This is a genomic window from Solimonas flava DSM 18980, assembly GCF_000426685.1.
In the GTDB taxonomy this organism is placed as follows: domain Bacteria; phylum Pseudomonadota; class Gammaproteobacteria; order Nevskiales; family Nevskiaceae; genus Solimonas; species Solimonas flava.
Window position 1 is genome coordinate 167,040 of record NZ_AUFV01000003.1, and the last position, 56,530, is coordinate 223,569.

Annotated in this window: 48 protein-coding genes and 1 riboswitch (2 of these 49 only partly in view); of the genes, 26 read left to right on the plus strand and 22 right to left on the minus strand. The window is 70.0% G+C overall.

Annotated elements, in window-relative coordinates; genetic code table 11:
• From K343_RS0105850 to K343_RS0105865, 4 genes are all read right to left on the minus strand, one after another.
• Window positions 1-285: the 5' portion of a HupE/UreJ family protein gene (locus K343_RS0105850; RefSeq protein WP_028007255.1), read on the minus strand. Its footprint begins 297 nt before the window's first position; only the first 285 of its 582 coding nucleotides appear in the window; it begins with the start codon at window positions 283-285; its stop codon lies off the left edge, out of view.
• 22 nt (window positions 286-307) lie between these two features.
• A complete protein-coding gene (locus tag K343_RS0105855; protein ID WP_028007256.1) occupies window positions 308-2,161 on the minus strand; it encodes a nickel-dependent hydrogenase large subunit in 1,854 nt (617 codons plus the stop codon).
• Window positions 2,162-2,210: 49 nt separating this feature from the next.
• On the minus strand, window positions 2,211-3,293 hold the full coding sequence (locus tag K343_RS0105860) for a hydrogenase small subunit (protein ID WP_028007257.1): 1,083 nt from the start codon (window positions 3,291-3,293) through the stop codon (window positions 2,211-2,213).
• Window positions 3,294-3,593: 300 nt separating this feature from the next.
• A complete protein-coding gene (locus K343_RS0105865) occupies window positions 3,594-3,869 on the minus strand; it encodes a hypothetical protein (RefSeq protein WP_211226174.1) in 276 nt (91 codons plus the stop codon).
• Between the two features lie 344 nt (window positions 3,870-4,213).
• Between K343_RS0105865 and K343_RS0105870 the strand changes: the two genes are divergently transcribed.
• Window positions 4,214-4,696, plus strand: coding sequence for an FKBP-type peptidyl-prolyl cis-trans isomerase (locus tag K343_RS0105870; protein ID WP_028007259.1), 483 nt, complete (start codon window positions 4,214-4,216; stop codon window positions 4,694-4,696).
• Window positions 4,697-4,789: 93 nt separating this feature from the next.
• On the opposite strand, the gene K343_RS0105875 is transcribed toward K343_RS0105870, so the two are convergent.
• Both K343_RS0105875 and metH read right to left on the minus strand, forming a co-directional pair.
• Window positions 4,790-5,542, minus strand: coding sequence for a hypothetical protein (locus K343_RS0105875; RefSeq protein WP_028007260.1), 753 nt, complete (start codon window positions 5,540-5,542; stop codon window positions 4,790-4,792).
• 131 nt (window positions 5,543-5,673) lie between these two features.
• Window positions 5,674-9,474 carry a methionine synthase gene (metH, locus tag K343_RS0105880; protein WP_028007261.1) on the minus strand — a complete coding sequence of 1,267 codons (3,801 nt, stop codon included), beginning with the start codon at window positions 9,472-9,474 and terminating at the stop codon, window positions 5,674-5,676.
• Window positions 9,475-9,761: 287 nt separating this feature from the next.
• Here metH and K343_RS0105885 point away from each other — a divergent pair, with 287 nt between their 5' ends.
• The 7 genes from K343_RS0105885 to K343_RS0105915 all read left to right on the plus strand — a co-directional run bounded on the left by K343_RS0105885 (window position 9,762) and on the right by K343_RS0105915 (window position 15,541).
• On the plus strand, window positions 9,762-10,910 hold the full coding sequence (locus tag K343_RS0105885) for an alkane 1-monooxygenase (RefSeq protein WP_028007262.1): 1,149 nt from the start codon (window positions 9,762-9,764) through the stop codon (window positions 10,908-10,910).
• Window positions 10,911-10,941: 31 nt separating this feature from the next.
• Complete coding sequence (locus K343_RS0105890) at window positions 10,942-11,118, plus strand: rubredoxin (protein ID WP_211226175.1); 177 nt, start codon at window positions 10,942-10,944, stop codon at window positions 11,116-11,118.
• Between the two features lie 328 nt (window positions 11,119-11,446).
• Window positions 11,447-12,613, plus strand: coding sequence for an alkane 1-monooxygenase (locus K343_RS0105895; RefSeq protein WP_028007264.1), 1,167 nt, complete (start codon window positions 11,447-11,449; stop codon window positions 12,611-12,613).
• Window positions 12,614-12,733: 120 nt separating this feature from the next.
• Entirely contained in the window at window positions 12,734-12,907 is a 174-nt protein-coding gene (locus K343_RS0105900) for a rubredoxin (RefSeq protein WP_020647920.1), read from the plus strand.
• Entirely contained in the window at window positions 12,907-13,221 is a 315-nt protein-coding gene (ppnP, locus tag K343_RS0105905) for a pyrimidine/purine nucleoside phosphorylase (protein WP_028007265.1), read from the plus strand. Before K343_RS0105900 ends, ppnP begins: the two co-directional genes overlap by 1 nt.
• Window positions 13,222-13,251: 30 nt before the next feature.
• On the plus strand, window positions 13,252-14,727 hold the full coding sequence (locus K343_RS21155; protein WP_051277993.1) for a chloride channel protein: 1,476 nt from the start codon (window positions 13,252-13,254) through the stop codon (window positions 14,725-14,727).
• A 58-nt stretch (window positions 14,728-14,785) separates the two neighbouring features.
• Window positions 14,786-15,541, plus strand: a complete 756-nt coding sequence (locus K343_RS0105915; RefSeq protein WP_028007266.1) for an SDR family oxidoreductase — start codon at window positions 14,786-14,788, stop codon at window positions 15,539-15,541.
• A gap of 173 nt (window positions 15,542-15,714) precedes the next feature.
• Here K343_RS0105915 and K343_RS0105920 read toward each other — a convergent pair whose 3' ends face one another.
• Window positions 15,715-17,496, minus strand: a complete 1,782-nt coding sequence (locus K343_RS0105920) for a DUF885 domain-containing protein (RefSeq protein ID WP_051277994.1) — start codon at window positions 17,494-17,496, stop codon at window positions 15,715-15,717.
• A 174-nt stretch (window positions 17,497-17,670) separates the two neighbouring features.
• Here K343_RS0105920 and K343_RS23890 point away from each other — a divergent pair, with 174 nt between their 5' ends.
• Entirely contained in the window at window positions 17,671-17,847 is a 177-nt protein-coding gene (locus tag K343_RS23890) for a DUF3606 domain-containing protein (RefSeq protein WP_084615718.1), read from the plus strand.
• 33 nt (window positions 17,848-17,880) lie between these two features.
• Here the strand turns inward: K343_RS23890 and K343_RS25155 are convergent, their stop codons facing one another.
• The 3 genes from K343_RS25155 to K343_RS0105940 all read right to left on the minus strand — a co-directional run bounded on the left by K343_RS25155 (window position 17,881) and on the right by K343_RS0105940 (window position 21,873).
• Window positions 17,881-18,645 (minus strand): CatB-related O-acetyltransferase, encoded by a 765-nt coding sequence (locus K343_RS25155; RefSeq protein ID WP_028007268.1) that lies wholly within the window; start codon window positions 18,643-18,645, stop codon window positions 17,881-17,883.
• A gap of 404 nt (window positions 18,646-19,049) precedes the next feature.
• A complete protein-coding gene (locus tag K343_RS0105935) occupies window positions 19,050-19,796 on the minus strand; it encodes a hypothetical protein (protein ID WP_043112201.1) in 747 nt (248 codons plus the stop codon).
• A gap of 1 nt (window position 19,797) precedes the next feature.
• A complete protein-coding gene (locus K343_RS0105940) occupies window positions 19,798-21,873 on the minus strand; it encodes an adenosylcobalamin-dependent ribonucleoside-diphosphate reductase (protein ID WP_020647912.1) in 2,076 nt (691 codons plus the stop codon).
• 116 nt (window positions 21,874-21,989) lie between these two features.
• On the opposite strand from K343_RS0105940, the gene K343_RS0105945 reads away from it, so the two are divergent.
• From K343_RS0105945 to K343_RS0105960, 4 genes are all read left to right on the plus strand, one after another.
• A complete protein-coding gene (locus K343_RS0105945; RefSeq protein WP_028007270.1) occupies window positions 21,990-22,859 on the plus strand; it encodes a DUF6279 family lipoprotein in 870 nt (289 codons plus the stop codon).
• Between the two features lie 198 nt (window positions 22,860-23,057).
• Complete coding sequence (locus K343_RS0105950) at window positions 23,058-24,185, plus strand: NAD(P) transhydrogenase subunit alpha (protein WP_028007271.1); 1,128 nt, start codon at window positions 23,058-23,060, stop codon at window positions 24,183-24,185.
• Window positions 24,186-24,199: 14 nt separating this feature from the next.
• Window positions 24,200-24,511, plus strand: coding sequence for an NAD(P) transhydrogenase subunit alpha part 2 (locus K343_RS0105955; RefSeq protein WP_020647909.1), 312 nt, complete (start codon window positions 24,200-24,202; stop codon window positions 24,509-24,511).
• A gap of 10 nt (window positions 24,512-24,521) precedes the next feature.
• The gene (locus K343_RS0105960; RefSeq protein ID WP_028007272.1) at window positions 24,522-25,940 is read left to right on the plus strand and encodes an NAD(P)(+) transhydrogenase (Re/Si-specific) subunit beta; all 1,419 of its coding nucleotides are present in this window, start codon (window positions 24,522-24,524) and stop codon (window positions 25,938-25,940) included.
• Window positions 25,941-26,010: 70 nt separating this feature from the next.
• Here the strand turns inward: K343_RS0105960 and K343_RS0105965 are convergent, their stop codons facing one another.
• Window positions 26,011-26,811, minus strand: a complete 801-nt coding sequence (locus K343_RS0105965; RefSeq protein ID WP_084615754.1) for a hypothetical protein — start codon at window positions 26,809-26,811, stop codon at window positions 26,011-26,013.
• 126 nt (window positions 26,812-26,937) lie between these two features.
• Window positions 26,938-28,377: a sucrose phosphorylase gene (gene gtfA, locus K343_RS0105970; protein WP_028007274.1), complete on the minus strand. Its 1,440-nt coding sequence runs from the start codon at window positions 28,375-28,377 to the stop codon at window positions 26,938-26,940.
• A 161-nt stretch (window positions 28,378-28,538) separates the two neighbouring features.
• Between gtfA and K343_RS0105975 the strand changes: the two genes are divergently transcribed.
• The 3 genes from K343_RS0105975 to K343_RS0105985 all read left to right on the plus strand — a co-directional run bounded on the left by K343_RS0105975 (window position 28,539) and on the right by K343_RS0105985 (window position 30,770).
• The gene (locus K343_RS0105975) at window positions 28,539-29,294 is read left to right on the plus strand and encodes a queuosine precursor transporter (protein WP_028007275.1); all 756 of its coding nucleotides are present in this window, start codon (window positions 28,539-28,541) and stop codon (window positions 29,292-29,294) included.
• Window positions 29,291-30,112 (plus strand): helix-turn-helix transcriptional regulator, encoded by an 822-nt coding sequence (locus K343_RS21160; RefSeq protein WP_051277995.1) that lies wholly within the window; start codon window positions 29,291-29,293, stop codon window positions 30,110-30,112. The genes K343_RS0105975 and K343_RS21160 overlap by 4 nt, the downstream gene beginning before the upstream one ends.
• Before the next feature lie 97 nt (window positions 30,113-30,209).
• Window positions 30,210-30,770: a YbhB/YbcL family Raf kinase inhibitor-like protein gene (locus tag K343_RS0105985; protein WP_028007276.1), complete on the plus strand. Its 561-nt coding sequence runs from the start codon at window positions 30,210-30,212 to the stop codon at window positions 30,768-30,770.
• Window positions 30,771-30,783: 13 nt separating this feature from the next.
• Here K343_RS0105985 and K343_RS0105990 read toward each other — a convergent pair whose 3' ends face one another.
• Window positions 30,784-32,013 (minus strand): MFS transporter, encoded by a 1,230-nt coding sequence (locus K343_RS0105990; RefSeq protein WP_084615755.1) that lies wholly within the window; start codon window positions 32,011-32,013, stop codon window positions 30,784-30,786.
• Between the two features lie 455 nt (window positions 32,014-32,468).
• Between K343_RS0105990 and K343_RS0105995 the strand changes: the two genes are divergently transcribed.
• Window positions 32,469-34,640, plus strand: coding sequence for a primosomal protein N' (locus tag K343_RS0105995; protein ID WP_028007278.1), 2,172 nt, complete (start codon window positions 32,469-32,471; stop codon window positions 34,638-34,640).
• Between the two features lie 192 nt (window positions 34,641-34,832).
• Here K343_RS0105995 and K343_RS0106000 read toward each other — a convergent pair whose 3' ends face one another.
• Window positions 34,833-37,052 (minus strand): Ig-like domain-containing protein, encoded by a 2,220-nt coding sequence (locus tag K343_RS0106000; protein WP_028007279.1) that lies wholly within the window; start codon window positions 37,050-37,052, stop codon window positions 34,833-34,835.
• Window positions 37,053-37,272: 220 nt separating this feature from the next.
• Here K343_RS0106000 and K343_RS23285 point away from each other — a divergent pair, with 220 nt between their 5' ends.
• Window positions 37,273-39,102, plus strand: a complete 1,830-nt coding sequence (locus tag K343_RS23285) for a bifunctional helix-turn-helix transcriptional regulator/alpha/beta hydrolase (protein WP_051277996.1) — start codon at window positions 37,273-37,275, stop codon at window positions 39,100-39,102.
• A 74-nt stretch (window positions 39,103-39,176) separates the two neighbouring features.
• Here the strand turns inward: K343_RS23285 and K343_RS0106010 are convergent, their stop codons facing one another.
• Window positions 39,177-39,752 (minus strand): TMEM165/GDT1 family protein, encoded by a 576-nt coding sequence (locus K343_RS0106010; protein WP_028007280.1) that lies wholly within the window; start codon window positions 39,750-39,752, stop codon window positions 39,177-39,179.
• 94 nt (window positions 39,753-39,846) lie between these two features.
• Window positions 39,847-39,966: riboswitch (yybP-ykoY riboswitch) on the minus strand.
• Window positions 39,967-40,060: 94 nt separating this feature from the next.
• Between K343_RS0106010 and argS the strand changes: the two genes are divergently transcribed.
• Together argS and K343_RS23290 are read left to right on the plus strand one after the other, a co-directional pair.
• Window positions 40,061-41,836 (plus strand): arginine--tRNA ligase, encoded by a 1,776-nt coding sequence (gene argS / locus K343_RS0106015; RefSeq protein WP_028007281.1) that lies wholly within the window; start codon window positions 40,061-40,063, stop codon window positions 41,834-41,836.
• Window positions 41,837-41,899: 63 nt separating this feature from the next.
• Window positions 41,900-42,577, plus strand: a complete 678-nt coding sequence (locus tag K343_RS23290; RefSeq protein ID WP_051277997.1) for an SPOR domain-containing protein — start codon at window positions 41,900-41,902, stop codon at window positions 42,575-42,577.
• A gap of 73 nt (window positions 42,578-42,650) precedes the next feature.
• On the opposite strand, the gene K343_RS0106025 is transcribed toward K343_RS23290, so the two are convergent.
• The 4 genes from K343_RS0106025 to K343_RS0106040 form a co-directional block, all read right to left on the minus strand.
• Window positions 42,651-42,872 carry a hypothetical protein gene (locus K343_RS0106025; protein ID WP_028007282.1) on the minus strand — a complete coding sequence of 74 codons (222 nt, stop codon included), beginning with the start codon at window positions 42,870-42,872 and terminating at the stop codon, window positions 42,651-42,653.
• An 85-nt stretch (window positions 42,873-42,957) separates the two neighbouring features.
• Complete coding sequence (locus K343_RS0106030) at window positions 42,958-43,764, minus strand: M90 family metallopeptidase (protein ID WP_028007283.1); 807 nt, start codon at window positions 43,762-43,764, stop codon at window positions 42,958-42,960.
• A 60-nt stretch (window positions 43,765-43,824) separates the two neighbouring features.
• Complete coding sequence (locus K343_RS21175; protein ID WP_051277998.1) at window positions 43,825-45,339, minus strand: carboxylesterase/lipase family protein; 1,515 nt, start codon at window positions 45,337-45,339, stop codon at window positions 43,825-43,827.
• Window positions 45,340-45,392: 53 nt separating this feature from the next.
• Complete coding sequence (locus K343_RS0106040; RefSeq protein WP_084615720.1) at window positions 45,393-47,636, minus strand: TonB-dependent receptor; 2,244 nt, start codon at window positions 47,634-47,636, stop codon at window positions 45,393-45,395.
• A gap of 404 nt (window positions 47,637-48,040) precedes the next feature.
• Between K343_RS0106040 and K343_RS23295 the strand changes: the two genes are divergently transcribed.
• The 5 genes from K343_RS23295 to K343_RS0106065 are packed head-to-tail and all read left to right on the plus strand — an operon-like array spanning window position 48,041 to window position 53,097.
• Entirely contained in the window at window positions 48,041-48,760 is a 720-nt protein-coding gene (locus K343_RS23295; protein WP_161628861.1) for a GntR family transcriptional regulator, read from the plus strand.
• A complete protein-coding gene (locus K343_RS0106050) occupies window positions 48,757-48,975 on the plus strand; it encodes an acyl-CoA carboxylase biotin carboxyl carrier protein subunit (protein ID WP_020647890.1) in 219 nt (72 codons plus the stop codon). The genes K343_RS23295 and K343_RS0106050 overlap by 4 nt, the downstream gene beginning before the upstream one ends.
• Before the next feature lie 35 nt (window positions 48,976-49,010).
• Window positions 49,011-50,570, plus strand: a complete 1,560-nt coding sequence (locus K343_RS21185) for an acyl-CoA carboxylase subunit beta (protein ID WP_043112202.1) — start codon at window positions 49,011-49,013, stop codon at window positions 50,568-50,570.
• A complete protein-coding gene (locus K343_RS0106060) occupies window positions 50,567-51,796 on the plus strand; it encodes a CaiB/BaiF CoA transferase family protein (RefSeq protein ID WP_028007285.1) in 1,230 nt (409 codons plus the stop codon). Before K343_RS21185 ends, K343_RS0106060 begins: the two co-directional genes overlap by 4 nt.
• Window positions 51,793-53,097, plus strand: a complete 1,305-nt coding sequence (locus K343_RS0106065; protein ID WP_028007286.1) for a spinster family MFS transporter — start codon at window positions 51,793-51,795, stop codon at window positions 53,095-53,097. The genes K343_RS0106060 and K343_RS0106065 overlap by 4 nt, the downstream gene beginning before the upstream one ends.
• Before the next feature lie 10 nt (window positions 53,098-53,107).
• Here the strand turns inward: K343_RS0106065 and K343_RS24360 are convergent, their stop codons facing one another.
• From K343_RS24360 to K343_RS0106080, 3 genes are read right to left on the minus strand one after another with little or no spacing between them, the layout of a single operon-like run.
• Window positions 53,108-53,281 carry a hypothetical protein gene (locus K343_RS24360; RefSeq protein WP_154662460.1) on the minus strand — a complete coding sequence of 58 codons (174 nt, stop codon included), beginning with the start codon at window positions 53,279-53,281 and terminating at the stop codon, window positions 53,108-53,110.
• A gap of 3 nt (window positions 53,282-53,284) precedes the next feature.
• The gene (gene uvrD, locus K343_RS0106075) at window positions 53,285-55,603 is read right to left on the minus strand and encodes a DNA helicase II (RefSeq protein ID WP_028007287.1); all 2,319 of its coding nucleotides are present in this window, start codon (window positions 55,601-55,603) and stop codon (window positions 53,285-53,287) included.
• A 52-nt stretch (window positions 55,604-55,655) separates the two neighbouring features.
• A complete protein-coding gene (locus K343_RS0106080; protein ID WP_028007288.1) occupies window positions 55,656-55,871 on the minus strand; it encodes a hypothetical protein in 216 nt (71 codons plus the stop codon).
• 114 nt (window positions 55,872-55,985) lie between these two features.
• Here K343_RS0106080 and gcvA point away from each other — a divergent pair, with 114 nt between their 5' ends.
• A protein-coding gene (gcvA, locus tag K343_RS0106085; RefSeq protein ID WP_028007289.1) for a transcriptional regulator GcvA crosses the window boundary here: on the plus strand, window positions 55,986-56,530 show its 5' portion. 385 nt of this gene lie beyond the right edge of the window; only the first 545 of its 930 coding nucleotides appear in the window; the start codon lies at window positions 55,986-55,988; the stop codon falls past the right edge of the window.

The following is a 56,530-nucleotide window of genomic DNA, read 5'->3' on the forward strand; positions in this document are numbered from 1 at the left end:
GCCCGGCTCGACCATCGGCAGCGCCAGACCCTGCGTCGCGAGCACGGCGCCGGCGAGCAGGCCGCCGATGAAGGCCAGCGGCCCGAACGCGGCGCGCGCAGCCGGCAGCGCCAGCGCCGACCACAGGCCGACAGCCAGCATCGCCAGCAGATGGTCGATGCCGGACAGCGGATGCAGCAGGCCAGCGCCCCAGCCGGAAAGCTCGTGCCCGGGATGGGCGAGCGCGGGCAGCGCGATGAGGCCGAGCGCGGCGGCGGCGAGGTGGGCGATCTTGATCGGTTTCATGGTGTTTTCTCCTCGACGGCGTTCAGCGCACGCGCACCTGCGTCAGCTCCTCACCCTGCGGCCCCATCACGTGCGTCGAGCAGGCGAGGCAGGGATCGAAGGAATGCAGCGTGCGCAGGATCTCGACCGGTTGCTCCGGATCGACCATCGGCGTGTTCATCAGGCTCGCCTCGAAGGCGCCGATCTGGCCTTTGACGTCGCGCGGGCCGCCGTTCCAGGTCGTCGGCACCACGCACTGGTAGTTCTCGATACGGCCGTCCTTGATGCGGATCCAGTGGCCGAGCGCGCCGCGCGGCGCGGCGACGGTGCCGACGCCCTTGGCCTCCTTCGGCCAGGTCGCCGGGTCCCATTTCTCGACGTTGGCGGTGGCGCGATCGCCGGCCTTGATGTTGTCGATCAGCTCGTGCCAGTCGGCGAGCATCATCTCGCCGCAGTACTGGCCTTCGAGCGCGCGCGCCAGCGTGCGGCCGATCGTCGTCGGCAGCAGCTGCTGCAGCGTGTAGTCGGTCTCCGGCAGGCCGAGCGCCTTCGGGATCGCGTGGTTGATCGCCTCAGCCGAGCTCTCGATCTGCTCCTTCGGGCGCTGCGCGTACGTGTTGCCCTGGCTGGCATGCGCGTAGGCGAGGATGTAGCGCGCCAGCGGGCCGACCTCCATCGCGTGACCGCGCCAGCGCGGCGACTTGATCCATGAATACTTCGCCGATTCGTCGATCTGCTCGATCTTCGTCCGCGTACCGGCGGTCTTCGGGCCGAGCTCGTAGTGCGGTTCGGTCACGCCGTCCCAGGGATGCAGGCCGCGCGTCTCGTCGGCGTACTGGTACCAGGAGTGCGCGACGAATTCCTGCACCTGCTCGGGATCGCGCGGATCGACCGGATGGATCTCGTTCCAGTTGCCGTTCAGGATCGCGCCGCCCGGCAGCTGGTCGGTGCTCTTGTCGTAGTTGAGCTTCGGGTACTCGCCGTAGTCGATGACGTTGGTCGCCGACAGGCCGCCGCCGTACAGCCAGCCGGCCTGCTTGTACAGCGTGCCGATCGCCAGCACGTCCGGGATGTAGACGTTCTTGTTGAACTCAATGATCTCGTCGATGCGCGCCTTGACGAAGTTCAGGCGCTCCATGTTGACCGGCGCGCCGGCGGCGAGATCGCCGTCGAGGTTGATCGCGCAGGGCACGCCGCCGACCAGATAGTTCGGATGCGGATTCTTGCCGCCGAAGATGGTGTGGATCTTCACCCACTCCTTCTGCAGGTCGAGCGCCTCGAGGTAATGCGTGACCGCCATCAGATTGGCTTCCGGCGGTAGCACGTAGGCCTTGCTGCCCCAGTAGCCGTTCATGAACGGCCCGAGCTGACCGGATTCGACGAATTTCTTCAGACGGTTCTGGATGTCGCGGAAGTAGCCGGGCGAGGACAGCGGATGGCTCGGCGACACCAGCTGCTGCAGCTCGCTGGTCTTCTTCGGATCGGCCTTCAGCGCCGAGACCACGTCGACCCAGTCGAGCGCGTGCAGGTGGTAGAAGTGCACCGCGTGATCGTGCACCTGCAGGGTCTTGGCCATGATCTCGCGGATCAGGTGCGCGTTCTTCGGAATGCGGATGCCGAGCGCGTCCTCGACGGCGCGCACGCTGGTCAGCGCGTGGCAGCCGGTGCAGACGCCGCAGATGCGCTCGACGAAGGCCCAGGCGTCGCGCGGATCGCGGCCCTTGAGGATGACCTCGAGGCCGCGCCACATCGTGCCGGTGGAAACCGCGTTGCGGATGACGTTGTGCTCGTCGACGTTGACCTCGCAGCGCATGTGGCCTTCGATGCGGGTCACCGGGTCGACGACGATGCGCCGGCCGCTGTTGTCGAGTTTGAAGCCCTGGGTTTCGTAGCTCATGGCGATTCCGTTGTGCGATGGCGACCGCGGTCAGCGCGGCCGCGCGGGCTCAGGTCGATTGGTGCGAACGCTCGTCGCGGCGGTCGGCCGCGCGCTTGAGCGCGGAGGCCGCCGCATGCGCAACGACGGCGGCACCGACGACGCCGGCGGCGGTCGCGCCGACCGTGTCGGCATTGGCCTCGACGCCGAACTGGTGAATGTTGGTCAGGCGGTCGTAGAACGAACCCTTGTCCCAGAAGCCGTCCTCGGAACAGCCGATGCAGCCGTGGCCGGACTGGATCGGGAAGCTGGTGCCCTCGTTCCAGCGCGTCGTCGAGCAGGCGTTGTACGTCGTCGGGCCCTTGCAGCCGACCTTGTAGAGGCAATAGCCGCGGCGCGCGTACTCGTCGTCGAAGTGCTCGACGAACTGGCCGGCGTCGAAGTGCGGCCGGCGATAGCACTTGTCGTGGATGCGCTGGCTGTAGAACATCTTCGGCCGGCCCTGGCGGTCCAGCTCGGGAATGCGGTCGAAGGTCAGCATGTAGGTGATGACGCCGGTCATCACCTCGGCGATCGGCGGACAGCCCGGCACCTTGATGATCGGCTTGTCGTGGATGACCTCATGCACCGGCGTCGCCCGCGTCGGATTCGGACGCGCCGCCTGCACGCAGCCCCAGCTCGCGCAGCTGCCCCAGGAGATGATGGCCTTGGCGTCGGTGGCGACGTGCTTGAGCTGCTCGACGAACGGCCGGCCGCCGATGATGCAGCTCATGCCGTCCTGATTGAGCGGCGGATTGCCCTCGACGGCGAGGATGTAGTTGCCCTTGTACTTGGTCATCACCTCGTCGAGGATCGCCTCGGCCTGATGGCCGGCGGCGGCCATCAGCGTGTCGTCGTAGTCGAGCGAGATCATCGACAGCACCGCATCCTTGGCCAGCGGATGCGCAGAACGGATGAACGACTCCGAGCAGCAGGTGCATTCGAGGCCGTGCAGCCACAGCACCGGCGTGCGCGGCTTGGTCTCCATCGCATGGGCGATCTGCGGCACGAAGGCCGGCCCCAAGCCCAGCGAGGTTGCCGTCAGCGAACAAAACTTGAGGAAGCTGCGCCGCGTGATGCCCTGGCGCCGCATGACTTCGTAGAACGTTTCCACGACCAACCCCTTATCCGTATTTGTGGTGCGGGTGGCAGCCGACTGATCACTGCAGCGGAACGCGCGAGCGCCGGCCATCTCCTGACAGCGCTTGGGGGCAAGATGCGTACCGCTTCCTGACAGGCCTGGAAGCTTTTAATTATTTAAATTTATTTCAACTACTTATAAGTAAATCTCTGGCCCCTTCCGAGAGCCGTGCGCAGCCGCGGCCGACGGCAACTGGAAAGCGTATTTCCAGTTCCGCAGCGCAAGTGAGCGGAAAGTTTCCGGCGGCCGTCGGGCGCGGCCGAGGGCCCGGACTCAGGCCAGCAAGCCGCCGATCAGAGCCCCGAGCAGCAGCGCGCCGACCTGCATGACGACCAGCGTCAGCGCGCCCATGCCGGCGACGATGCCGATCAGCGGCAAGCCGGCCAGCAGCGTGGCGAGGAAGAACAGCAACACGCCGACCAGCAGGCCCGGCAGCAGCGCCGCCAGCAGGGCCGCTCCGACCCCGCTCGTGACCTTGCCGCCGATGACGCCGGCGATCAGCGTTCCGAATCCCGGCAGCCAGCTCAGCAGGATGCTGAGCATCAGCATGACGGACATCCCCGCGGCGATGTCGCCGCGATGCGCATATGTAGCCATCCCAACCCCCCGAGTTCACATTCCATGTGACGGACTCTGCGGTCCTTGGCGCTCCGGGCCTGGCCTGTGTCGGCGTCCGGCTCCGGCGACTGCATCCCCTGCAGCGGCGCACCGCCTCAAGCGGCGCACGATGCGCGTTCCCCAGTTGCCGATCTTCGATCAGAACGCATCGCATCGGCAAGGCCGACGGCGCGCCGACGGGCGCTCCCCGTCCGCGCGGCGGCGCCCGCCGCGGCGGGCGTCCGGACCCTATCTGTTACCATGCCCGTCCGTTCAATCGCAGCCGTGACCGACTCATGGAAATCGCAGACCAGCGCGTCGCCTATATTCACTACACGCTTACCAACGACAAGGGCGAAGTGCTCGACAGCTCGCAGGGCAGCGAACCGCTCGCCTATCTGCACGGTGCCGGCAACATCATTCCGGGTCTCGAGAAGGCGCTCGCCGGCAAGAAGGCCGGCGACAAGCTGAACGTCAAGGTGACGCCGGCCGAAGGCTACGGCGAGCGCAGCGACGCGCTGGTGCAGCAGGTGCCGCGCCGCGCGTTCCAGGGCGTGACCGACATCCAGCCGGGCATGAGCTTCCACGCTCAGGGCGCAAACGGCCCGATGCGCGTGACCGTCACGCGCGTCGCGGGCGACATGGTGACGGTCGACGGCAATCACCCGCTGGCCGGCGAAAACCTCAACTTCGACGTCGAGGTCACGGAAGTCCGCGACGCGACCGCCGAGGAAATGACGCACGGCCACGTGCACGGCGCCGGCGGCCATCACCACTGAGCCGACGCCGTTCGATGGCGCGGCGTTTCTCCGCCGCATCAAGCAAAACGGGCGCCACTGGCGCCCGTTTTCGTTCCCGCCGGCATCCACCGCTCAGGGCACGGCCTGCTTGGCGAACTGGAAATCCCAATCGTCGCGCTGGCGGATCAGCCGCGAATCCTGGAACAGCACGAACGGCCGCGTGCGCAGTGCCTGGCCGACCGAGCTGGTCGACAGATCGAGACTGCTGGCGATGCGCAGCGGGCCGGCGACGTATTCGGAGCGCCCGCCCTTCTCGTGTCCGAGCTGCGGCCACTGCGCACGGAACAGCGGCCGGTAGGCGTCGGCATCCTTGGGCTCGAATTCGGCCTGATACAGACGATCGTTGAAGAACTGCAGTTCCAGCTTGCCGGGCTGGCCGAGATGCTGGTAGTCGTAGACCTCGATGATGTCGAGGTCGCTCGGCGGCAGACCTTCCGGCACCTTGGCGTGACGCGACGTCAGCTGCGGGTGATAGCCGGCGTCCTCGAGCAGGCGATGAACCTCGTCGGTGCCCTGATAGCTGCGGAACGGCGCGAAGAAGCGCACCCGGCGCGCCTCCGGCACGACCGCGGTATAGGCAGCCCGCACGTCGGCGGCGGTGATCGCCTCCTCCTCGACCACCAGATCGTCCGGCGAAAGCGCCGCCGGCACCGGCGATGTGGCCGGCACGGACCCCGGCAGCGGGGGCGGCGCCGGCTGCGGCCACCACCAGCGCAGGCCCAGCACGGCGAAGCCGAGCACGGCGAGCGCGATCAGCCAGCGCAGCGGCCGCCAGCGCGTCCACCACTCCGGCGGTTGGTTCGGTGAGCCCTGCTGTCCCGCCATCTGCGCACCTCCAGCGACTGCGCCTGCTGCCGATCCCGCGCCGCGCCGTGAGGGGCCGCGACGATCCGGCCGCGAGCATAGCGGACGGCCATGACCCGGCCTAGCCGCGGCGCCGGATCAAGGCGCCGGATTCAATCCTCCGGCTCGTAGCCGAGGTTCGGCGCCAGCCACTTCTCGGCCTCGGCGAGCGTCCAGCCCTTGCGGCGTGCGTAGTCGATGACCTGATCCTTGGCGATACGGCCGACGACGAAGTACTGCGCGGACGGGTGCGAGTAGTACCAGCCGGACACCGCGGCGCCCGGCCACATCGCCATGCTCTCGGTCAGGGCGATGCCGGCGTTCTTCTCGACGTCGAGCAGCTGCCACAGCGTCTGCTTTTCGGTGTGCTCCGGGCAGGCCGGATAGCCCGGCGCCGGGCGGATGCCGCCCGAGGTGCCGATGTACTGCTCGGCGATCAGCGCCGCGTTGTCGAGCGCTTCGTCTGCCGCGTAGCCCCAGAACTCCTTGCGCACGCGCTGGTGCAGGCGCTCGGCGAAGGCTTCGGCCAGGCGGTCGGCGAGCGCTTCGAGCAGGATCGCGCTGTAGTCGTCATTGGCCTTGCGGAAGGCGGCGACGCGCTCGGCGCAGCCGAGCCCGGTGGTGACGGCGAAACCGCCGACGTAATCGTGCAGGCCGCTCTCGCGCGGCGCGACATAGTCGGCCAGGCTGCGGTGCGGCACGCCGGGACGGTGCTCGCTCTGCTGGCGCAGGTTGCGCAGGCGCGCGACCTCGTGCACGTAGGTCTCGTCGCTGTAGATGGCGATGTCGTCGTCGTCGACGCGCTGCGCCGGAAACAGACCGATGACACCGTTCGCGCGCAGCCATTTCTCGTCGACGATCTTCTTCAGCATGAGCTGCGCGTCATCCCACAACTTGCGCGCGGCTTCCGAGGTCGCCGGATTGTTCAGCAAGTCCGGGAAACGGCCCTTGAGCTCCCAGGCGATGAAGAACGGCTGCCAGTCGATGTACTCGCACAGCTCGGCGAGCGGATAGTCGTGGAAAGTCTTCACGAATTGCGTCGCCATGTGATGGCGATGCTCGCAGGCCGCGCCCTGGCAGACGTCCATGGCCTGCTGCAGCAGCAGATGCGGGCGCGGCGGGTGGTAGCCGCGCCAGTCGATCGGCGTACGGTTGTCGCGCGCGTCGGCGAGCGGCACGAACTTCTCCCGGCGATCCTTGCTGGCGTGGCGCTCGCGGATCTGTTCGTAGTCGCGCCGCAGTTCCTCGACGAGCCGGGGCTTCTGCTGAGCCGACAGCAGCGCGGCAACGACCGGCACCGAACGCGAGGCGTCCTTCACCCACACGACCGGGCCGTGGTAGGCCGGATCGATCTTCACCGCCGTGTGCGCGCGCGAGGTCGTCGCGCCGCCGATCAGGAGCGGCACGTCGAAGCCCTGGCGCTCCATCTCCCGGGCCAGCGTCACCATTTCGTCGAGCGAGGGCGTGATCAGGCCCGACAGACCGATGATGTCGGCGCGATGCTCGCGCGCGGCGTCGAGGATCTTCTGCGGCGGCACCATGACGCCGAGATCGAAGACTTCGTAGTTGTTGCACTGGAGCACGACGCCGACGATGTTCTTGCCGATGTCGTGGACGTCGCCCTTGACGGTCGCCATGACGATGCGTCCGTTCGACTTCTGCACCTCGCCGGGAGCCTTCTCGGCTTCGATGAACGGAATCAGGTAGGCGACCGCCTTCTTCATCACGCGCGCCGACTTGACGACCTGCGGCAGGAACATCTTGCCGGCGCCGAACAGATCGCCGACCACGTTCATGCCTTCCATCAGCGGGCCTTCGATCACTTCGATCGGCCGCTGGCCGGCGGCGGAGAGCTGCGCGCGCAGCTCCTCGACGTCCGCTTCAACGAAAGCGTCGATGCCCTTGACCAGCGCGTGCGTGATGCGCTCGCGCACCGGCAGGCTGCGCCAGACCTCGCCGTCCGCGCCGTCGCCGGCCTTCTTCTCGGCGCCGTTGGCGCGGAAGCGCTCGGCGATCTCGATCAGGCGCTCGGTCGCGTCGTCGCGGCGATTGAGGATCACATCCTCGATGCGCGTGCGCAGTTCGGCGTCGATGTCCTCGTAGACCGGCAGCACGCCGGCATTGACAATGCCCATGTCCATGCCGGCGCGGATCGCATGGAACAGGAACACCGAGTGGATCGCCTCGCGCACGAAGTTGTTGCCGCGGAACGAGAACGACACGTTCGACACGCCGCCGGAGACTTTCGCGTACGGCAGGTTTTCCTTGATCCAGCGCGTCGCCTCGATGAAGTCGAGGCCGTAGCGGTTGTGCGCTTCGATGCCGGTCGCGACCGCGAAGATGTTCGGGTCGAAGATGATGTCTTCAGCCGGAAAGCCGACCTCGTCGACGAGGATCCTGTAGGCGCGCGCGCAGATCTGCTGGCGGCGTTCGAGCGTGTCGGCCTGGCCCTGCTCGTCGAAGGCCATCACCACCGCGGCGGCGCCGTACTTGCGGCACAGGCGCGCCTGCTCGACGAACTTGGCCTCGCCTTCCTTCATCGAGATCGAGTTGACGATCGGCTTGCCCTGCACGCACTGCAGGCCGGCCTCGATCACCTCCCACTTCGAGGAGTCGATCATGATCGGCACGCGCGAGATGTCGGGCTCGGATGCGATCAGGTTGAGGAAGGTGCGCATCGCGGCGACGCCGTCGAGCATGCCCTCGTCCATGTTGACGTCGATGACCTGCGCGCCGGCCTCGACCTGCTGGCGCGCGATCGCCAGGCCGGCGGCGTAGTCGCCGGCCTTGATGAGATCGCGGAACTTCGCCGAGCCGGTGACATTGGTGCGCTCGCCGACGTTGCAGAAGTTGATGGCGGGCGTGAGGTTCAGCGGCTCCAGCCCGGCGAGGCGCGCGACGCGCGCGACCTGCGCGGGCGCGCGCGGCGTGAGGCCGGCGACGGCCCGGGCGACCGCGGCGATGTGCGGCGGCGTCGTGCCGCAGCAGCCGCCGACGATGTTGACGAGGCCGGCGCGCGCGAACTCGCCGACGATCGCCGCGGTGTCCTCGGGCCGCTCGTCGTACTCGCCGAAGGCGTTCGGCAGACCGGCATTCGGATAGCAGGAGATGAACGTGTCGGCGAGCCCGGACAGCTCGGCGATATACGGACGCATGTCGCGGCCGCCGAGCGCGCAGTTGAGGCCGATCGCCAGCGGCCGGGCGTGGCGCACCGAGTTCCAGAACGCCTCGACGACCTGGCCGGACAGCGTGCGGCCCGAGGCGTCGGTGATGGTGCCGGAGATGATCACCGGCAGGCGCAGGCCGCGCACCTCGAACAGCGTCTCGCAGGCGAAGATCGCGGCCTTGGCGTTGAGCGTGTCGAAGATCGTTTCGATCAGCAGCAGGTCGACGCCGCCGTCGACCAGGCCACGCGCCTGCTCCAGATAGGCGTCGACCAGTTCGGCGTAGGTGACGTTGCGCTTGCCCGGATCGTTGACGTCCGGCGAGATGCTGGCCGTGCGGTTGGTCGGTCCCAGCGCGCCGGCGACGAAGCGCGGCCGCTCGGGCGTCGCGGCCGCGTCGGCGGCCTCGCGTGCGAGCCTGGCCGCGGCCAGGTTCATCTCGTAGGCGAGCGGCTCCATGCCGTAGTCCGCCAGCGAGATCTTCTGCGCGTTGAAGGTGTTGGTCTCGATGATGTCGGCGCCGGCGGCGAGGTACTCGCCGTGGATCGCGCGGATGATGTCCGGCTGCGTCAGCACCAGCAGGTCGTTGTTGCCCTTCAGATCGCGCGGCCAGTCGGCGAAACGCGCGCCGCGGTAGTCCGCCTCGCCGAGCTTGTAAGTCTGAATCATCGTGCCCATCGCGCCGTCGAGGACGAGGATGCGGCGCTGCAGCGCGTCGAGAAGCTTCTGGGCGGAGGGAAGCGAGGCCATGGCAGTCGTGCGGCAAGGTGGAAGCCGCGGAGTATATCTCTACATGCGGATAAGCGGATGGTCCTCACAACCGACCGCCGCCGCCGGTCACGACCGCCCGGACGCGCACCGGTGGCCCCGGCTTGGGCGCATCGCGTCATGAGCGGCGGGCGCGGACGCTGCGCGCCAGCCGCCTGACCAGACCCGCCTGACCAGACCCGCTTGACCTGAATTGAACGATCGGATAATTATAATTGAACGAGCGGTCAATTCAGACCGTTCCTTGCGAGGAATCTGGAGATCGAGTGATGAGCAAGTTACTTCCCGGCGCCTGGCGCGACGGCAAGCGTTACCTCTGGCTGCTGGGCATCGCGGCCATGGCTCTGCCGATGATCGGCGGGCTGCTGGCCGAGCACACCGGCCTGTCGCTGTTCTGGTGGTTCACGCCGCTGTTCATCTACCTTGGCGTGCCCCTGCTCGACGCGCTGGTCGGCGAGGACCGCAACAATCCGCCGGATGCCGTGGTTCCGGCGCTGGAAAAGGATCGCTACTACCGCTGGGCCGTCTACGCGGCGGTGCCGTTCGAGTACGCGAGCCTGATCTGGGGCGCATGGACGGCCGCCACGCAAACGCTGGCGTGGTGGGAGTATCTGGGCTTGGCGATCTCGGTCGGCATGGCGACCGGCATCGCCATCGCGATCGCCCACGAGCTGGGGCACAAGACCGATCCCTTCGAGCAGTGGCTCGCCAAGATCGCCCTGGCGCCGACCGGCTACGGCCATTTCTACTCGGAGCACAACCGCGGCCATCACGTGCGCGTGGCGACGCCCGAGGACCCGGCCTCGTCGCGCTACGGCGAGTCGTTCTATGCCTTCCTGCCGCGCACCATCGCCGGCGGCATCCGCTCGGCCATCGCCATCGAAAAGGCACGCATGGCGCGGCGCGGCCTGCCGTTCTGGAGCTGGCGCAACGACGTGCTCAACGCCTGGGCGATGACGCCGGTGCTGTTCACGGCGCTGATCGTCGCTTTCGGCTGGAAGGCGCTGCCCTTCCTGCTGATCCAGGCGATCTACGGCTTCAGCCTGCTCGAGGTCGTCAATTACCTGGAGCACTACGGACTGTGCCGCCAGAAACTGCCGGGCGGCCGCTACGAGCGCTGCCAGCCGACGCACTCCTGGAACAGCAACCACGTGTTCAGCAATGTGTTCCTGTACGGCCTGGAGCGGCATTCGGACCATCACGCCAATCCGCTGCGCGGCTACGAGGCGCTGCGCCATTTCGACGGTAGCCCGCAGCTGCCGAACGGCTACGCCGGCATGATCCTGCTCGCTTACTGCCCGCCGCTGTGGTTCGCCGTGATGAACCCGAAGGTCCGAGCGCATTACGACGGCAACTTGAGCCTGGCCAACGTCAAGCCGAGCCTGCGCGCGCGACTGCAATTGCAGGGCGCGGCCTGAACCCAACCCCGAACCGGACATGGAGACGAACATGCGCAAATGGCGCTGTGTGATCTGCGATTTCGAATACGACGAAGCCCTGGGCATGCCGGACGAAGGCATCGCCCCCGGCACTCGCTGGGAGGATGTGCCGGAGAGCTGGTCGTGCCCGGACTGCGGCGCACCCAAGGCCGAGTTCCAGATGGTGGAAGTGGCACAGGCGGCCTGAGGGCGCCGCCGGGCCGCCGAGACCGCCCCGCCGCGCGCCGTTCGTCCGGCCGATTGAGCCACGCATCCCGCCCGCGCGCCGGCCGGCCGGCGACGGCCTTAAGGTGGAGTCTCAGCGGTCGCCCCGGCGCCGCTATCCGTTCCCCCAACCCGGATTTCCCCAACCTTTCCGGGTTACTGAGGGCCAGACTGCGGTCTGGCCCTTTCTTTTTCCCGCCTCACCTTCCCGGCCGCGCCGAATCCCGCACCGCCACCGTTTGACGGCAATTGAACGGTCGGATAATTTCCGCCTGAACGAGCGGTCAATTCCGGTACGGAGGAGAGAGACGATGAGCACGGCAACCCTGGCGCCGGTCTGGCGCGACAGCAAGCGTTATCTGTGGCTGTTCGGCGCGGCGATCATGCTGGTGCCGATCCTCGGCGGCCTGCTCTACGAAGCGACCGGCTGGGCCGTCTGGTGGTGGCTGGGCCCGCTGTTCGTCTACGGCGTCATCCCGGTCGCCGACTGGCTGGTCGGCACCGACACCAACAATCCGCCCGACGAGCTCGTGCCGACCCTGGAGCGCGACCGTTACTACCGCTTCGCCGTGTATCTGGCCGTCCTCACCGAGTACATCGCCGTGGTCTGGGGCGCCTGGACCGTCGCCCACGGCAATCTGGCCTGGTACAACCTCGTCGGCCTGACGATCACGATCGGCATGGTCACCGGCGTGTCGATCAACACCGCGCACGAGCTCGGCCACAAGACCGACAAGCTCGAACGCTGGCTCGCCAAGTTCGCGCTCGGCCCGGTCGCCTACGGCCACTTCTTCGTTGAGCATAACCGCGGCCATCACGTGCGCGTGGCGACGCCGGAGGACCCGGCCAGCTCGCGCTTCGGCGAAAGCTTCTACGCCTTCCTGCCGCGCACCATGATCGGCAGCCTGAAGTCCGCCTGGGAGCTGGAGCGCAAGCGCCTGGCACGCCAGAACCGCAGCGTCTGGTCGATCCGCAACGAGAACCTGCAGGCCTGGGCGATCACCGTCGTGTTCTTCGGCGCGCTGACCGCCTGGCTCGGCTGGATCGTGCTGCCGTTCCTGCTGATTCAGGCGTTTTATGGCGCCTCGCTGCTGGAAGTCGTCAATTATCTGGAGCACTACGGCCTGAAGCGCCAGAAGCGCGCCGACGGCAGTTACGAGCGCTGCCGGCCGGAGCATTCCTGGAACAGCAATCACGTCGTCACCAACGTGTTCCTGTATCACCTGCAGCGGCACTCGGACCATCACGCCAATCCGACGCGCTCGTACCAGGCGCTGCGCCACTTCGAGGAAGCGCCGCAGCTGCCGTCCGGCTATGCGTCGATGGTCGTGCTGGCTTACCTGCCGCCGCTGTGGTTTAAAATCATGAACCCCAAGGTCGTCGCCCATTATCGGGGCGACATGCGCCTGGCGAACATCCAGCCGTCGCTGCGCGACGCGGTGCTCGCCCGGTACAGCCGCAGCGCCGCGGCGGGTTGATCCACGAGTTCCCCGCGCGACGACGCGCGAGCCCATCGTCGCAGGCGGCGCATCGGCTAAGATGCGCCGCCTTTTTTGTGTCCACCCGGTCCGGTCCGATCCGGAAGAAACGAGAGTGTTATGCCGTTCAAGAAGTGGCGTTGCGTGATTTGCGACTACGTGTACGACGAAGAGCTGGGAGCGCCGAACGACGGCATCCCGCCGGGCACGCGCTGGGCCGACGTGCCGGATACCTGGACCTGCCCGGACTGCGGCGCGTCCAAGGCCGATTTCGAAATGGTGGAAATCGACTGATGACCGCCCAGTTCGACAACGTCGCCGTCGTCAAGAAGGCCAATGTGTACTTCGACGGCAAGTGCGTGAGCCATACCGTCGTGCTCGCCGACGGCACGCGCAAGTCGGTCGGCGTGATCCTGCCGTCGACGCTGACCTTCGGCACCGGCGCTCCCGAGCGCATGGAACTGCTCGAAGGCCGCTGCCGCGTGAAGCTGGCCGGTGCCGGAGACTGGACGGAGTACCATGGCGGCCAGTCCTTCGACGCGCCCGGCAACTCCTCGTTCGACATTGAAACGCTCGAAACCCTGCACTACGTCTGCCACTTCGGCTAGGAGCCGGGGACGCGGGCCGGAAGGCCTGCGGTGAGCACTGGCGGCCGCTGGCGCTGGCGGCTCGCCCGCCATTGGCTGCTGTGGCAGCCGCGCGTGCGCTACTGGTCGGCGGCGGCCGGCATCGGCCTTGCCGCCGCGCTGTTCGCGCGAGGCGCCGACTGGGCGCACGCACGCATCACCGAATGGACGCAGTGGCTGCCGCTGCTGTCGCTGCTGCTGGCGCCGCTCGGCCTCGTCGCCATCGTCGGCCTGACGCGGCGCTACGCGCCAAGCGCCGCCGGCAGCGGCATTCCGCAGGTGCTCGCCGTCCTGCAGCACAAGGACGCGGCACTGCGCAAACGCATGCTGGCGCTGCACATCGCGCTGCTCAAGCCGGTGCTCGCGGTCGGCGCCATCCTCTGCGGCGCGTCGATCGGCCGCGAAGGTCCGACGGTGCAGATCGGCGCCGCGATCGCCAACCTCGTCGCGCCCCGCAACAAGCTGAAGATCCAGCGCAGCCTGGTGCTCGCCGGCGGCGCGGCCGGCGTCGCCGCCGCCTTCAACACGCCGATCGCCGGCATCGTCTTCGCGTTCGAGGAACTGGCGTCGAGCTTCGAGGAAAAGGCCAGCGGCACGCTGCTGATGCTGGTCATCATCGCCGCGATGGTGGCGATCGCGATGCTCGGCGACCGCGTCTATCTCGGCATCGTCGACACCCGGATCGACACGCTCGAACAATGGCGTGCAGTGCTGATCTGCGGCCTTGCCGGCGGCCTCTGCGGCGGCCTGTTCAGCCGCTCGCTGTTCGCCGGCACGCGCGCCGCGCGCCACTACCTGCAGCGCATCGGCCTGCGCTGGGTGCTGCTCTGCGGCCTGCTCGTCGGCCTGATCGGCATCGTCTCGTCCGGCGCCACTTACGGCAGCGGCTACGGCGAGACCCGCGCGCTGCTGGACGACGCCGGCGCCGTATCGCCCTGGTTCCCGCTGCTCAAGGGTCTGGCGACCTGGGTGTCCTACGTCAGCGGCGTACCCGGCGGCATCTTCTCGCCGTCGCTGGCGATCGGCGCGGGCCTCGGCGCCGACATCGCCCCGTATCTCGGCTTCGCCCCGGCCGCGGCGGTGGTGCTGCTGACGATGGCGGCCTACTTCGCCGGCACCACCCAGGCGCCGCTGACGGCGGCGGTAATCGTCGCCGAAATGACGCTGGGCCAGCGCATGATCCTGCCGCTGATGGGCGCCGCGCTGCTCGGCGCCGGCACCGCCAAGCTGGTCTGGCGCAACTCGCTCTATCACGCGCTGATGCACGACCTGCTGACGCCGCCACCGGCGCCGCCGGCCGAGCCGGTGCCGGTGCCGGCGTCGGCGTCGGCGTCGGCGGCCCCGCGGGCCGAAGCGGACACCGCCACGACCCCGACCATGGCCGCCGTCGCCGCAGCCCCGGCGTCCGTGGCCGAGCCCGCCGCGTCTGGCGAGGCCCCCGCAGAGCCCACAGCCCAGGCGCCGGCCGGCGAACCGCCGCGCTCCTGAAGGCAGCGCGCCCGTCGGCAGCGTGTACGATGCGGCATCGACCTTCCGCACCCTGCCGATGCCCGACTTTTCGCTGAACGCCCGCGTTGCGCTCGTCACCGGTGCCACGCGCGGCCTCGGCCGTGAAATCGCCCTGGCGCTCGCCGCGGCCGGCGCGCATGTGCACGTGCATGGCCGCGACCTCGCCGGCGCGAAGCCGGTCGTCGATACCATCGTCGCGCGCGGCGGCCGCGCCAGCGCCGCCGTCTTCGCACTGGACGCGCCGGATGCCTTCGACGCCGCCTTGCAGGCGATCGCCGACGCGCACGGCCGCTTCGACATCCTCGTCAACAACGCCAGCGTGCGCGACCGCCGCCGTCTCGCCGAACTCGACGTGGGCGCGCTGCGCCGCGTGCTCGAAGTCGATCTGGTGGCACCGTTCCAGCTGGCGCGCGCCGCGGCCCGGCACCTGACCGGCGGCGGCCGCATCATCAACATCACCTCGATCGCCGGGCCGATCGCGCGTGCCGGCGACCCCGCGTACACGGCCGCCAAGGGCGGCCTCGACGCGCTGACGCGAGCGCTGGCCGCCGAACTCGGCGCGCAGGGCATCACCGTCAACGCCGTCGCGCCGGGCTACTTCGCCACTGAAGCGAACGCGGAAATGGTCGCCGACCGCGAGATCGGCGACTGGCTGGCGCAGCGCACCTCGCTCGGCCGCTGGGGCGAGCCGCCGGAGATCGCCGGCGCCGTCGTGTTCCTGGCGTCGCCGTCGGCCTCGTACATCACCGGCCAGACGCTCGCCGTCGACGGCGGCTATCTCGCGCACTTCTAGAAGCCGCGCCGCAAGATCACGCCACGGCCGGGCTTAGGAAGCTCCGTCATCGCGAGGCCGCACAGCGGCCGCGGCGCATCCGGATGTGCCACTTGCGCAGGGCGCTACTGGATGGCTTCGTCGCCTGCGGCGCCTCGCCATGACGGAACAGGGATTTTTCAGCCCTTAGGCTTTCAGAACAGCTTGCCGTCGTCGGCCTTGCCGAGCATCCGTTCGCGCACCAGCGGAATCGGCGGGCCGCCGTACGACAGGAACTGGTCGTGGAAGGCCTGCCAGGCGGCGCGGCCGCCGCGCGTCGCGGTCCAGTCCTCGCGCAGCTTCACGATCATCAGCTTGCCGAGCGTGTAATTGAGATAGGCCGGATCGTAGGTGCCGCGCGCCGCCTGCTGACGCGCGTTGCCCGGATCCTGGAAAGCCTGCTCGCGGAACATCGTCTCGCAGTCCGGCACGCTCAGGCCCTGCGTATGCAGACCGATCGCGCAGAGGAAGCGCACATTGCGCAGCAGCGCATTGCTGAGCTGGCCGATGTGCACGGCCGGATCGCCATTGCCGAGCCCGGCGTCCCACATCATTTCCTCGGCGTAGTGCGCCCAGCCCTCGGCGAACGCGTAGCCGACGAACAGGCGGCCGAACGCCGACGGCGAGCGGTTGGAATGCAGGAACTGCAGGAAGTGGCCGGGCCAGACCTCGTGCACGGAGGTGAACAGCAGATCCGCCTTCGCCGGAATGTAGGCCTGCTGATCGGCCGGCGACCAGCTCGGGTCCGGCGGCGCTATGTAGTAGACCGAGGGCATGCCCTTGTCGAACGGTCCCGGCACGTCGATATAGGCCGAGTTCGAGCGGTTGTAGGCCGGCGCCTCATTGACCAGCGCGCGCTCGTCGCTCGGCACGCTGACCAGCTGGTGATCGACGACGAACTGGCGCAGCGCGACCAGCTGGCGCCGCGCCTCCTCGACCGGACCGTCGGCCGGCTTGTCGCGATTCGCCCGATCGAGGCAGGCGTGCACGTCGCCGTCCGGCAGGTACTGCGCGCAGGCGGCCTTCAGCGCCGCGAGATTGCGGGCCAGATCGCGGCGGCCGACCGCTTCGAGTTCGGCGAGCGGCGTCGTCACGCGCTCGGTGGCCTGCAGCATTTGCGCGAAGCGCGTCGCGCCGAGCGCGAAATCCTGGTTCGCGGTCGGTAGCTGCGCCTTGAACGCGTCGGCGAGCGACTGCATCGCCGCCGACGCCGCGGCCAGCGCGCGTTCGAGCTGGACCTGCAGCGCCGGGTCCTGCACGTCCGCGAAGATCGGCCGCACGTCGTGGGCGAAGAAGCTCGCGTAGCCGCCGAAGCTGTCGATGCCGAGCTCGACGTAGGTCCGCGGCAGCGGCCCGCGCAGGTTGTCGCGGATCTGCCGGGCGGCGCGCGGCAGCCGGTTGGCGTAGGCGATGAAGGCCTTGAGGCGGACCGCTGCCGGTGCGTACGGCCGCGTCAGGTACACGCTGGGATCGAGCGTGCCGATGTAGAACGCCGGGTTGCGGAACGGCTGGCCGGCGTCGCGCAGCCAGAACAGATCGCCGTCGATGCGCGCCAGCAGGTATTCGCGCTCGAAGCGCTGCGTCTCATCCAGCGCCGCCGGCCGGAACGCCGCGGTGCGCGCGCGCTGCGTTTCGAGCCAGGCGATGTTCCGGCGGATCGCCGCCGCGCTCCAGTCCGGCAGCTGGCCGTCGTAGTCGTGCCGGCCCTGGCTGACCGCGAAGCTCGGGTTGGCGGCGAAATAGCCCTCCTCGAAGCGCTGCAGGTGCGCGCGCCAGTCGGCTTTCTGCCCGGCCGCGACGGCCGCCTGACTCGCCGCGTTGGCCGCGCCGGCGTCCGTCGCCGTCTGCGCATCGGCAGAGCGGCCCGCCAGCATGCTGGCGACCGCGAGCGCCGCGATCGTCGATCGCAAGGCCCAAGACATCGGGGAACGCGACATGGGGACTCCTTCAGCCGGGGGCACGAGCGGCCATCCTAACCGTCGCACACGGCGCGTACAGGTGTGAAACTCCTCAGCCCCGCCGCACCGGCAGCAGCCGCGATTCAGGCCCGAGTCACGCGCCGGCGCCGATGCTCGCGACTCCGCCGTTCACGGCCCCGCGAGGAGAACGCCATGACCGATCGGCCCGAACCGCATCCGTCATCCGAAAGCCGGCGCATCGACCTGCAGAAGCAGGACGAGCTGCGCTACTGGACGCAGACGCTCGGCGTCAGCGAGGAACGCCTGAAGCAGGTGGTCGAGCACATCGGCCCGTCGCTACAGGCGGTCCGCAACGCGCTCGGCCGCTGAAGCGGCCGGCGCCTCGGCGCGAGCCGATCCCGCTCAGGCGCCCTGAAGCTCGGCGAAGTACAGCGGCGCCGCCAGCTGCTCGGCCTGCATGCCGTGCGGCGTCTGGCGCAATTTGTACGTGCGCGGCTGCAGCGGCTTGAGCTCGCCGAGCGCCAGCTTTTCCTCGAAGAACGCCAGCGTCGGTTCGACCTCGCGGAAATCGACGTCGCGCTTGAACGGCGCGAGATCGTACTTCCACCATTCCAGCGCCAGGAAGCGCTCGACCAGCCGGTCCGCGAAGCGCATGCGCAGCACGCGCGCCGGCGCGCCAACGACCATCGCGTACGCCGGCACGTCCTTGGTGACGACGCTGCGCGCGCCGATCACGGCGCCGTCGCCGATGCGCACGCCGCGCTTCACGAAGGTGCCGGCGCCGATGTAGGCCTCGTGGCCGATGTAGGTCTCGCTCGGCACCGTCTCGACGTACGACGGGCCCGGCTGCTCTTCGGGCCCGAGCCGCGCGAACTCCTCGAACTGGTAGATCTTCGGCATATAGCGCGGCCGCGTGAACGCGAACGGATGCGAGCTGAACCAGTCCATCGGATGTTCCGGCGGACCGAGCACCGAGCCCTCGCCGATCTGCGAGTAGCGGCCGAAGTGGCAGCGGTACGCGCTGGTGCGCCCCGCCGAATTGAAGAATGCGAAGGCGCCGGCCGTGCAGTCCTTCAGCAGATGCCCGTAGATGTAGGCCGGCCGCTCGTAACGCAGGCTGCCGACGATACCGCCGCCGCCGAGCAGGCCGAGCGCCTGAGGATCCACGCCGCCGGCCGCTGCTCCGCTGTCATCCATGACCATGTTGTCAGAAAAGAGTTGGGGGATTTCGCCGCGGCGCTGCCGCGGGTGCCGGGATTATCCTGATCCCCGCTCCCGCAGTCTGTGCGCCGGACCCGCCGGGCTCGGTACGAAAACGCGTATACCGGCGCAATCACTATGCCAAGCCAGCCGCGCGCGGCGATCGCGGCGCCCGCCCGATGGTGTGGGTGCGGCGACCAATGGTGACGGCTTGCTCGTTGCCGTGAAGTAGCGAGGAACTGGCTAGCCGATGCGATGCCGGCTTGCGCCGACTGCGCGACCCTGATGCGCGTGCGCGGCCTGCATTCGATGCATCGGTGGGCTCAATACGGCTTCACCTCTAGCACCAAGTCAGCCAACAGAAGTCCCGCTCATCCGCACTTCGAATACCCGCAGTCCAGGCAGGTCGGACAGCCGTCCTTCATCACCATTTCGCCGCGGCATTGCGGGCAGGGGTCGGGCAGGGCGAAGGCGGCGAGCGCCGATTCCGGCTGCGGCTCGCCGGGGCTCGGATTGTCGAGCGGCAGTGCGTCGCGGAAGCGGCGCAGCTGCGCGTAGCGGGTGGCGAGTTCGTCGAGGGAACGCTCGACACCGTAGGCATCGAGATAGCCGCGCTTCTGCAGCTCCTGCTCCATCGCCCAGGCGATCGCCGCGACTTCGGAATCGTGCACCAGGCCCTTGCCGCTCTTGCTCTTGCCGTACCAGACCGGGCCGCGGTCCCAGGACACCTTGCGCAGATCGGCGAGCGCCTTGACGACGAAGCCGCCGCGCGCGGCGAGCGACAGCGTGCGCATGGTCGCCGACACCCACTGGTGCTCGGCGGCGGTCTGCCCGGCCGGCACGAAGAACTCCAGCGGGCGCTCGATGCAGATCGGCTCGCCGTTGCGCCGTCCGCAAACGACGCCGAAGCCGATGACGAAATAAAGCGTCTTGGTGCCGGTCGCCGAAGTCAGGTTGATCTTGGTCGTCACCGATTCCCAGCTGCCTTCCTCGCGCCGGTCGATGCGCAGCGTGCGCGGATCGACGTCCGGCGCCACATCGTTGGCGGGCGCGGCGCGCGCCACCGACCAGCCGACGATCTTCTGCGCGATATGCGTGGGCTTCTTCGTTTCGGCCATGTCAGAGTTTCCCGTAGAACCCTTCCTTGAGGGCGTCGTACAGATTGGCGGCGGTATAGGTGGCGCCTTCGTATTCGACCGGCGCGTCGCCGCTCAGTTGCACGTGGCTGCCGTCGGCGAGCTTGAACTCGTAGACCGTGGCGGCGAGGTCCGACTCGCGCACCAGCACGCCCTGATGCACTTCCGGATTGAAGCGGAACGTCGTGCAGCCCTTGAGTCCCTGGCCGATCGCGTACAGATACAGATCCTTGAATTCCTCGAAGGCGATGTCGCTCGGCACGTTGATGGTCTTCGAGATCGACGAGTCGACCCAGGCCTGCGCGGCGGCCTGCACGTCGACGTGCGCCTTCGGCGCGATCGCCGCGGCGGCGGCGAAGGCCGGCGGCAGGTTCTCGGCATCGACATCGGCGTCGACCAGCGCGCGGTAGGCGAGCAGCTCGAACGATTCCATGCGCACCGCGCGCTTGGCCTTCTCGCCGGGCACGATCAGGTTGCGCACATAGCTGTGCGCGAACGAGGGTTCGATGCCGTTGCTGGCGTTGTTGCCGACCGATGCGGCCATCGTGCCGGTCGGCGCGATCGAGGTCGCGTGCGTGAAGCGCGCGCCGGTCTCGGCGAGCTGCGCGACGAGCTCGGCATCGAGCGTGGCGATGCGCTGCAGGTGCTGCGAGTAGCGGGCGTGCAGCACGCGCGCCGGCAGGCGCTCGCCGGGCTGCAGGCCGTCGCGCGCCAGCGCCGGGTTCTGCACGAAATGGCGCGGCGTCAGCTCGACGGTTTCGGTCAGCGCCGGCGCCGGCCCCTTCTCGCGCGCCAGCTCCAGCGCCGCACGCCAGTTCTCGAGCGAGAGCCGCTGCGTGACCTGCGTGGTGAAGGCCAGCGACGGAGCCGAGCCATATTCGTGGCCGAGCAGGGTCAGCGCCGAGCCGAGCCCGAAATAGCCCATGCCGTGACGGCGCTTGCTGAGAATCTCGGCGCGCTGCTCGGGCAGCGGCAGGCCGTTCATCTCGCACACGTTGTCGAGCATGCGCGCGAACACGCGCACGACGCCGGCGTAGGCATCGAAGTCGAAATGCGCCTGCGCGCTGAACGGCCGGCGCACGAAGGCGGCGAGGTTGACCGAACCGAGCAGGCAGGCGCCGTACGGCGGCAGCGGTTGCTCGCCGCACGGATTGGTCGAGCGGATCTCCTCGCTGAACCACAGCGGGTTCATGCGGTTGCACTCGTCGATCAGGATGAAGCCCGGATCGGAGTAGTCGTAGGTCGAACGCATCACCAGATCCCACAGCGCGCGGGCGCGCACCGTGCGGTAGATGCGGCAGCAGGTTTCACCGCGCTCGTTGACGGTATGCAGCGGGTCCTGACCGGGCCAGCGGCGCCACAGCGTCGGCTGCTCGCCGAGCTCGTGCTGGAAGGCCGGAAACACCAGCGGCCAGTCGGCATCGTCGCGCACCGCCTGCACGAAGGCCTCCGACACCAGCACCGAAAGATTGAACGCGCGCAGGCGGCCGTTCTCGCGCTTGGCGGTGATGAAGGATTCGATGTCCGGATGGCTGATATCGAGACAGCCCATCTGCGCGCCGCGCCGGCCGCCGGCGCTGGACACGGTGCGGCAGATCGCGTCGAACACGTCCATGAACGGCATCGGCCCGGAGGTCGTCGCGCCGGCGCCGGCAACATAGGCGCCGGCCGGACGCAGCGTCGTGAAGTCGTAGCCGATGCCGCAGCCGGCCTTCAGTGTCAGCGCCGCCTCGCGCGCGGCGTCCATGATGCCGGCCATCGAATCGCCGATCGTGCGCGACACGGTGCAGTTGATCGTCGAGACGTTCGGCTTGACGTTCTCGGCCCCGGCGTTGGCCATGATGCGACCGCCGGGAAAGGCGTAATGCAGCGCCCGGTAGAACGGCTCCTCCCAGCGCGCCGGCTGCGCCTCGACGGCGGCTAGCGCGCGCGCCAGACGGCGGCGCATGGCGTCGAGATCCTCGCCCGGCAGGAAGTACTTGGATTCGGCGATCGCCGCCGCGGCGGTCTGCAGCGGCAGCGGGGGAAGATCCGACAGGGTGACATCGCGTGGCTTCAAGACGGCCTCCTTCAATGCGTCCGGCCATCGTGCGCCGCCATCGCCATGCCGTCTACGCAGGATCAAATGCGCATCGGTTACGCTTTGATCCAGATCAATATCCGGACCCTGTCGCGATGCGCTTCGTACGCCGCCTGCTGCTGTTGCTCTGCGCCGCCTGCATCGCCGGCTGCAGCGCCACGCAGTTCGCCTACCAGCGGCTCGACTTCCTCGCCCGCTGGGAGCTCGACAAGTACGTCGACATGACGCCGGAGCAGCGCACGCGCTTCGATGTCGAGTTCGGCCTGTTCTGGGACTGGCATCGGCGCAGCGAGCTGCCGCGCTACGCGGCGACGCTGCGCCAGATCACGGCGCGCACCGACACGCCGCCGGACGCTGCCGAACTGGCGCGCTGGAGCGAGCAGTACGGCGCCCTGTGGAACGACGCGCTCGAACATCTGATGCCGCTGTTCTGCAGCCTCGGCGGCAGCCTCAGCGACGCCCAGGTACGCAGCCTGCTCGCACGCGCCGACGACGATCTGGCCGACTACGCCGAGGACGCCGTCGACGGCCGCGAGACGGATCTGCGCGACCGCGCCGAGCGCTCGCTGAACAAAAGCCTGCGCCGCTGGCTCGGCGACCTGACGCCGGAGCAGCGGCAGAGGCTGCACGAGTGGAACCGCACGCGGCCGTGGATCGCACCCGAGTGGCTGGCGTTCCGGCGCAGCTGGCGCGACGCGCTCGCCGATACGCTCGCCGCGCGCCAGGCGCCGGGCTTCTGTCCGCGCCTGAGCAGTCTGGTCACGGGCGGCGATGCGCTGTGGACCGAAACGCAGCGCGCCGACTTCGCCGCCAACCGCGAGCGCTGGCTGGCGCTGTTCGCCGATCTGGGCCCGAGCCTGACGCCGGCCCAGCGCCAGCATCTGCGCAAGCAGCTGCTCGGTCTCGCCGCCGATCTCGACGCGCTGTCGACGGCGCCTGCCGCGAACGCCGCCGAAGGCCGTTGACGGCCTCGCGCGCACGGCGCCGGGGCCGGCCGGACAAGCATGTCTGGCGCTGCGGCAGCTCCTGCATATTTGGGTGTTATTCCCCAGACGTTCCGTTAGACTTCCGGCCTGCTCGTGCCCGCAAACCCGCCCAAAGACGGTGTGACGGCCACGTGAAATCCTGATTTCGACTCGTTTTGCGCTCTGGAGCATTACAACATGCCGGTCAAAATTGCCGTGCTGAAGGAGACTCGTGCGAACGAACGCCGCGTGGCGCTCGTCCCCGCCGTGGCCGACAAACTCGTCAAGCTGGGCTGCGAGATCCACATGCAGTCCGAGGCCGGCGCCGCCAGCCGCATTCCGGATTCGGCCTACAAGAACGTCACGTTCGCGGCCAATCCGCAGGGCCTGGTCAGCGATGCTGACATCGTCGTCGCCGTGCAGCCGCCGCCGGCCGACGTGGTCGACGCGATGAAGGACGGCAGCACGCTGATCTCCTTCGTCTACGCGCACAAGGAACCGGAGCTGACCAAGCTGCTGCGCGACAAGAAGATCACCACTTTCGCGATGGAGCTGATCCCGCGCATCACGCGCGCGCAGGCGATGGACGCGCTGTCCTCGCAGGCGGCGCTGGCCGGCTACTACGCGGCGCTGCTCGGCGCCACCAATCTGGCGCGCATCCTGCCGATGATGACCACCGCGGTCGGCTCGATCCGTCCGGCCAAGTGCCTGGTCATGGGCCTCGGCGTCGCCGGCCTTCAGGCGCTGGCCACCGCGCGCCGCCTCGGCGCGATGACCGAAGGCTACGACGTGCGTCCGGAAACCAAGGAACAGGCCGAATCGCTCGGCGCCAAGTTCGTCGACACCGGTGTCGACGCGCGCGGCGAGGGCGGCTACGCCCGCGAGCTGACGCAGGAAGAGAAGGACAAGATCGCCGCGGTCGTCACCAAGCACATCCAGCAGGCGGACCTCATCATCACCACCGCCGCGATCCCGGGCCGGCCGTCGCCGAAGCTGATCAGCAAGGCGCAGGTCGACGGCATGAAGAACGGCGCGGTCATCGTCGACCTCGCCGCGGAAGGCGGCGGCAACTGCGAGTACACGCAGCCGGGCCAGACCGTGCAGATCGGCCAGGTGACGATCGTCGCGCCGCTGAACGTGCCCTCGCTGCTCGCCGAGCACGCCTCCGAGCTGTACTCGAAGAACCAGTTCAACCTGATCGAGCTGTTCGTCAAGGACGGCGCGCTCAACTTCGACTGGAGCGACGAGGTGCTGACCAAGGCGGCGCTGACGCACGGCGGCGAGATCAAGAACGAAGCGGCCAAGAAGGCCGTGGAAACGGCCTGAGAGGGAGACACGCCATGGAATACACCACCACCATCCTGACGGGCTTCGTGGCCCTCTACATCTTCATGCTGGCCGCCTTCACCGGCTTCGAGATCATCGGCCGCGTGCCGGCGATCCTGCACACGCCGCTGATGTCGGGCTCCAACTTCATCCACGGCATCGTCGTGGTCGGCGCGCTGTGGGCGCTGCTCAATGCATCGAGCACGCTGCAGCAGGTGATCGGTTTCGTCGGCGTGCTGCTCGGCGCCGGCAATGCCGCCGGCGGTTACGTAGTGACTGAGCGCATGCTCGAAATGTTCAAGCCTTCGGACAAGAAGAAGGGCTAAGGGGAAGCTCATGAATGCAGCCTTGATCATCGACGCGAGCTACTTCCTCGCGGCGTTTCTGTTCATCTACGGCCTCAAGCGCATGTCGTCGCCGGTCACGGCGCGCTCGGGCATCGTCGTCGCCGGCGTCGGCATGGTCGTCGCCGTGCTCGCCAGCTTCCTTTACACGCTCGACGTCGAGGAAGCCGCCCGACCGCATCTGACGACCAACGTCACGCTCGCCGTGATCGCGCTGGTGCTCGGCCTCGGCTGGGCCTGGTGGAGCGGCAAGCGCGTGGCGATGACGGCGATGCCGCAGATGGTCGCGCTCTACAACGGCATGGGCGGCGGCGCGGCGGCGGCGATCGCCGCGATCGAGCTGTTCGGCCACAAGGCGCACGGCGGCATCGGCCTCAGCCTCGCCGTGCTCGGCGGCCTGATCGGCTCGATCTCGCTGTCGGGCTCGCTGATCGCCTGGGGCAAGCTCGACGGCCGCATCAACAAGACGCTGCGCATCAGCGGCCTGCAGGCGATCAACGGCACGCTGCTGCTGATCCTCGTCGCGCTCGGCGCCTGGATCGTCTGGCAGCACGGCGCGGTGCCGACGCCGCTGCTCGCCGCGTTCTTCGCGCTGGCGCTGTTCTACGGCGTGATGATGACGATGCCGATCGGCGGCGCCGACATGCCGGTGGTGATCTCGCTCTACAACGCCTTCACCGGCCTCGCCGTCGGCTTCGAGGGCTACGTGCTCAACAACCCGGCGCTGATGATCGCCGGCATGGTGGTCGGCTCGGCCGGCACCCTGCTGACGCTGCTGATGGCCAAGGCCATGAACCGCTCGGTGTCGAACGTGCTGTTCAGCAACTTCGGCGCCGCCGGCGACGAGGCGCAGGGCGAGATCAAGGGTTCGCTCAAGCCGGTCGATGCGGGCGACGCCGGCATCAACATGCGCTACGCGAGCAAGGTCATCATCGCACCGGGCTACGGCCTCGCCGTCGCGCAGGCGCAGCACAAGCTTTACGAGTTCGTGAAGCTGCTGCAGGAGGCCGGCGTCGAGGTGAAGTTCGCGATCCATCCGGTCGCCGGTCGCATGCCGGGCCACATGAACGTGCTGCTCGCCGAAGCCGGCGTGCCGTACGACATCATCTACGACATGGAAGACATCAACGGCGAATTCAAGGAAGCCGACGTCGCCATCGTCATCGGCGCCAACGACACCGTGAACCCGGCGGCACGCACCAACAAGAGCTCGCCGATCTACGGCATGCCGATCCTCAACGTCGACCAGGCCAAGCAGGTCTACGTCGTCAAGCGCGGCCAGGGCAAGGGCTACTCGGGCGTCGAGAACGAGCTGTTCTATGCCGACAACTGCAACCTCGTCTACGGCGACGCGCAGAAGGTGATGGTGGCGATGATCCAGGCGGTGAAGTCGCTGGAAGGCGGCCACTGAGCGACGCGCCACTGCGAAGCATCACGAAGAGGCCGCCGCGAGGCGGCCTTTTTCGTGGCCGCGCCGAGCTTCAGCCGCCGCGCGGATCGCCCGGCAGGTACGCGCCGGTCAGGCGGCGGTACGCGTCCGACGTGCGCGGTCCGGCGACGCCGTCGACGCGGACGTAGAGGCCCGGGTGCGTGTTGAGCCATTGCTGCAGCGCCACCGCGCGCGCGACCGCCGCCGGGTCGCGCGGCTTGCGCTCGGCGTAAGGCACGGGCTGCGGCACCGGCGCCACCTCGTCCGGGCGCGGCGGAAAATCGATTTCGCGCATTTCGGCGAGCCGGCGCAGCAGTGTCGCCGCGCCGCACTGGTCGGAGACCGCGCTGGCGCTCCACTTGCCGTCGGCGACGTACTTGCCGCGCTCGTAATGATTCGAATAGCTCCAGAGATAGGGACTCAGCACCTCCGGGTGCTGCTTGCGGTAGCCCCAGCCGTTGTAGCCCTCGAGCCGGTACAGCGTCGCCGCCAGGCTCCAGTCGGCGATGCCGTCCATGCCGTCGTAGCGCAGCGCGTCGCGCGCGCTGTCCTCCCACGTGAACGGCGGCGCGCCGTCGACCGGACGGCCGCGCGGCACGTGCACGGTACGCGCGCTCAGCGGGTCGCCGTTGTGCAGGTGGGCGCGAAACGACAGGCCGGCCTCCAGATTGTGGATCGCGGCGACGACATACCAGGGTATGCCGAGCGGATCGCCGACCGCCGCGTAGCGCGCGCGGTCGGCGACGAGCTTGCCGGCCAGCCGCTCGACCGCCACGCGTCGCTCGGGCCGGACCTGGCAGCTGGCGAACAGCTGCTCGTACTCGTTGCGCAGCGCCTGCGTGAGCTTCGGCATGACCATCCCCCTTTTCACACGTCCGGCCGGCACGCTACGCCGGCCCCGGCGCCGCGCCCGTGATCCGCTTCACGGCGTGGCGGGCGGCGCGGACGCGGCGCCGTCGCGGGCGAACGACGGGGTTGTCTACAGGCGCAACACCTGCCACTGCGCGGCGTCGTCGAGATAGCGGATCGTCGCCGTTCTGAACTTGAGGTCGACGAACAGTTCGCAGGCCCGCTCGCCGTCGCGCCAGACCATCGCCACGCTGCTGTCGTTCGAATACTGCAGATGGAAGCGGCCGTTGAACGCCGGGTAGCGATAGCGGAACTCCAGCAGCGCGAACAGGCGCTGCACCACCGGCTGCTGCACGGCCTCGGCGATCTCCTGCTTGCTGTAGTAGTGCCGGTTGACGTCGCGCGGCTCGCCGCTCGCCGCCATCAGCTCCTGATCGTTCTGGCCGGCAAGCAGGCCGACGTAGTAGATCTGCGGGATGCCCGGCGCGAAGCACTGGATCGCACGCGCGCACAGGTATGCGTCGTCGTTGCGGTTGAGCGCATCGTAGTAGGTGCAGGTCAGCTGGTAGATCGCGCCGACGCTGTGGATGTTCGCCGCCGAGCGGCGCAGGATCGGATCGGCGCTGCGTTGCGAGATGTTGTGGATCAGCGCCTGGATCTCGCCCGGCGGCAGCACGCCCTCGACGTCCGGGATGCAGATACCGTCATGCGTGTCGAGCACGGTGATCTGCGTGCGCGGGCACATGCGCAGCCAGTGCTTGAGCTGCACGCTGTTTCCCTCCAGCAAGGCATACAGCAACAGCGGCGCCAGCGCGAAGCCGTAGGGCCGCATGCCGTGCTCGGCGATCGCGTACTGATAGCTGGGATGGTCGTGAATCTCCGGCAAGGTCTCGGCGCCATGCGCGCGCGCGGCGGCGTCGACCCAGCTGAGGATGTCGTAGACCTCCGGCTCGACCAGAAAGCAGCTCGTGCCGATCTTCTTGGTCGTGTAGCCGAAGGCGTCGAGCCGGAACAGCCGCACCCCTCTCGCGGCAAGGAACTTGATGTAGTCCTCGATCAGCGCGTAGGTCTTCGGCGACTGGAAGTTCAGGTCGATCTGGTGCTCGGTGAAGGTGCACCAGACGCGGCCCTTGCCGCCGTCGCCGAACGTGACCTCGCGGAACGGCTCCTTCTCCTTGCGGATGTGAATCTTGGCGAGATCGTCCGGCGAGATCTCGCCGAACTGGTCGACATGCACGAACAGCCCGGCGGCATCGGACGCGTAGCCGTGGCGCAGGAAATCCTGGAATTCCTCCGACGCGTCGGAAATGTGATTGATGATCAGGTCGAGCGTGAGATCGTACCTGGCGGAAATCCGCTCGATGTCGGCCCAGCTGCCGTAGCGCGGATCGATCGCCTTGTGCGTCAGCGGCGAGAAGCCGCCGTCGGCGTTCGACGGGTACGGCGGCAGGATGTGCACGCCGCCGAGACGGCCGCTGCCATGCGTTTCGAGAAACTCGAACAGATCGGCGAGGTTCTCGCCGAGGCGGTCGGGATAGGCGATCAGCTGCACCTGATTGCGGAGAGTCATCAAGTTTTTCCGTAACGGCTGGATGCGTCGCGGCCGGCGACCGCGCGCGTTATGCTCGGCCTGCGGCGGCGGTGCGCAGGATGCGACGTTCCGGTTTCGAAACTCGGGGCGACGCGAAGGTTCCCGGGCCCGTCGCTGCGGCGCCGCCTCCACGACCTGCCATGAACCACACCACCGCCGCACCGGCCACCGGACCGGCTTTCCGCTACTACGACTTCCTGCTCGGCGGCATGGTCGCCGTGCTGCTGTGCTCGAACCTGATCGGGCCGGGCAAGGTCTGCACGCTGACGCTGCCGCTGATCGGCAACGTCGACTTCGGTGCCGGCAACCTGTTTTTCCCGATCAGCTACATCTTCGGCGACGTGCTCACCGAAGTGTACGGCTACGCGCGCGCGCGGCGCGCGATCTGGGCCGGCTTCGGCGCGATGATCTTCGCGACGCTGATGTCGGCGATCGTCGTCGGCATGGCGCCGAGTCCGGACGAGCCGTGGAACGCCACGCTGCAGCCGGCGCTGGAAGTGGTGTTCGGCAACACCTGGCGCATCGTCGCCGCGAGCATGTTCGCGTACTGGGTCGGCGACTTCGTCAACTCGTACGTGATGGCGAAGATGAAAATCTGGACGCAGGGCCGCTTCCTGTGGATGCGCACGATCGGCTCGACGATCTGCGGTCAGGGCGCCGATTCGCTGCTGTTCTATCCGATCGCCTTCGCCGGCATCTGGGAGACGCACTCGCTGATCGCGGTCGTCATCTTCAACTTCGCGATGAAGGTCAGCGTCGAGGTCGTGATGACGCCAGCGACCTACTTCATCGTCAACCGCCTGAAGCGCGCCGAGGGGGTCGACACCTACGACACGCACACGCACTTCACGCCGTTCTCGCTGCAGGACGAGGGCGAGGTCCGGCAGCGCCCGTGAGCGATGAGGTCCCGCGTCCGCCGTCCGCGGCGCGCGCCGCGCTCGGCGGCTATCTGCAGATCAGCGCGCGCGGCTGCCACCGGCTGCGCAGCGTGCGCTTCACGGCGCCTGCGCTGATCGGCGTGCAGGCCGGGCGCAAGCGCCTGCGCCGCGGCCCCGAGCGGATCGAGTTCGGCGCCGGCGCCTGGTTCGCGGTGCCGGCCGGCGTCGTGCTCGACATCGAGAACCTGCCGCCGGCCGACGGACCGTACCGCGCGCTGTGCCTGGCGTTCGATCCCGCGCTGCTGCGCGCATCCGCCGTCGCGGCGCGCGCCGCGCCGCCGCCGTGGCAGGCGCTGCGCACCGAGCCGGCGCTGCTGCAGGCCGTCGAGCATCTGCACGCCGGCCTCGCACAGCCGCAGCCGCTGCCCGAACGCCTGCTGCGGCACCGTTTCGAGGAAGTCTGGCTGGCCCTCGCCGAACAGGGCTTCGTCGCCGGCCTGCAGGCCGCGCCGACGACCGCCGAGCGCGTGCGCGCGCTGCTCGCCGGGGCGCCGTCGCGACTGTGGCGCAGCGCCGAAGTCGCCGCGCGGCTGGCGCTCAGCGAGGCGACGCTGCGGCGCCGGCTGGCCGAGGAAGACACCGGCCTGCGCGAACTGCTCGGCGATCTGCGCCTCGGCCAGGCGCTCGCCGCGCTGCAAAGCACGCAGCAGCCGGTCGCGCGCATCGCCTACGACGCCGGCTATCGCTCGGCATCGCGTTTCGCCGCCGCGTTCCGGCGCCGCTACGGCGTGGCGCCGTCGACGATCCGCGGCGACGAACGAGGCCCGCACGCCTGAGACCTGCGCGTTTCGGCACCGAAGTTGAGCGTTTGCGCGCACCGGCGGCCGGTCGTGGCCGCGATCATGGCCGCCCGTCCCGAACAGGAGAGCCGTCATGCCGATCCATCCCGCCCTGATTCTCGCCGCCGCGCTCGCCGCCAGCGGCCCCGCGGCCGCCGGCGACGTCACCACGCTGCGCCTGAGCAGCCCCGACCTCGCCGAACAGCGCCCGCTCGCCGCCGCGCAGGTCTACGCAGGTTTCGGCTGCCACGGCGGCAACCGCTCGCCGGCGCTGGCCTGGAGCGCCGGGCCGGCCGGCACGCAAAGCTATGCGCTGACCGTGTACGACCCGGACGCGCCGACCGGCAGCGGCTGGTGGCACTGGGTCGTCGTCAACCTACCGGCCGAGACGCGCACCCTGCCGGCCGGCGCCGGAAGCGCCGATGGCGCGGCGCTGCCGGCCGGCGCGCGCCAGCTCGTCACCGACTTCGGCGCGCCGGGCTACGGCGGCGCCTGTCCGCCCGCCGGCGCGCCGGCGCACCGCTACCAGTTCACCGTCTATGCGCTCGACAGCGTCCTCGAACTGCCGGCGAACGCGACGCCGGCGCTGGCCGGTTTCATGATCCACGCGCACGCCCTGGCCAGCGCCCGCATCACCGCCGTCTACGGCCGCTGAACGCGGCCGCCGTTCACGCCGGACGGGTCGGCGCGCGCCGCGTGAACTGCAGCAGCAGGCCGATCAGCACGAACAGCACGGCGGCGCTCGCCGCCAGCGAACCGTGAATGCCGATGCGCGCGCCGACCAGGCCGACGGTGACGCCGCTGAAGGTGCGCATGCCCATCGCGAACATGTTGTAGACGCCGATCGCGCGGCCGCGCAGCGCCGGCGGCGCCTCCAGCTGCACGAGGGTCTGCGCCATCGCGTTGAACGCCAGCTCGACGAAGCCGGCGACGAACAACAGCGCAAGCGCCAGCGCGTAGTACGGCGAGACCGCGAAGCCGGCCAGCGCGACACACCAGATCAGCGCCAGCACGCAGGCGGTCTGCGGCCGCGGCCGCAGCAGGCCGCGGCTTTCGAGCACGAAGCCGGCGAGCAGCGCGCCGGCGGCGTCGGCGGCGAGCAGCGCGCTGTATGAGAAATCGACATGGCCGTGGCCGAGGTCCTGGGCGAAGCCCGGCATCTGCGCCTGGTAGGCGTTGCCGATCAGCAGCGAGGCGCCGCCGGCGAGCAGCGTCATCGAGGCGATCACGCGATGCCGACCGATCTCGGCCAGCGTGCGCGCGATGTCGCCGAAACCGCGCACCGCGCGCTGCGCCGCCGCCGCACCGGCGGCGCGGAAGCGCGGCCCGTACGGCGCGGCGACCAGCCAGAGGATGAACGGCAGGTACAGCAGAGCGTTGACGAGGATGCCGAGGTTCGGCCCGAGCACGAGCAGGAAGGCGCCGCCGAGCGCCGGGCCGAGCAGGAGGCCGAGCTGGCGTGCGGTGGCGTTGAGGCGCACCGCGCTCTGCAGATGCTCGCGGCCGACGATGTCGTGCAGCAGCACCTGCGACGGCGGTCCCCACAGCACGCCGGCGCAGCCGTGCACGATCAGCAGCAGCGCCGCGTGCCAGACCTGCAGCGCGCCGGTGATGAACAACACGCCCCAGGCCACCGACACCGCCATGAACAGCGCCATGCCGAGCTGGATCATGCGGCGCGGGTCGTAGCGGTCGGCGGCGATGCCGGAGCTCAGCGAGAACAGCAGATACGGCAGCCAGTGCGAGACCACCGCGAAGCCGCCGAGCGCCGGCGACTGGAATTTCTGGAAGATCACCCAGTAGCTGATCACGTGCTCGATGCTGTCGGCCATCATCGCCAGCGCCGACAGCAGGAAATAGGCGCGGTAGCCGCGATGGCGGAGGGCGGCGAAGGCCACGTGCGGAACGGCGGGAGCGGCTTGCGACACGTCAGTCGAGGGCTGGTTCTTCGAAAGCGCGCGATTGTAGGGCTTGCGGCGGCGCGGGACCGCCCGACCGCGCGGCACGCCGACCGCGCCGCAGCCCGCGAGCCGCAAGACCGGAATCCGCCCGGCAGCGCGGAGACGGACCGCGGCCGGCGCCCGTATCATGCGAGCCCGCCGCCGCGACGGCGCGTCCGTCCGGATCGCGCAAACGGCATGGTTTAGAAATCCTTATGCACAAGCCGGGCGGATCGAGCTTTGCTGTCACAATCAAGAGACGCCTCATTCACATTCTATTCATATCGGTGCATTCCATTGAATAGAAAAGCTTTATTCTTGACCCTCCAGTATCGCCCGCAGGCTCTGCGCGCCGCGCGCCGGGGCCGCCACGCGCAGGCCGCCCCCTTCATTCACATAGTTATCCACAGGCCGTGAGCGTCCAGCTGACGAGCGTCGCGGTGCCGGTGCCGCTGTACCGGAGCTTCGACTACCGGGCACCGGCCGAGCTGGCGGCGCAGCTGCGTCCGGGCGTGCGCGTGCGCGTGCCGTTCGGGCGCCGCCGCGTCACCGGCGTGGTGCTGCGCGCGCCCTTCGAGGCGGGCGACGACGGCCAGGATTACCGTCCGGTCGAGACCGTGCTCGACGACACCCCGCTGCTCGGCGCCGATCTGCTGGCGCTGTGCGAGTGGGCGGCCGACTACTACCGCCACCCGATCGGCGAGGTCGTCGCCGCGGCGCTGCCGGGCAGCCTCAAGCACGAGGGCCGCGCCCGGCTCGACAGCGCCCGGCAATGGCAGCTGAGCGCCGCCGGCCGCGAGGCCCTGGAGCGCCTGCCGGCGCGCCACCGCGCGCAGCGCGCCGCGCTCGAGGCGCTGCGCGCCGGCCCGCTCGGCAGCGGCGACTGGGCGGTCGAGGCGGCGGTGCGCGCACGCCTGCTCGCGCAGGCTTGGGTCGAGGCGGTGCCGATCCCGGACCAGCCCACCGCGTCGCCGCCCGCGCCGACGCTGACGCCGGCACAGGCCGTAGCCCTGCAGGCGCTGGAAGCGGCGGCGGCCGCCGGCTTCAGCGTCAGCCTGCTCGAAGGCGTCACCGGCAGCGGCAAGACCGAGCTGTATCTGCGGCGCATCGAAGTGGCGCTCGCCGCCGGCCGCCAGGCACTGGTGCTGGTGCCGGAGATCAGCCTGACGCCGCAGCTCACGCAGCGCCTGCGCGAGCGGCTCGGCCCGGTCGTGCTGAGCTTCCATTCCGGGATGAGTGAAGGCGAACGCGAGCAGGCCTGGCTGGCGGCCCGCGCCGGCAGCGCCGGCGTGATCGTCGGCACCCGCTCGGCGGTGTTCGTGCCGTTCGCGCGGCTGGGACTGATCGTCGTCGACGAGGAGCACGATCCCTCGTACAAACAGCAGGACGGCTTCCGCTATTCGGCGCGTGATCTGGCGATCGTGCGCGCGCAGCGCCTCAAGGCCGAAGTCATCCTCGGCAGTGCGACGCCGTCGCTCGAATCGCTGCACAACGCCCGCCAGGGCCGCTACCGGTACGTGCCGCTGCGCGAACGCGTGCACGCCCAGCCGCCACCGCGCATCCGCGTGCTCGACGTGCGCCAGCAGACGCTCGCGCACGGCCTCTCGCCGATGCTGCTGGACGCGCTCGACCGCTGCCTCGAACGCGGCGAGCAGGCGCTGCTGTTCATCAACCGGCGCGGCTACGCGCCGATGCTGCTCTGCCACGACTGCGGCTGGCGCGCCGCCTGCACCGCCTGCGACGCCCGCCTGACGCTGCACCGCGGCCGCGGCCGCCTGATCTGCCATCACTGCGGCGCGCAGCAGCCGGTGCCGAAGACCTGCCCGTCCTGCGGCGGCAGCGAGCTGATGCCGCTCGGCCAGGGCACCGAACGCATCGAGCAGGCGCTCGCCAACCGCTATCCGCGCCAGCGCGTCGAGCGCCTCGATTCGGATCGCCTCGGCAAGCGCCACGAGCTCGAACGCCTGCTCGCCGACGTGCGCGCGCAGAAGATCGACGTGCTGGTCGGCACGCAGATCCTCGCCAAGGGCCACGACTTCCCGAACCTGTCGCTGGTCGGCATCGTCTCCGCCGATCAGGCGCTGTACGGCGCCGACTTCCGCGCGATCGAACGCATGGGCCAGCTCGTCACCCAGGTCGCCGGCCGCGCCGGCCGCGCCGGCCAGGCCGGCGAGGTCTGGCTGCAGACGCACGAGCCGCAGCACCCGCTGCTGCGCACGCTGGTCGAACGCGGCTACGACGCGCTCGCCGACGCGCTGCTCGAGGAACGCGCGATGGCGAAGCTGCCGCCGTACGCGCATCTCGCGCTGCTGCGCGCCGAGGCGCAGGACAGCGGCCTGCCGCTGCGCTTCCTCGCCGCCGCGCGACAGCTGTACGCGCCGTTCGCCGACGTCGAGGCGATGGCGCCGATCCCGTCCGGCATGGAACGCCGCGCCGGCTACACGCGCGCGCAGCTGCTGCTGCAGTCGGACAGCCGCGCCGCGCTGCAGCGCGCGCTGGCCGCGACCGTGCCGCGGCTCGGCGAACTGCCCGACGCGCGCCGCGTGCGCTGGTCGGTCGACGTTGATCCGGCCGATCTGTTCTAGGGCGCCGCTCCGCGCGAGCGCGGCGCCCATGCTGGCAGTCACTTTCGGCGTTCGCGCCGCCGCGCTGCACGCAATGACGAACCGGCAAGCCGCGGCTGCCGTCGCGCCGGAGCAGCCCGCGCCAGGCCGCCGCTCACTGCCGAAACGAAGACACCCCTTCGCAAAGGGGCGTCTTCGCCGCGGCGGACGGACTCAGGGCCTGCGGCCGGTGAACCGCGACACGCCCGTGCAGCGCGTCTCGCCCGGCCCGCGATAGGTCCAACTCGTCTGGCCGCTGAGCTCGGTGCTGTTCGGGATCGACACCCGCACGGTCTCGGTGGTCTCGCCGGGGCCGTCCTCCATCGTCACGGTCAGCTGACCCGAAAGGCCCGAGGGATCGTCGGCCGAGCCCATCGTCAGCTCGAGAGATTTGCCGGCGTACTCGGTCAGGTACTTCGTGTCCGAGATCTTGCTGACGCCGACCGTGAAGCGGCTGTCCTCGTCCTCGCAGAGCCCCGGCTGCGACACGCTGGTCACCGTCGTGTGCGAGCTGATTTCCCAGGCGCCTTCGAAAACGCGCTTGATCGTCACGAGGACGGTGGCGGCCTTCGAATAGCCGTTCTCGTTCTTCGCCCGGTACGTGAAGCGGTCGGCGCCGAACGACTGTCCGGACGGCGTGTAGGTGAAGCGATCATCCGCCTGCAGCGACACGCTGCCCAGCGTCGGCGCGCTCACGACTTCCAGGCTGTCGGCACCACGCACCGAGAGCGTCGATTCCGCGGGCGTACCCTGCGTCACCGTGATCGCCGCATCGTCAGCCTCGGGCAGATCGATGCTGAGCTGCGCGGCGACGGTGATCGGATCGCCTTCGTCGCGAAGGAGCTTGAAGTCGAAATCGATGTTTTCCTCTTCCGGCTCGATCGCCTTGAACTTCAGCACGATGTGCACGGCGGACGGCGCCGCGCTGCCGCTGATATCGCTCCTCGAGATGCCGCCGAGCGTGACCCCAGCCGCCGGCAGGTCTTCGGTCTTTTCGGTCTGCAGGCTGGCAAGGAGATTCTGCAGCGAGTCGGGCAGATACGGCAGACGCGAGATCATCGTCGCGAGACGCGCGAAGTTCGCCTGCACGACGCCGAGCACGCTGTCGTCGATGCGCAGCGTGCGCTCGATGCGGAAGGTCTGCGCCACGTCGTTGGCGAAGCCGATGCGCGCCGCGCCCGTCAGCGCGCGGACCTGCTTGTACGCCGATCCGCCGCGACTGGCGTCCTCGCCGGTGATCACGCGCACCAGCTGCGCGGCCACTTCCTTCAGGCAGGTCCCCAGCACCGCGCCGACGCTGGTGCGCGTCTTGTTGAACTCCGTGAACGCGTTGACCGCGCTGCCGATCGCGACGCCGGCGTAGATCGCGCTGAGCACGCTGCCGTTCGCGATCTGCTTGCCGCTCCAGTAGGTGGCGCTCATCCACAGCGCCAGGCTGGCGTTGCTGCGGACGAACTCGGCGGTCTTGCTCTTGCAGGCGCTCAGATCGAAGGCGCGCGCCGGCGTCGCCGCAGCCGGAATCGAGCCGTCGGCGGCGATGAAGCCGTTCGCGACCAGCACGACGGCCGCCTCTTCGAGCTCGGCCGGCGTCGCACCGTCCAGCTGCGCCAGCGCCGCGTCGAGATCCTGCTGCTGCTGCTCGATCGTCGCCAGCTGGCTGGCGCTGAAGGTCGCGCCGTACGCCGTGACGATGTCGTCGAGCTGCGCCTTGAAATGACGCAGCGCCGCCGACACGACGGCGCCCGCATCGGCGATCGCCGGCGCGCCCTCGATCTGCAGCGGATACGCGTACGAGCGCGTGCCGATCGTCACCCGCAGGATCTTCTCGCCGGCGACGGCCGTGGCCGGCACCGCGAAGGTCAGCGTGCCGGCATCGCTGCGGTACAGCGTGAGGTCCTGGCCGTCGAGCGTGGCGACGTAGCTTTCGTCCTCGAGCGGCAGCTGGTCGGCGAACAGCAGGCCGAGCTCGCCGCCGGCGAGCGTCGACTTGCCGTCCGGAATCGTCAGGCTGGCGAGCGTCGCAGTGGCGCGGATCGTGACCTCGGCGCGAGCCGTGCGCTCGGCGGCGTCGGTCGCCGTCGCGGTGCAGACGATGTCCGTGTCCACGGTCACCGTCGGCGTGATCAGGAGCGTGCCTTCCAGCGTCCCGCCCGTGCACGCCAGCCCGACCTCGAGCGCGTCGCCTTGCGCATTGCGCGCCGTCGCGGTGAGGGCGACGGTCTCGCCGCCTTCCACCGTCGTCGCGGACGCCGTCAGGGCCACGCTCGGCGGCGCCTCATCGTCGCCGCCGCCACCGCCGCACGCCGCCAGCTGGACGATCAGCAGACCGGCCATCGCGCGCGACAGCAGGCGCCGCTGCGGCGGGTGACGTGAAACATGAAAAGCGCTGGACATACCGCGAGCTCCCTTTGCAAAAGCACCGAATGGGTCGCCGGACGCGATGCCCGGAACGGCCCGGGCGCGCCCCTTCGTCCGGCGCTGCGAAGACCTTGGCACGACCGTTCGCGCCGACGCATTGCCCATTTGGGTAATGCTGCGTTGCGCGGGCCGGCGGCGGCGTGCTACTGCTGCGGCGTTCGCCGGTTTATCCGAAGCCCGCCCATCCCGATCCCCGATGACGTCCAGCCTTCCTCCGCCGCGCGCGCTGTCCGAGCTGATCGGGCTGGTCTACGACGCCGCCACCGATCTCAGCCTCTGGCCGGAGCTGCTCGAAGGCGTGTCCGGCTATCTGCAGCAGCTCGACGAAGACACGCCGCGCCTGAGCCATCAGACCGTGCACGGCCTCGTCACCCGCTGGTTCGACCAGGGCACGCTGATCGAGGGCGCGGCGACGCCCGGCGAACGCCAGCTGCTGCAGCAGCTAATTCCGCATTTCGTTCGCGCCAACGCGATCCATCACGAGCTGGCGCAGGCTGAGGAGGAACGCGATCTGCTGGAAGGTGCCCTCGACCGCCTGCCAGTCGGCATGGCCATCGTCGACCGCGACGGCCGCGTCAGCGGCATGAACCGCGCGCTGCTCGACGTCACGCGCGGCAAGGGCGCGCTGCGGCTCGAGCACGGCCGGCTGGTGGCAACGCCGGCCGCGCCGCTGCAGGCGGCGATCCGCGCCGCGATCGACCAGCCGGACAGCGCCGGCCGCTCGCTGCACCTCGACGCGAACAGCGCCGATGCGCTGTCACTGCTGGTCTCGCGCATGGCGCTGAAGGGGCGCAGCGACGCCAGCCGCGCCGTTGTGTTCGTCGCCAGCCGCCGCACGCACCAGCTGTCGGAACAGGCCCTGATGTCGGCGTTCGGCCTCACGCCGGCCGAGGCGCGCGTGACGCAGGGGCTGGTCCGCGGGCGCACGCTCGAACAGATCGCCCGCGAGCACGCGGTGACGATCCATACCACGCGTGCGCAGCTCAAGGCCGTCTTCGCCAAGACCGGCGTGAGGCGACAGCCGGAGCTGATGCAGACCCTGTACAGCAGTCCGGTCTGGCTGGATACCGTCGCCGAGGAAACGCGCGCCGCCGGGCCCGCGGCCTTCCGGGAGATGCCGTCGCCCGCGGCGCCGACGGAAGGGCTGCGCCTGCGCGACGGGCGCTGGCTGGCATACGCCGACGTCGGCGATACCGGCGACCTGCCGGTGATCCTGATGCACGGCATCTCCGGCTCGCGCTTCCAGCGCCATCCCGACGACAGCCTGCTGCCGCGCTGCGGCGTGCGCCTGATCCTGCCGGAGCGGCCCGGCTGCGGCGATTCCGACCCGCTGCCGGGCCGGCGCATCACCGACTGGCCGCGCGACGTCGCTGCGCTCGCCGATCATCTCGGGCTCGATCGTTTCGCCGTCGCCGGTTTCTCCGGCGGCACCCCGTACGCGCTGGCCACCGCCGCACTGCTGCCCGAGCGCGTCAGCAGCGTCACCCTGGTCGGCTGCGCGCCGCCGTTCACCGGCGTCGAGGACATCCGCCACTACCTGCCGGCCTTCCGCATGGCGATGCTGCTGGCGCGCTACACGCCGAGCTTGCTGTCGCCGGTGATGCGCGTGGTGATCAAGGGCATCCGCAAGGACCCGCAGCGCTACATCGAGCAGGTCAAGACGCAGGTCACGGACGCCGACCGCGAGATCCTCGACGACCCGGCACTGCGCAAGGCCTATGTCGACGGCCTGCTGGCCTCGGTGCGGCACGACGAGCGCGAGCTCGTGCTCGAGACGCTGCTGTCGGTGCAGGACTGGGGCTTCGAGCTGTCCGACGTGCGCGCGCCGGTGACGATCTGGCATGGCGAGGACGACCGCCACGTGTCGATCGCCCTGGCCGAACGCATCGGCCGCCAGCTCGAGGCCGTGGCGCTGAACCGCCTGCCGCAGGCCGGCCATTTCGTCATCTACGCGCTGTGGCAGACCATCTTTTCGAGCATCGCCGACGCGGAGCGGAGCGCCCAGCCGCTGGGCCTGGCGTCCTGAACCGCACCGCGCGCCTGCGCCCGACGTGCGCTGGTCGGTCGACGTCGATCCGGCCGATCTGTTCTGAAGCCGGCTCAGCCGCCGAGCGAATGGCGGAACAGCAGGGTGCTGACGCCGAGCACGAGGAACAGGCCGGCGGCGACGATGCGGATCGCCTTCAGCGGCAGCTTCTTGGCGAGCGCCGCGCCGACGAAGATCACCGGCACGTCGGCGAGCATCATGCCGGTCGTGGTGCCGGCGACGACGGCCGCCAGCGAGTCGAAGCGCGCCGCCAGCAGCGTGGTCGCGATCTGCGTCTTGTCGCCGATCTCCGCGAGGAAAAACGCCAGCGCGGTGACCAGAAAGGCGCTGCCGTCGCCGGCCGGCTTGGCCTCGTCCTCGTCGATCTTGTCCGGCACCAGCGCCCACAGGCCGACGGCGATGAACGAACCGCCGACGATCCACGGCAGCCACTGCGCCGGCACCACTGTGCGCACCCAGCCGCCGAGCGCGCCGGCCAGCGTGTGATTGAGCAGGGTCGCGACCAGGATGCCGGCGATCACCGGCGCAGGCTTGCGAAAGCGGGTGGCGAGGACCAGCGCGAGCAGCATGGTCTTGTCGCCGATTTCGCCGAGCAGCACGGCGCCGGTCGAAACGAGGAAGGCTTCCATATCGAAGTTCTGGATCGGATGAAGGGCCGGGCACTGGGCAAGACCGGACGCGCGAAGCCCGCCCGGCGGCCGCCTCGCTCGTCCTGGTCTCGCCAGGCGACGTGCGCGCCGTGCAGGCGGCTTCGTCGCTGGACGCGCCATGTCCCGACCGGGACAAGTCTGTTGACGCGTCCTCCCGCCTTGCGCGGGACGGCTACTCCCCAAAAACGGCGCGCAGCCTAGCCGAAAAGCGCGGCGCGCAAAAGACGCCGTCGTCGCCGCCCGGCTACAATCCGCGCCCAAAAACTCGCTGCCACCTTGGTTTTTCGATGAAAACGCATTTGCAGGACCTGCTCGCCCGCGCCCTCGACCCGCTGCTCGCCGGGACCGAGATCGCGCGACCGGCGATCCAGCTCGATGCGACCAAGGACCCGAAGTTCGGCGACTTCCAGACCAACCTCGCGCTGCAGCTCGCCAAGCCGCTCGGCAAGCCGCCGCGCGCGGTCGCCGAAGCGCTGGTCGCGGCGCTGCCGCCGGCCGGCATCGTCGCCAGGGTCGAGATCGCCGGGCCCGGCTTCATCAATTTCTTCCTGAACCGCGCGGCGTTCCAGAACGTCATCGCCGACGTGCTCGCGCAGGGCGAGCGGTACGGCCGCGACGATTCCGGCAGCCGCGGCCGCATCATGGTCGAGTTCGTCTCGGCCAATCCGACCGGGCCGATGCACGTCGGCCACGGCCGCGGCGCCGCGTACGGCGATTCGGTTTCCAAGCTGCTCGCCGCGACCGGCTGGACGGTGTGGCGCGAGTACTACATCAACGACGCCGGCCGCCAGGTCGACGTGCTCGCGGTCAGCGTCTGGCTGCGTTATCTGCAGGCCTGCGGCGAGACGATCGAGGTGCCGCGCCGCGGCTATCCCGGCGACTACATCCGGAAGACCGCCGCCGCCGTGCTCGCCACGCACGGCCGCGCGTTCGCGCACACCGCCGCCGAGGTGTTGGCCGGCCTGCCGGCCGACGCCGTTGCGCCGGAAGGCGCCGACGACGCGCAGAAGGAAGCCGTCAAGGCGCAGCAGGAGCGCTATCTCGACGCGCTGATCGAGCGCGCCAAGGCGCTGCTCGGCGACGGCTATCGCACGATCCAGCAGGCCGCGCTCGACGACCAGCTCGGCGTCATCAGGAAGACGCTCGCCGACTTCAACGTCGAGTTCGACCAGTGGTCGTCGGAAGCGGCGCTGGTGCAGTCGGGTTTCGTGCAGATCGCGCTCAAGCGCCTCGCCGACCAGGGCCTCACCTACGAGAAGGACGGCGCGCTGTGGATGCGCACCGAGGCGTTCGGCGACGAGAAGGACCGCGTGCTGGTCAAGGCCGACGGCGCCGCAACCTACTTCTGCAACGACCTCGCCTATCACGTCGACAAGCTCGACCGCGGCTGGCCGATGCTGATGGACGTCTGGGGCGCCGATCACCACGGCTACATCGCCCGCGTGCGCGCCGCGATCGAAGCGCTGACCGGCCGCAAGGACGCGCTCAACGTGCAGCTGATCCAGTTCGTCACGCTGTCCTCGGGCCGCATGGGCAAGCGCAGCGGCAATTTCGTCACGCTGCAGGATCTGATCGACGAGGCCGGCACCGACGCGACGCGCTTCTTCTATCTGACGCGCTCGCACGACCAGCATCTCGAGTTCGACATCGACCTCGCGCGCTCGCAGTCGAACGACAATCCGGTCTACTACGTGCAGTACGCGCACGCGCGCATCTGCCGCGTGTTCGAGCAGCTCGCCGAGAAAGGCGGCACGTGGAAGGCCGAAGATGCCGCGGCGGCGCTGCACCGTCTCGACACCGAACACGAGAAGGCGCTGCTGACGCTGCTGACGCGCTATCCGGAGATGCTGCGCAAGGCGGCGGCGGCGTACACGCCGCACACCGTGGTGTTCTTCCTCAAGGATCTCGCCGAGGCGCTGCACAGCTACTACAACGTGCACCGCTTCCTGGTCGACGACGATGCCGAACTGCAGAACGCGCGCCTCGCGCTGATCGCGGCGACCGGCCAGGTGCTGCGCAACGGCCTCGCCATCCTCGGCGTGTCGGCGCCGGAAAAGATGTAGCGCGCCGCGGGCGCGCGCATGACACACTGAAGAACCCGACAACGACGTCGAGAAGCAAACGAGATGGCCCGCGACTACGCGCATCGCAACAGCGGCAACCGCCGCCAGACCCGCAGCGGCGGCCGGCGCGGCGGCGGTGGCGTGCCCGGCTGGATCTGGCTGATCGCCGGCCTGTCGGCCGGCCTCGCGGTCGCCGCCTTCGTCTACATCAAGCGCCCGGTCGACAGCACGCTGCTGCCGCAGGCCGGAGCGCCGGCGGCCGGCGCGGCGGAAGCCGATGGCGACGGCAAGCCGGCGCCGCGCAAGAACGGCGGCAAGCCGCAGGCCCTGCCGCTGCCGCCGAAGGAGAAGGACCGCTTCACCTTCTACGAGATCCTCAAGAACCAGGAAGTCGTGCTGCCGCGCGAGGCCGCCAAATCGGCGCAGCCGCCGAGCACGCCGAAGCCGCAGACGCCGCCGAACGCCGACGGCTCGGCGCCGGCCGCCGCCGCGGCCGACGCCAACAGCGGCAGCTACATCATCCAGGTCGCCTCGTACCGCTCGCAGACCGAAGCCGAGAAGCAGAAGGCCAGCCTCGCGCTGCTCGGCATCGAATCGCGCATCGAGACGGTGACGATCGACGGCAAGGACACCTTCTACCGCGTGCGCATCGGCCCCGACCGCAACTGGCAGCACGTGCAGGCGACGATGACGCGGCTCGAATCGAACGGCATCCAGGCGCTGCTGGTGAAGCTGCAGTAGGCACGCCGGCCTCATGAGAAAGCCCCGCGCGGCGCCTGCCGCGCGGGGCTTTCTTTATGGCTGGAACGACGCGTCAGCTTTTGCGCGACGGCAGCACCAGCAGGACGATGCCGAGCACCACCGCGCCGCCGCCGAGCCAGGCGGGAATCGCCACCGACTCCTTCTCCTTCACGGAAAGATGCAGCGCGCCGAGATCGGCGTCGTGCGTTTCCTTGGTGTACGAGAACTGCTTGTAGCTCAGCGCCGCGGCGCCGGCGACGATCAGCACGATGCCGACGATCTTCAGGACTCCCATGTCCGCTCCTTGCATGCCCCGCGCCGCGTCGATGCGGCGATTCATTGTGTCGGGTCCGGCACCGAACCGCACCTGAACGCCGCGCTCAGGCGGCCGACCAGAGCGGCGGCGCGGCGGCCGGATCGAGCCGGTAATAGCCGGCCAGCAGCGCGTACAGCTCGGCGTGATGGCGGCGCAGTTCGACCGGACGCTGGAAGAAAGCCTCGCTGACCACACCGAAGAACTCGCCCGGACTCTCGGCGCCGTACGGATCGAGCACCGGCGGCCGCCGGTGCCGTTGCAGGCGCTCGTACTCGCGCTGCATCACCTGCGACCACTGCGTGTAGTCGGCCATCGGCGGCGCGCCCTCGCTCCACGGATTCTCGTCGTCGAGCTGGTGCGCGAACTCGTGGATCACGACATTCACGGCGTCGCCGGCGAGCGCCGCCTCGACGTCCTCCCACGACAGGATCACGCGATCGCCCTGCCAGGACTCGCCGATCTGTTCGACCGGCTCGTCGTCGACGAGACCGAGTTCGTCCGGCTCGTCGTGGCGCACGAGGAACGCGGCCGGATACAGCAGCACGCTGCGCACCGCGGGAAACAGCGTCGCGTCGTCATCGCGCAGCAGCAGCAGCGCCGCCAGGCCGGCGACGGTCAGGCGCATGTCGTCGTCGACCACCAGTCCGTTGCAGCCGATGAAGCGCTTGCGCGAGATGAAGGCCTCGACGCGCGCCTCGTAGCGCTCGCGCAGTGCCGCCGGCACCAGCGCCGCCTGCGGCACGCGTGCGTGGAGACGCGCGCGCCAGCCGTCCGGCAATCGCGGCGCGGACGCACGGGCGCGGCGCCGCCGGACGAACCAGGCGATCGGGATGGCCAGCAGGAGCAGTGACAGCGCGAGGAGCGGACTCACCGCGCAAGCTTAGCGTCCGGCCGCGCGCGGCGCCGGCGTCGGGCGCGGCGATGACGGCGCCTAGCGTGCCAGCCAGCCGCCGGGCCCGAAGTACTTCGTCACGCCGTCGAGCGCCGCGGCGTCGGGCGTCGCCAGCGCCCGCGCGCCGCGATCGAGCAGCAGCAGGCGGTCGCCCCTGGCGTCGTAGCGCGGCCAGTCCGCCGCGCAGCGCGGCTCGCCGTCGCGCGCGAACGCCGTCCAGCAGTCGGCGAGCGTCGCGGCGAGCGCGCGATCGCCGGCGTCGACCGTGGTGCCGAGCGCCTGCAGCGCGTCGAGCGTGTCGAACACGTAGGCGATCTCGGCGGCGTGGCCGGCGCCGGGCACCTGACCGCGGCGACCGGCGCTGACGTGCGCGAAGCGATACAGCCAGGTCGGCGCCTGCGCCGCATGGCGGGCGGCGAGCCAGCGCGCCGGCGCGGCGAAGACGATGTCGCGGAACAGCAGCGGCTGGCGTGCCGCGGCGTCGGCGGCCTGACCTTCGTACCAGCCGGAAACCGCCGGCAGGCGTACCAGCACGCCGTCCCAGAAGCCGGGCTTGCGCAGCTTCAGCAGGCTGCCCTCCCAGTCGTTGCTGCCGATGATCAGCGGCACGCGCGCCTCGCGGCCGGCGGCGAACACCGCGGCCGGCGCCTCGGACACGCTGTCGCCGTCGACGAACGGACCGAAGCCGAGCGAGCGCTCGGCACGCTGCGCCTCGAGCAGCTTCTCCGGCGCCAGCGCGCGCAGCGCGGCGGCATCGGCCTTGCCGTCGACGCCGGCCACCGCGAGCGCGGCGACGACCTTGCGCTGCATCTGCTCGCGCGGCAGCGGCTTGCCCCAGCCGCCGCCGGACTCGACGATCGCGCGCTGGAACAGTCCCTCGCCGGCGCGGCTCGTCATCAGGTACAGCACGTCGGCGCCGCCGGCACTTTCGCCGAACACGGTGACGCGCTGCGGATCGCCGCCGAAGGCGGCGATGTGGCGCTGTACCCAGCGCAGCGCAGCGATCTGGTCGAGCAGGCCGAAATTGCCGGCCTTGCCCTCGGCGGCCAGCGCCGGGTGCGCGAAGTAGCCGAGATAGCCGAGCCGGTAGTTCAGCGTCACCACGACGACGCCGCGCTGGGCGAGACGGCGACCGTCGTAGCTCGGGATCGAGGCGCTGCCGATGCGGTGCGCGCCGCCGTGCAGCCAGACCATCACCGGCAGCGGCGCGGTGCGCGCGGCCGGCGTCCACACGTTGAGATAGAGACAGTCTTCGCGGCGCAGCTTCGGCGTCAGGCCGTAAAGGCGATCCTCGCCCTGCGGGCAGGCGGGACCGAACTGCGTGGCGTCGCGTTCGCCGCTCCACGGCGCCGGCGCCTGCGGCGGCCGCCAGCGCAGGGCGCCGACCGGCGGTGCCGCGTATGGAATGCCGAGGAAGGCCTGCACGCCGTCGGCGCTGGCGCCGCGCAGCGCGCCGTCCGCGAACGTCGCGCGCGGCGCTTCGTCGGCGTGGGCCGCCGCCGCGAACGCGAGCAGCGCGGCGGCGAGCCCTTTGAGTGTGCCAGCGTAGGCCATGCGAACTCCCGGTCGGCGACGGTGACGACGGCGCCGCGCGGCGCCACGTGAAATCAGAAAAAGCGCTTGCGTACTTCCAGCCCGTAGCTGCGCGGCTGGCCGATGTAGCCGTTGTAGCTGCCGCTCTGCGCCGGGCTGTCGAAGATGATCAGGTTGTAGTGCTTGTCGGTGAGGTTGGCGCCCCACAGCGAGACCTCGAACTCGGCCGGCAGGTGCAAGCCGAGCCGCGCGTTGAGCAGCGTATAGCCGCCCTGGCGCTTGTGCTCGTCGAGATTGACGCCGGTGTTGACCTCGCTCTGGTAGCGCGCGACGACGTTGCCGAAGGCGCTCGCGTTCCAGACCGGCAGCGCGCGTTCGTAGCTGCCGCCGAACTGCCCGCTCCAGCGCGGCGCGTTGGTCATCTGCTTGCCGTCGTTCGGGCCGGCGCTGAACTCGGCGTCGGCCCAGGTCGCGGCGGCGCGCAGGCTCAGGCCGGCGAGCAGGTAGGCGGTCGACTCGAACTCGACGCCGCGCGAGCGCACCTGCGCGTTCTGCACCTGCCAGGTCTGGCCGTTGTAGCCGGCCAGCTGGAAGTCGTCGATGTCCATCCAGAACAGCGCCGTGCGCGTCTGCACGCGGTGCCCGAAGAACGGCGCCTTGATGCCGAGTTCGTAGGCATCGACGGTCTCGGGGCGGAAGGTCTGGTCGCCGTCGTTGGCGGTGGTCGGCGGATTGAGATTGATGCCGCCGGACTTGAAGCCGGACGCATAGCTGCCGTAGACGTAGAGCCCGTTCGCGAACCGGCGGCCGAGCGCGGCGTTGCCGGTGTAGCGGTTGTCGTCGTAGTGCGCGTCGTACGGATCGGCGCCGCACAGGAAGCGCACCGAAGCCGGCAGCGGCAGCAGCGGATTGCACGACGGGCTGTCGGAGACGGTGGAGCCGCCGCCGTGCTTCTGCTCGTGCAGCCAGCGCAGGCCGAGCGTCAGGTCGAAGCCGGCGCCGAGGTCGATGATGTTATGCGTGAACAGCGACCAGCTCTGGCCGTTCTGCTGCGCGCGCGTGTCGGTCTGGCCGCTGCCGCTCGGATAGAGCAGGGCCGGCACCGCGCCGCCGCTGATCAGGTTGACGTAGGCGCCGGCGTCGTCGCCGAGCAGCGTCGCCATCGTCAGGTTCAGGTCCTCGTCGGCGCCGTAGACGCCGAGCAGCCAGTCGAGCCGTCCGGCGACGCCGTGCAGCGAGAGCTCGCCGGTCTTGGTGCGGATCGTGCCGTTCTGGTACGGGATGTAGACGAGGTCGACGTCGCTGTAGTCGCCGTCGGAACGGTCGCGGCCGTCGCTGTCGCGATAGCTGGCGAGACCGCGTAGCTCGGCCCAGCCGAGATCCCAGTCGAGATGCAGCGAGGCGCCGGAATCGTTGGCCTTGCTCGCCAGCGGGCGGTCGAAGGCGACGCGATCCTCGGCCGGCGGATCGAACACCGTGCCGCCGAGCGCGGCCAGCGCCGGCGCCGTCGGTCCGTAGTGCGTGTACGGCGCCGCGCAGCAGCGCTCGTCCTTGGCGATGCGGTCGGCGATCAGGCGCAGCGACAGCGCCGGCAGCGGCCGGTACAGCAGCTGGCCGCGCAGCGTGTAGCGGTCGCGGTCGTTGGCATCGCGGCCGTCGGCGCTGTTGTGCAGGAACCCGTCGCGCTGGTTGAGCTGCGCCGCGAAACGCACCGCCAGCACCTCGTCGACCAGCGGCAGATTGAGCATGCCGCGCAGCAGCCAGGCGTTCTCGTTGCCGTAGCTGAGGCCGAGGCTGGCATCGCGGCGGAACACCGGCTGCGCGGTGACGATGCGGATCGCGCCGACCGAGGTGTTCTTGCCGAACAGCGTGCCCTGCGGACCGCGCAGCACCTCGATGCGCTCGACGTCGACGAGGTCGGTCAGCGCCAGACTGGAGCGCGACAGGTAGACGTCGTCGACGAACACGCCGACCGAGCTTTCGAAACCGACGTTGCCGCCCGAGGTGCCGATGCCGCGGATACGGATCACCGAGCCGGCGTTCTCGCTGCCGGAGACGGTGACGGCCAGCGACGGCACCTCCATCTGCAAGGCCTGGGTGTCGCGGATCGCCGACTGTTCGAGCGTCTCGCCGCCGAGTTCGCTGATCGCCAGCGGCACGCGGTCGAGACTCTGGCTGCGCCGCGTCGCGGTGACGACGACGGTTTCGATCGCCGCGTCGGCGGCGGGCGGCGGCGGCGGGCTTTCCTGCGCGGCGGCGGCGCTCGCCAGCAAGGCCGAAGGGCCGATCCACCACAGACGTCCGAGCATCCGGTGCATGTCCGTTCTCCCCCTCTTGCCAGCGCCTCGCGGTCTGGCGTGGACGGTCGTTTCCTTGCAGAAATCGCCGATTTCTGCAGCGAGTGTAGTCGACAATTCTGGGCACGCAAGCCCGGCGCACCGACCGCTGGCCCGAACCCGCCGGCCACAGCGCGCGCTGCGCAGCGCCGTCGCTTTTTTAGCACTGACCCCATAATTGTCTAAATATCATTGGCTTATTTTCTTATCGCCGAAGCGGATCGTGGTCGACGGCCGACCGGGCGGCGGCAACCCCGCCGCTGGCGCCGGCTTGCCGCGGTCCGGCGAGCCGGCGTAGATTCCGCCGGACCTGGCATCCGGACCGCGGCCGATTGTCGACAATGCGTCGACCCTCGGGCGGCACCGGCGCGGCGGCGGGAGCGACGATGAAGGCGGCATCGACAGCGACGGAAGCGGTGGAGATCGACAGCGAGAACGGCGCCGGCGACGAGGCGCCGCTGATCCAGCAGACGGTGCGCCGCCTGCTGCGCGACATCCTCGCCGGCGTCTACAAGCCGGGCGAGCGCATTCGCGAGTTCGACGTCGCGCAGCGGCTCGGCATCAGCCGCGCGCCGGTGCGCGAGGCGCTGCGCGTGCTCGAACAGGACGGCCTGATCGAGCTGGCCCCGTGGCGCGGCGCGCGCGTCATCGATCCCGCGGCGGCCGAGATCGCCGATCTGTTCGACCTGCTCGGCGTCGCCTACGGCGCGGTCGCGCGCTTCGCCGTGCGCCATGCCAGCGACGCCGAGCTGCAGCGCTACGCCGACGCCGTCGACGAACTCGGCGCCCTGATCGCGCGCGGCGGCCGGAACGTCGAGCTGGTCGATGCCGCCTACCGCGCCGGCACCCAGCTCGGCGAGGTCTGCGGCAGCCGTCACGCGGCGACGGTGCAGCGCCGGCTCGGCCGCGTCGCCTACTGGCTGCATCGCTTCCTGCAGCCGGCGCCGAGCCGCTGGCGTCAGCAATCGGCGGCCCGCCATCGCAAGCTGGTCGCCGCGCTGCGCATGCGCTCGGAGCCGCACGCCGAGAAGGCGGCGCGGCGCATCGTCGAGCACACGCGCAGCTTCGTGCTGCAGCGCGTGGCGGCGACCGAGGCCGGGCGATGAGCGCGCGTCACGTGCGCGCGCCGGCGACCGGCACGGTCTGGCAGCTCGCCGCCGAGCTCGACGCGCCGCTCGCCGCCGGCAGCGTGGTGCTGTACGTGGAATCGATGAAGATGGAAATCCCGGCGACGATGCCGCAGGCCGGCCGCGTGACGGCCTGGCTGGTGCGCGTCGGCGATGCCGTCGAGGAAGGCCAGCCGCTCGCCGAACTCGGCTGACGCGGCCCCCGCGCAAACGGAAAAAGACCCGCGCCATGGACGACGAAGCCTTGCAGGAACTGCATGAGCGCCGCGCAGCGGCGCTGCGTCTCGGCGGCGACGCCGCGGTCGCGGCCTGGCACGCGCAGGGACGGCTGACGGCGCGCGAACGCATCGACGCGTTCGCCGATCGCGATTCGTTCCAGGAGCTCGGCCGCATCGCCGGCGCCGGACGCTACGACGCGCAGGGCCGCTATCAGGGCTTCACGCCGTCGAACAGCGTCATGGGCCGCGCCGCCGTCGACGGCCGGCCGCTGATGGTCGTCGCCGACGACTTCACGATCCGCGGCGGCTCGTCCGAGGCGGCGGTCGCCGAGAAGTGGATTTACGCCGAGCGCATGGCGCTCGACTTCCGCATGCCGCTGGTGCGTTTCGTCGATTCGGCCGGCGGCAGCGTCAAGCTGCTCGCCAAGGCCGGCCGCACCAAGCTGCCCGGCTATCCGCTGTGGCCGAGCACGGCGCTGATGGGCGCGGTGCCGGTCGCCAGCGTCGCCTTCGGCGCCTGCGCCGGACTCGGCGCGATCCGCGCCGTCGCCGCGCATTTCTCGGTGATGGTGCGCGACCAGGCGCAGGTCTTCGCGGCCGGCCCGCCGGTCGTCAAGCAGGGCCTCGGCGTCGATGTCGACAAGGAAGCGCTCGGCGGCACCGAGCTGTGCACGCGCCTCAGCGGCGCGATCCTCAACGCCGCCGCCGATGAGCGTGACGCGCTCGCGCAGGTGCGGCGCTTCCTGTCGTACCTGCCGAGCCATGCCTGGGAAGCGCCGGCGCGCGCCAGCGTCGACGACGATCCGCAGCGCCGCGACGAGGCACTCAATCACGCGATTCCCGCCAACCGCCGCCGCATCTACGCGGCACGGCCGATCGCCGTGTCGATCGCCGACCGCGACTCGCTGTTCGAGCTGGCGCCGGATTTCGGCGCCTCGCTGCGCACCTTCCTGGCCCGGCTCGACGGCCACGCCGTCGGCCTGATGCTCAACGATCCGGCGGTGGCAGGCGGCGCGCTGACGCGCGCCGCGGCGCAGAAGATGGAGCGCTTCGTCGATCTCTGCGACAGCTTCCACCTGCCGGTCGTGCACCTCGTCGACCAGCCGGGCGTGATGATCGGCCCCGACGCCGAACGTGCCGGCACGCTGCTCGCGGCGGCCCGCGCCGGCGCCGCGATCGAACAGGCCAGCGTGCCCTGGGTCAGCGTCGTGCTGCGCCGCGCCTATGGCGTCGGCGGCTCGATGCTGGGGCCGTGGAGCGGCCCGACCGGCACCGCGCTGAACCATCGCTTCGCCTGGCCGAGCGCGCGCTGGGGCTCGATCCCGATCGAGGGCGGCGTCGCCGCCGCGCACCGCCGCGAGATCGAGGCGGCGGCCGACCCGCAGGCGCGGCGCCTCGAACTGGAGGCGTACTACGAGCAGCTCGGCTCGCCGTTCCGCAGCGCCGAGGCCTTCGGCGTGGTCGACATCATCGAGCCGGCGGAAACGCGCGCGCTGCTGTGCCGCTGGGTGCGCGACGCGGTGCGGCTGACGCAACTGCAGCCGGCGCCGAAGCGGCGGACCCAGCGATGAGCGCCGCCACGCCGCCCGCATCCGGACCGCTCGCCGGCTATCGCGTGCTGGAACTGTGCAGCACGATCGCCGGGCCGGCCTGCACGCGCCTGTTCGCCGACTTCGGCGCCGAGGTCATCAAGGTCGAGCCGCCGGAAGGCGACTCGGTGCGGCAGATCGGCCTGCCGGACGAGGGCATCGCGCTGTTCGCGGCCTCGATCCTGCGCAACAAGCGCGCGGTGACGATCGACCTCAAGACCGCGCGCGGCCGCGAGCTGGTGCTGCGCCTGGCGGCCGGGTGCGACCTCGTCGTCGAGAATTTCCGGCCGGGCACGCTCGAACGCCTCGGCCTCGGCTACGAGGCGCTGTCGGCGCAGAACCCGGGGCTGGTGCTGGTGCGCATCAGCGGCTACGGCCAGAGCGGACCGCGCCGCGAGATGCCGGGCTACGGCGCGATCTGCGAAGCCTTCGGCGGCATCCGCCATCTGATCGGCGATCCGGACCGGCCGCCGCCACGCGTCGCCGTGCCGGTCGTCGATTACCTGACGGCGGCCTACGCCGCCTACGGCGCGACGCTGGCGCTGCTCGAACGGCAGCGCAGCGGCCGCGGCCAGGTCGTCGATTGCGCGCTGTACGAAGCGGCGTTCTCGATGCTCGAAGCCTCGGTGCCGGCCTACGACCGCTTCGGCTACGTGCCGAACCGCGAAGGTTCGCGCCTGCCGTACATGGCGCCGAACAATCTCTATCCGACGCGCGACGGCGGCTACGTGCTGATCGCCGCCAACAACGACGCGACCTTCCGGCGCCTGATGCAGGCGATCGGCCGCGCCGCGCTGCTCGACGATCCGCGCTACGCGACGATCAACTCGCGCTGGGAGCACGTTGACGCGCTCGACGCCGAGATCGGCGCCTGGACCGCCGCACGCGACGCCGCCGAGATCGGCGCGCAGCTCGACGCCGCCGGCGTGCCGTGCTCGCGCGTCTGCACGCTCGCCGACGCGGCGCATGATCCGCACTACGCGGCGCGCGAGATGCTGCTGCGCGCGCCGCACGCGCATTTCGGCGAGCTGCTGCAGGTCGGCATCGTGCCGAAGCTGTCGGCGACGCCGGGCGCCGTGCGCTGGAGCGGCCCGGAGCTGTCGGCCGACACGCGCGCCGTGCTCGCCGAACGGCTCGGCCTGTCCGACGCCGAGCTCGATGCGCTCGAAGCCGAGGCGGTGATCCGCTCGCGCGGGGCCACGCCATGAGCGCCGCGCAGACGCCGCGCCGCGCCTGGCTGGTCGTCGCCCTGCTGATGGCGGCGCACGTGCTGTCGTACGTCGACCGCCAGATCCTCAATCTGCTGGTCGGGCCGATCCGCGCCGATCTCGGCATCAGCGACACCGAGATGAGCCTGCTGATGGGCTTCAGCTTCGCGCTGTTCTACACGGTCTGCGGCATCCCGCTGGCCTGGTGGGCGGACCGCGGCAGCCGGCGCGGCCTGATCGCCGCCGGCGCGTTCGCATGGAGCCTGGCGACCGCCGCCTGCGGACTCGCACAGCGCTACGCGCACCTGCTCGTCGCGCGCATCGGCGTCGGCATCGGCGAGGCCTCGCTGTCGCCGGCCGCGTACTCGCTGATCACCGACACCTTCCCGCGCGAGCGCCGCGCCACCGCGATCAGCCTGTTCGGCACCGGCGTCTACGTCGGCTCCGGCGTCGCCTTCCTGCTCGGCGGCGCGATCATCCACTACGCCAGCACGCATCCGCTGCCGGCGCTGCCGCTGCTCGGCACGCTGCGCCCCTGGCAATTCGTGTTCGTGCTGCTCGGCGCGGTCGGCGCGGTGTTCAGTCTGGTGCTGCTGGCGATTCGCGAACCGCCGCGCCAGCACCGGCGCGAGCACGGCGGCGGCTGGGTGCTGCTGCGCGCCGAACTGCGCGCCAACGCGCGCACGCTGGCCTGCCATCACTTCGGCTTCGCGCTGATCGCGATCGGCGCCTACGGCAGCGCCGCGTGGATTCCGAGCTATCTGATCCGCCTGCACCAGTGGACGCCGGCGCAGGTCGGCATCTGGTACGGCGGCGCGGTCGCGGTGTTCGGCACGCTCGGCGTGCTGCTCGGCGGCGCGCTCGCCGACCGCTGGCTGCGGCGCGGCGTCGAGGACGCGACGCTGCGCGTCGGCATGCTCGCCGCGCTGCTGGCGATACCGTGCACGGCGCTGTTCCTGCTCGCCGACGCGCGCGCGGCGATCATCGCCGCGATGCTGCCGGCGGTGCTGTTCTTCAGCATGCCGTTCGGCGTCGCGCCGTCGGGACTGCAGGACGCCGTCGCGCCGGCGGTGCGCGCGCGCGTCTCGGCGATCTACCTGTTCGTGCTCAACATGCTCGGCCTCGGCTTCGGCCCGACCGCGGTCGCGCTGGTCACCGACTACGGCTTCGGCAGCGATCTCGCGGTCGGCCGCTCGCTGCTGCTGGTCTGCACGCTGGCGCCGGCGCTGGCGGCCGTGCTGCTCGGGCTCGGCCTGGCGCCGTACCGCGCCAGCGTCGCCCGGCAGCGCGCGGCCAGCTGAGGCACCGCGTTCACCAGAAACCGCTCGGCCGGTCCGGATCGTCCTCGTCGTCACGCGTCGGCGCCGCCGGCGGCGGCTTGCGCTGGTCGCGGTAGTACGAAATCGCGCGCAGCGTCGCGAACGGCCCGACGATCAGCGCGACGACCAGGACGATGACGCCGATGATGGTGCCGGTCGCGCTCATCGCTCAGCCCGCCTGCAGATTGGCGAAGCTGAGCATCAGCCACTTGGTGCCGGCGCTCTTGAAGCGGACCTCGATGCGCGTGCGCTCGCCGTCGCCGTCGAACGCCAGCACCGTGCCCTCGCCGAACTTGTCGTGGCGCACCGTCTGGCCAAGGCGCAGACCGGCCGGCCCTTCGCTCTTGCCGGCCATCGCCGGCGTGATCTGCGGGCGCCGCAGCGGCGCCTCGTCGCGCGCGCCGTAGCCGCCGCGCCGCTCGCGCACCTCGTCGCGGCCCCAGCCGCCGCCGTAGCCCGACTGCGAGCCGCTGCCGTAGGCGCCACCGCGCGCCGCGAACGCCGGGCGCGTGACCTGCGCGCGCGGCCGCGTCTCGACGATGCACTCCGGCGGAATCTCGCGCAGGAACATCGACGGCGCGTTGATCTGCTCGACGCCGTGCAGGCGCCGCGTCTCGGCGTAGCTCATGTAGAGCTGCTTGCGCGCGCGCGTGATGCCGACGTAGCAGAGGCGGCGTTCCTCTTCGAGATTGCCCTCGTCGGTCGAGCGCGCGTGCGGGAACAGGCCGTTCTCCATGCCGACCATGAACACGATCGGGAATTCGAGGCCCTTGGCCGCATGCAGCGTCATCAGCTGCACGCAGTCCTCGCCGGGCCCGGCCTGGCGCTCGCCGGCTTCGAGCGCGGCGTGGGTGAGGAACTCGGTCAGCGGATCGGCGGGCGGCGGCTCGTTCTCGTCCGGCGGCGCCGCCTCGACGCGCGGCTCGAAGGCGCGCGTCGCGCTGATCAGTTCGTCGAGGTTCTCGAGGCGCGCTTCGGCCTGCTCGCCCTTTTCCTTGCGATAGTGCTCGCGCAGGCCGCTGCGCTCGATGACGCGCTCGGTCGCGCGCGACAGCGCGACCGCCTTGGTTTCGGCGGCGAGCGACTCGATCAAACCGGTGAATTGCTGCAGGTTCGCGGCGGCGCGGCCGAGCGCGGGGTTACCCTGCGTCGCCGCCGTCCACAGCGACACGTCGCTCTCGCGCGCCAGCGCACGCAGACGCTCGACCGTGGTCGCGCCGATGCCGCGCGGCGGCGTGTTGACGGCGCGCTCGAAGCTGACGTCGTCGTGGCGGTTGTGCAGCAGGCGCAGGTAGGCGAGGGTGTCCTTGATCTCCTGGCGCTCGAAGAAGCGCAGGCCGCCGTAGATGCGGTACGGCAGGCGCGCGCGGATCAGTGTTTCCTCGAGCACGCGCGACTGCGCGCCCATGCGGTACAGCACGGCGATGTCGGACAGCGCGCAGCGACCGTCGAGATGCTCCTTGATGCGGTTGACGACGAACTCGGCCTCGTCGTACTCGTTGAACGCGGCGTAGAGCTGGATCGGCTCGCCGTCGTTGCCTTCCGTCCACAGCTCCTTGCCGAGGCGGCCGGCGTTCTTGGCGATCAGGCCGTTGGCGGCGGCGAGAATGTTGCCGGTCGAGCGGTAATTCTGTTCGAGGCGGATCGTCTCGCAACCGGGGAAGTCGCGCGCCAGCTTGAGCATGTTGTCGACGCGGGCGCCGCGCCAGGAATAGATGCTCTGGTCGTCGTCGCCGACCGCGAACAGCACGCCGGTCTTGCCGGCGATCGTACGCAGCCAGTCGTACTGCAGCTTGTTGGTGTCCTGGAACTCGTCGACAAGGATGTGGCGGAAGCGGCGCCGGTAGTGCGCCTGGATCTCGGCGTGGTCGCGCGTCAGCTCGTAGGCGCGCAGCAGCAGCTCGGCGAAGTCGACGACGCCCTGGCGATCGCACTGCGCCTGATAGGCGCTGTAGATGCGGACGAACTGGCGCTGCGTATAGTCGCCCTGGTCCTCCATCTGCTGCGGCCGGCGCGCCTCTTCCTTCTGCGCATTGATCCAGCCGGCGACGGTCTTGGCCGGCCACTGGTCCTCGGGCAGTTCGAGATTCTTGACGATGCGCTTGACCAGCCGCACCTGATCGTCGGCGTCGAGGATCTGGAAATTCTGCGGCAGCCCGGCTTCGTGGAAGTGCATGCGCAGCATGCGGTGCGCGATACCGTGGAAGGTGCCGACCCACATCGCGCGAATCGGCACGTCGACCAGCTGCTCGATGCGCGCGCGCATCTCCGCCGCCGCCTTGTTGGTGAAGGTCACCGCCAGAATCGACATCGGCGACACGCCCTCGGCGGCGATCAGCCAGGCGACGCGGTGCGTCAGCACGCGCGTCTTGCCGGAACCGGCGCCGGCCAGCACCAGGCGGTGCTCCGGCGGCGCGGTGACGGCTTCGCGCTGCGCGGGATTCAGGGCCGAGACGAGGTGGGAGAGATCAGCGCGGGCTTCGAACATCGGCGCATTTTACGCCGCGCGCCCGCGGCCCGCGGCCGGCTGCGTGTCGCCGTCACTTGTAGCGTGCGCTCGGCGCGAGCGCGCCGTAGGCGCGGACGATCCAGCGATTGAAGCGCTGCCAGCCGGCCGACGTCGCCCGAACCGGCGTCGCGGCCGCGGCGCCGGGCGCCGCCGCGATCGCCGCGTCGGCCGGCGCGTCGACGGCCCGGGACGACGCCGGAACGGCGGACGCGGGCAGTTCGACGAGGGCGTACAGATCCTTGGCCATGGGCATTTCTCCGAAAGGCCGCCTACCATGCGAATCAGGAATGCAGGATGCGGCCGGGGCGGCATTCTTCCTCCGGCGGCTACGCCGTTCAAACGACATTTCGGAAGCTTTTGCATGAGTCAGACGCATGCCAGACGACGCCTGCCGCCGCTCGACCTGCTGCGCGGCTTCGAGGCCGCGGCCCGCCACCTCAGCTTCACGCGCGCGGCCGCCGAGCTGTCGCTGACGCAATCCGCCGTCAGCCGTCAGGTACAGGCGCTCGAATCCCATCTGCAGCAGCCGCTGTTCGAGCGCCGGCATCGCGCGCTGGCGCTGACCCCGGCCGGCGAACTGCTGCGGCGCCAGGTCGGCGAGCTGCTCGCACGGCTCGGCGAGACGATCGAGCAGATTCGCGCGGCGCAGACCGCGCGGCTGGTGACGGTGACGACGCCGGGCAGCGTCGCCTCGCTGTGGCTGCTGCCGCGGCTGCCGGCATTCCGCGCCGCACATCCGCAGATCGACGTGCGCATCAGCGCCGACAGCCGCGTCGCCGACCTGACGCGCGAGCGCATCGACGTGGCGATCCGCTTCTGCCCGACCGAGCGCGCGCCGGGCGATGGCGAGCGGCTGTTCGGCGAGGCGACGATCCCGGTCTGCAGCCCGGCGCTGCGCGCCGATCG

What these genes read in the sequence shown, in the direction of transcription:
- K343_RS0105975 (WP_028007275.1), top strand. Translation starts at nt 28,539, where the DNA reads ATGAACCACACCACCGCCGCACCGGCCACCGGACCGGCTTTCCGCTAC.
- K343_RS0106065 (WP_028007286.1), top strand. Translation starts at nt 51,793, where the DNA reads ATGAGCGCCGCGCAGACGCCGCGCCGCGCCTGGCTGGTCGTCGCCCTG.
- K343_RS0105920 (WP_051277994.1), bottom strand. Translation starts at nt 17,496, where the DNA reads ATGTCGCGTTCCCCGATGTCTTGGGCCTTGCGATCGACGATCGCGGCG.
- K343_RS0106080 (WP_028007288.1), bottom strand. Translation starts at nt 55,871, where the DNA reads ATGGCCAAGGATCTGTACGCCCTCGTCGAACTGCCCGCGTCCGCCGTT.
- K343_RS0105855 (WP_028007256.1), bottom strand. Translation starts at nt 2,161, where the DNA reads ATGAGCTACGAAACCCAGGGCTTCAAACTCGACAACAGCGGCCGGCGC.
- K343_RS0105955 (WP_020647909.1), top strand. Translation starts at nt 24,200, where the DNA reads ATGGAATACACCACCACCATCCTGACGGGCTTCGTGGCCCTCTACATC.
- K343_RS24360 (WP_154662460.1), bottom strand. Translation starts at nt 53,281, where the DNA reads ATGAGCGCGACCGGCACCATCATCGGCGTCATCGTCCTGGTCGTCGCG.
- K343_RS0105945 (WP_028007270.1), top strand. Translation starts at nt 21,990, where the DNA reads ATGCGCTTCGTACGCCGCCTGCTGCTGTTGCTCTGCGCCGCCTGCATC.
- K343_RS0105965 (WP_084615754.1), bottom strand. Translation starts at nt 26,811, where the DNA reads ATGCCGAAGCTCACGCAGGCGCTGCGCAACGAGTACGAGCAGCTGTTC.
- K343_RS21175 (WP_051277998.1), bottom strand. Translation starts at nt 45,339, where the DNA reads ATGGCCTACGCTGGCACACTCAAAGGGCTCGCCGCCGCGCTGCTCGCG.
- K343_RS0105900 (WP_020647920.1), top strand. Translation starts at nt 12,734, where the DNA reads ATGCCGTTCAAGAAGTGGCGTTGCGTGATTTGCGACTACGTGTACGAC.
- K343_RS0105935 (WP_043112201.1), bottom strand. Translation starts at nt 19,796, where the DNA reads ATGGCCGAAACGAAGAAGCCCACGCATATCGCGCAGAAGATCGTCGGC.
- K343_RS0105865 (WP_211226174.1), bottom strand. Translation starts at nt 3,869, where the DNA reads ATGCTGATGCTCAGCATCCTGCTGAGCTGGCTGCCGGGATTCGGAACG.
- K343_RS0105915 (WP_028007266.1), top strand. Translation starts at nt 14,786, where the DNA reads ATGCCCGACTTTTCGCTGAACGCCCGCGTTGCGCTCGTCACCGGTGCC.
- metH (WP_028007261.1), bottom strand. Translation starts at nt 9,474, where the DNA reads ATGGCCTCGCTTCCCTCCGCCCAGAAGCTTCTCGACGCGCTGCAGCGC.
- K343_RS23285 (WP_051277996.1), top strand. Translation starts at nt 37,273, where the DNA reads ATGACGTCCAGCCTTCCTCCGCCGCGCGCGCTGTCCGAGCTGATCGGG.
- K343_RS0105950 (WP_028007271.1), top strand. Translation starts at nt 23,058, where the DNA reads ATGCCGGTCAAAATTGCCGTGCTGAAGGAGACTCGTGCGAACGAACGC.
- K343_RS0106050 (WP_020647890.1), top strand. Translation starts at nt 48,757, where the DNA reads ATGAGCGCGCGTCACGTGCGCGCGCCGGCGACCGGCACGGTCTGGCAG.
- uvrD (WP_028007287.1), bottom strand. Translation starts at nt 55,603, where the DNA reads ATGTTCGAAGCCCGCGCTGATCTCTCCCACCTCGTCTCGGCCCTGAAT.
- K343_RS23890 (WP_084615718.1), top strand. Translation starts at nt 17,671, where the DNA reads ATGACCGATCGGCCCGAACCGCATCCGTCATCCGAAAGCCGGCGCATC.
- K343_RS0106060 (WP_028007285.1), top strand. Translation starts at nt 50,567, where the DNA reads ATGAGCGCCGCCACGCCGCCCGCATCCGGACCGCTCGCCGGCTATCGC.
- K343_RS0105885 (WP_028007262.1), top strand. Translation starts at nt 9,762, where the DNA reads ATGAGCAAGTTACTTCCCGGCGCCTGGCGCGACGGCAAGCGTTACCTC.
- K343_RS23295 (WP_161628861.1), top strand. Translation starts at nt 48,041, where the DNA reads ATGAAGGCGGCATCGACAGCGACGGAAGCGGTGGAGATCGACAGCGAG.
- K343_RS0105960 (WP_028007272.1), top strand. Translation starts at nt 24,522, where the DNA reads ATGAATGCAGCCTTGATCATCGACGCGAGCTACTTCCTCGCGGCGTTT.
- K343_RS0105890 (WP_211226175.1), top strand. Translation starts at nt 10,942, where the DNA reads ATGCGCAAATGGCGCTGTGTGATCTGCGATTTCGAATACGACGAAGCC.
- K343_RS21185 (WP_043112202.1), top strand. Translation starts at nt 49,011, where the DNA reads ATGGACGACGAAGCCTTGCAGGAACTGCATGAGCGCCGCGCAGCGGCG.
- K343_RS23290 (WP_051277997.1), top strand. Translation starts at nt 41,900, where the DNA reads ATGGCCCGCGACTACGCGCATCGCAACAGCGGCAACCGCCGCCAGACC.
- gtfA (WP_028007274.1), bottom strand. Translation starts at nt 28,377, where the DNA reads ATGACTCTCCGCAATCAGGTGCAGCTGATCGCCTATCCCGACCGCCTC.
- K343_RS0106040 (WP_084615720.1), bottom strand. Translation starts at nt 47,636, where the DNA reads ATGCACCGGATGCTCGGACGTCTGTGGTGGATCGGCCCTTCGGCCTTG.
- K343_RS0105875 (WP_028007260.1), bottom strand. Translation starts at nt 5,542, where the DNA reads ATGGCGGGACAGCAGGGCTCACCGAACCAACCGCCGGAGTGGTGGACG.
- K343_RS0105870 (WP_028007259.1), top strand. Translation starts at nt 4,214, where the DNA reads ATGGAAATCGCAGACCAGCGCGTCGCCTATATTCACTACACGCTTACC.
- argS (WP_028007281.1), top strand. Translation starts at nt 40,061, where the DNA reads ATGAAAACGCATTTGCAGGACCTGCTCGCCCGCGCCCTCGACCCGCTG.
- K343_RS0106025 (WP_028007282.1), bottom strand. Translation starts at nt 42,872, where the DNA reads ATGGGAGTCCTGAAGATCGTCGGCATCGTGCTGATCGTCGCCGGCGCC.
- ppnP (WP_028007265.1), top strand. Translation starts at nt 12,907, where the DNA reads ATGACCGCCCAGTTCGACAACGTCGCCGTCGTCAAGAAGGCCAATGTG.
- K343_RS0105895 (WP_028007264.1), top strand. Translation starts at nt 11,447, where the DNA reads ATGAGCACGGCAACCCTGGCGCCGGTCTGGCGCGACAGCAAGCGTTAT.
- K343_RS0106010 (WP_028007280.1), bottom strand. Translation starts at nt 39,752, where the DNA reads ATGGAAGCCTTCCTCGTTTCGACCGGCGCCGTGCTGCTCGGCGAAATC.
- K343_RS0106000 (WP_028007279.1), bottom strand. Translation starts at nt 37,052, where the DNA reads ATGTCCAGCGCTTTTCATGTTTCACGTCACCCGCCGCAGCGGCGCCTG.
- K343_RS0105985 (WP_028007276.1), top strand. Translation starts at nt 30,210, where the DNA reads ATGCCGATCCATCCCGCCCTGATTCTCGCCGCCGCGCTCGCCGCCAGC.